The sequence below is a fragment of the Streptomyces sp. AMJ-169 genome (genome assembly GCF_055597585.1).
Genome location: NZ_JBVLTJ010000009.1, coordinates 1 through 55307 on the forward strand (window position 1 = coordinate 1; position 55307 = coordinate 55307).

The 55307-nt window shown below is 70.8% G+C and carries 52 protein-coding genes, 2 rRNA genes, 1 pseudogene and 1 riboswitch (1 of these 56 running past the window's edge); of the genes and pseudogenes, 34 read left to right on the plus strand and 21 right to left on the minus strand.

Features of this window, described 5'->3' with window-relative positions; all coding sequences use genetic code 11:
* The 12 genes from ACYUD3_RS22240 to ACYUD3_RS22295 form a co-directional block, all read left to right on the plus strand.
* Positions 1–186: ribosomal RNA gene (locus ACYUD3_RS22240) — 23S ribosomal RNA — on the plus strand; the annotation flags it as partial.
* Between the two features lie 86 nt (positions 187–272).
* Positions 273–389: ribosomal RNA gene (gene rrf / locus ACYUD3_RS22245) — 5S ribosomal RNA — on the plus strand.
* A 108-nt stretch (positions 390–497) separates the two neighbouring features.
* On the plus strand, positions 498–1106 hold the full coding sequence (locus ACYUD3_RS22250) for a CDP-alcohol phosphatidyltransferase family protein (RefSeq protein ID WP_470972536.1): 609 nt from the start codon (positions 498–500) through the stop codon (positions 1104–1106).
* Between the two features lie 126 nt (positions 1107–1232).
* Positions 1233–3728, plus strand: coding sequence for a sugar phosphate nucleotidyltransferase (locus tag ACYUD3_RS22255; RefSeq protein ID WP_470972538.1), 2496 nt, complete (start codon positions 1233–1235; stop codon positions 3726–3728).
* A gap of 222 nt (positions 3729–3950) precedes the next feature.
* Positions 3951–4796 carry a DUF881 domain-containing protein gene (locus tag ACYUD3_RS22260; RefSeq protein WP_470973209.1) on the plus strand — a complete coding sequence of 282 codons (846 nt, stop codon included), beginning with the start codon at positions 3951–3953 and terminating at the stop codon, positions 4794–4796.
* Positions 4793–5125, plus strand: coding sequence for a small basic family protein (locus tag ACYUD3_RS22265; protein WP_266824523.1), 333 nt, complete (start codon positions 4793–4795; stop codon positions 5123–5125). The genes ACYUD3_RS22260 and ACYUD3_RS22265 overlap by 4 nt, the downstream gene beginning before the upstream one ends.
* 6 nt (positions 5126–5131) lie before the next feature.
* Entirely contained in the window at positions 5132–5950 is an 819-nt protein-coding gene (locus ACYUD3_RS22270) for a DUF881 domain-containing protein (RefSeq protein WP_470972540.1), read from the plus strand.
* An 82-nt stretch (positions 5951–6032) separates the two neighbouring features.
* A complete protein-coding gene (locus ACYUD3_RS22275) occupies positions 6033–6914 on the plus strand; it encodes an FHA domain-containing protein (RefSeq protein ID WP_470973212.1) in 882 nt (293 codons plus the stop codon).
* 41 nt (positions 6915–6955) lie between these two features.
* The gene (gene ftsR / locus ACYUD3_RS22280; protein ID WP_470972542.1) at positions 6956–7693 is read left to right on the plus strand and encodes a transcriptional regulator FtsR; all 738 of its coding nucleotides are present in this window, start codon (positions 6956–6958) and stop codon (positions 7691–7693) included.
* A gap of 101 nt (positions 7694–7794) precedes the next feature.
* Complete coding sequence (locus tag ACYUD3_RS22285; protein WP_026253112.1) at positions 7795–8268, plus strand: bifunctional nuclease family protein; 474 nt, start codon at positions 7795–7797, stop codon at positions 8266–8268.
* 227 nt (positions 8269–8495) lie between these two features.
* On the plus strand, positions 8496–9140 hold the full coding sequence (locus ACYUD3_RS22290; RefSeq protein ID WP_470972543.1) for a MerR family transcriptional regulator: 645 nt from the start codon (positions 8496–8498) through the stop codon (positions 9138–9140).
* A 79-nt stretch (positions 9141–9219) separates the two neighbouring features.
* Positions 9220–10566, plus strand: a complete 1347-nt coding sequence (locus ACYUD3_RS22295) for a DNA polymerase IV (RefSeq protein WP_470972545.1) — start codon at positions 9220–9222, stop codon at positions 10564–10566.
* Positions 10567–10622: 56 nt separating this feature from the next.
* Here ACYUD3_RS22295 and ACYUD3_RS22300 read toward each other — a convergent pair whose 3' ends face one another.
* Entirely contained in the window at positions 10623–11000 is a 378-nt protein-coding gene (locus ACYUD3_RS22300; RefSeq protein ID WP_470972546.1) for a PRC-barrel domain-containing protein, read from the minus strand.
* A gap of 162 nt (positions 11001–11162) precedes the next feature.
* A riboswitch (glycine riboswitch) is annotated at positions 11163–11258 on the plus strand.
* Positions 11259–11437: 179 nt separating this feature from the next.
* Between ACYUD3_RS22300 and gcvP the strand changes: the two genes are divergently transcribed.
* On the plus strand, positions 11438–14320 hold the full coding sequence (gene gcvP / locus ACYUD3_RS22305; RefSeq protein ID WP_470972548.1) for an aminomethyl-transferring glycine dehydrogenase: 2883 nt from the start codon (positions 11438–11440) through the stop codon (positions 14318–14320).
* A gap of 50 nt (positions 14321–14370) precedes the next feature.
* Here the strand turns inward: gcvP and ACYUD3_RS22310 are convergent, their stop codons facing one another.
* From ACYUD3_RS22310 to ACYUD3_RS22335, 6 genes and pseudogenes are all read right to left on the minus strand, one after another.
* Positions 14371–15417, minus strand: a complete 1047-nt coding sequence (locus tag ACYUD3_RS22310; protein ID WP_470972549.1) for an ABC transporter ATP-binding protein — start codon at positions 15415–15417, stop codon at positions 14371–14373.
* A 245-nt stretch (positions 15418–15662) separates the two neighbouring features.
* Positions 15663–16445: pseudogene (gene modB / locus ACYUD3_RS22315) on the minus strand (molybdate ABC transporter permease subunit); the annotation flags it as partial.
* 329 nt (positions 16446–16774) lie between these two features.
* Positions 16775–17602 carry a molybdate ABC transporter substrate-binding protein gene (gene modA, locus ACYUD3_RS22320; RefSeq protein ID WP_470972551.1) on the minus strand — a complete coding sequence of 276 codons (828 nt, stop codon included), beginning with the start codon at positions 17600–17602 and terminating at the stop codon, positions 16775–16777.
* A gap of 123 nt (positions 17603–17725) precedes the next feature.
* Positions 17726–18121, minus strand: a complete 396-nt coding sequence (locus tag ACYUD3_RS22325; protein ID WP_470972553.1) for a TOBE domain-containing protein — start codon at positions 18119–18121, stop codon at positions 17726–17728.
* Between the two features lie 90 nt (positions 18122–18211).
* A complete protein-coding gene (locus tag ACYUD3_RS22330; RefSeq protein ID WP_470972555.1) occupies positions 18212–18712 on the minus strand; it encodes a hypothetical protein in 501 nt (166 codons plus the stop codon).
* Positions 18713–18796: 84 nt separating this feature from the next.
* Positions 18797–20746 (minus strand): APC family permease, encoded by a 1950-nt coding sequence (locus ACYUD3_RS22335; RefSeq protein ID WP_470972557.1) that lies wholly within the window; start codon positions 20744–20746, stop codon positions 18797–18799.
* 471 nt (positions 20747–21217) lie between these two features.
* Here ACYUD3_RS22335 and ACYUD3_RS22340 point away from each other — a divergent pair, with 471 nt between their 5' ends.
* The 4 genes from ACYUD3_RS22340 (at position 21218) to ACYUD3_RS22355 (ending at position 25480) form a co-directional block, all read left to right on the plus strand.
* The gene (locus ACYUD3_RS22340; protein ID WP_470972558.1) at positions 21218–22507 is read left to right on the plus strand and encodes an extracellular solute-binding protein; all 1290 of its coding nucleotides are present in this window, start codon (positions 21218–21220) and stop codon (positions 22505–22507) included.
* Positions 22504–23484, plus strand: a complete 981-nt coding sequence (locus ACYUD3_RS22345; RefSeq protein WP_470972560.1) for a carbohydrate ABC transporter permease — start codon at positions 22504–22506, stop codon at positions 23482–23484. The genes ACYUD3_RS22340 and ACYUD3_RS22345 overlap by 4 nt, the downstream gene beginning before the upstream one ends.
* Before the next feature lie 110 nt (positions 23485–23594).
* Positions 23595–24359 carry a carbohydrate ABC transporter permease gene (locus ACYUD3_RS22350; protein ID WP_470973215.1) on the plus strand — a complete coding sequence of 255 codons (765 nt, stop codon included), beginning with the start codon at positions 23595–23597 and terminating at the stop codon, positions 24357–24359.
* 56 nt (positions 24360–24415) lie between these two features.
* The gene (locus ACYUD3_RS22355) at positions 24416–25480 is read left to right on the plus strand and encodes an endo-1,4-beta-xylanase (RefSeq protein WP_470972562.1); all 1065 of its coding nucleotides are present in this window, start codon (positions 24416–24418) and stop codon (positions 25478–25480) included.
* 7 nt (positions 25481–25487) lie between these two features.
* Here ACYUD3_RS22355 and ACYUD3_RS22360 read toward each other — a convergent pair whose 3' ends face one another.
* The 3 genes from ACYUD3_RS22360 to ACYUD3_RS22370 all read right to left on the minus strand — a co-directional run bounded on the left by ACYUD3_RS22360 (position 25488) and on the right by ACYUD3_RS22370 (position 27809).
* Positions 25488–26522: a LacI family DNA-binding transcriptional regulator gene (locus tag ACYUD3_RS22360; RefSeq protein WP_470972564.1), complete on the minus strand. Its 1035-nt coding sequence runs from the start codon at positions 26520–26522 to the stop codon at positions 25488–25490.
* 174 nt (positions 26523–26696) lie between these two features.
* Entirely contained in the window at positions 26697–26909 is a 213-nt protein-coding gene (locus ACYUD3_RS22365; RefSeq protein ID WP_470972566.1) for a DUF5999 family protein, read from the minus strand.
* Between the two features lie 288 nt (positions 26910–27197).
* The gene (locus tag ACYUD3_RS22370; RefSeq protein WP_470972567.1) at positions 27198–27809 is read right to left on the minus strand and encodes a hypothetical protein; all 612 of its coding nucleotides are present in this window, start codon (positions 27807–27809) and stop codon (positions 27198–27200) included.
* Positions 27810–28366: 557 nt separating this feature from the next.
* Here ACYUD3_RS22370 and ACYUD3_RS22375 point away from each other — a divergent pair.
* Both ACYUD3_RS22375 and ACYUD3_RS22380 read left to right on the plus strand, forming a co-directional pair.
* A complete protein-coding gene (locus tag ACYUD3_RS22375; RefSeq protein WP_470972569.1) occupies positions 28367–29875 on the plus strand; it encodes a glutamate-cysteine ligase family protein in 1509 nt (502 codons plus the stop codon).
* A gap of 200 nt (positions 29876–30075) precedes the next feature.
* On the plus strand, positions 30076–30864 hold the full coding sequence (locus ACYUD3_RS22380) for a CPBP family intramembrane glutamic endopeptidase (protein WP_470972570.1): 789 nt from the start codon (positions 30076–30078) through the stop codon (positions 30862–30864).
* 92 nt (positions 30865–30956) lie between these two features.
* Here ACYUD3_RS22380 and ACYUD3_RS22385 read toward each other — a convergent pair whose 3' ends face one another.
* Entirely contained in the window at positions 30957–31856 is a 900-nt protein-coding gene (locus ACYUD3_RS22385) for a PhzF family phenazine biosynthesis protein (RefSeq protein ID WP_470972572.1), read from the minus strand.
* A gap of 241 nt (positions 31857–32097) precedes the next feature.
* Between ACYUD3_RS22385 and ACYUD3_RS22390 the strand changes: the two genes are divergently transcribed.
* The gene (locus ACYUD3_RS22390; RefSeq protein ID WP_470972574.1) at positions 32098–33027 is read left to right on the plus strand and encodes an NAD-dependent epimerase/dehydratase family protein; all 930 of its coding nucleotides are present in this window, start codon (positions 32098–32100) and stop codon (positions 33025–33027) included.
* A 249-nt stretch (positions 33028–33276) separates the two neighbouring features.
* Here ACYUD3_RS22390 and ACYUD3_RS22395 read toward each other — a convergent pair whose 3' ends face one another.
* On the minus strand, positions 33277–35637 hold the full coding sequence (locus ACYUD3_RS22395) for an ATP-binding cassette domain-containing protein (RefSeq protein WP_470972576.1): 2361 nt from the start codon (positions 35635–35637) through the stop codon (positions 33277–33279).
* 220 nt (positions 35638–35857) lie between these two features.
* On the opposite strand from ACYUD3_RS22395, the gene ACYUD3_RS22400 reads away from it, so the two are divergent.
* Positions 35858–36496 (plus strand): PadR family transcriptional regulator, encoded by a 639-nt coding sequence (locus tag ACYUD3_RS22400; RefSeq protein WP_470972578.1) that lies wholly within the window; start codon positions 35858–35860, stop codon positions 36494–36496.
* A 116-nt stretch (positions 36497–36612) separates the two neighbouring features.
* Here ACYUD3_RS22400 and ACYUD3_RS22405 read toward each other — a convergent pair whose 3' ends face one another.
* Together ACYUD3_RS22405 and ACYUD3_RS22410 are read right to left on the minus strand one after the other, a co-directional pair.
* Positions 36613–37041, minus strand: coding sequence for a type II toxin-antitoxin system Rv0910 family toxin (locus tag ACYUD3_RS22405; RefSeq protein WP_470972580.1), 429 nt, complete (start codon positions 37039–37041; stop codon positions 36613–36615).
* A 74-nt stretch (positions 37042–37115) separates the two neighbouring features.
* Entirely contained in the window at positions 37116–37301 is a 186-nt protein-coding gene (locus ACYUD3_RS22410) for a hypothetical protein (RefSeq protein WP_470973275.1), read from the minus strand.
* A 242-nt stretch (positions 37302–37543) separates the two neighbouring features.
* Here ACYUD3_RS22410 and ACYUD3_RS22415 point away from each other — a divergent pair, with 242 nt between their 5' ends.
* Together ACYUD3_RS22415 and ACYUD3_RS22420 are read left to right on the plus strand one after the other, a co-directional pair.
* The gene (locus ACYUD3_RS22415; RefSeq protein WP_470972582.1) at positions 37544–38074 is read left to right on the plus strand and encodes a hypothetical protein; all 531 of its coding nucleotides are present in this window, start codon (positions 37544–37546) and stop codon (positions 38072–38074) included.
* An 84-nt stretch (positions 38075–38158) separates the two neighbouring features.
* Entirely contained in the window at positions 38159–39136 is a 978-nt protein-coding gene (locus tag ACYUD3_RS22420; RefSeq protein ID WP_470972584.1) for an EamA family transporter, read from the plus strand.
* Positions 39137–39140: 4 nt separating this feature from the next.
* Here ACYUD3_RS22420 and ACYUD3_RS22425 read toward each other — a convergent pair whose 3' ends face one another.
* On the minus strand, positions 39141–39815 hold the full coding sequence (locus ACYUD3_RS22425) for a pyridoxamine 5'-phosphate oxidase family protein (protein ID WP_470972586.1): 675 nt from the start codon (positions 39813–39815) through the stop codon (positions 39141–39143).
* A gap of 35 nt (positions 39816–39850) precedes the next feature.
* On the opposite strand from ACYUD3_RS22425, the gene ACYUD3_RS22430 reads away from it, so the two are divergent.
* Complete coding sequence (locus ACYUD3_RS22430) at positions 39851–41179, plus strand: aminotransferase class I/II-fold pyridoxal phosphate-dependent enzyme (protein WP_470972588.1); 1329 nt, start codon at positions 39851–39853, stop codon at positions 41177–41179.
* On the opposite strand, the gene ACYUD3_RS22435 is transcribed toward ACYUD3_RS22430, so the two are convergent.
* Positions 41139–42185, minus strand: coding sequence for a DMT family transporter (locus ACYUD3_RS22435; protein WP_470972590.1), 1047 nt, complete (start codon positions 42183–42185; stop codon positions 41139–41141). The two genes, ACYUD3_RS22430 and ACYUD3_RS22435, sit on opposite strands and share 41 nt — an antisense overlap.
* 74 nt (positions 42186–42259) lie before the next feature.
* On the opposite strand from ACYUD3_RS22435, the gene ACYUD3_RS22440 reads away from it, so the two are divergent.
* Positions 42260–43162: a LysR family transcriptional regulator gene (locus ACYUD3_RS22440; protein ID WP_470972592.1), complete on the plus strand. Its 903-nt coding sequence runs from the start codon at positions 42260–42262 to the stop codon at positions 43160–43162.
* A 94-nt stretch (positions 43163–43256) separates the two neighbouring features.
* Here the strand turns inward: ACYUD3_RS22440 and ACYUD3_RS22445 are convergent, their stop codons facing one another.
* Entirely contained in the window at positions 43257–43724 is a 468-nt protein-coding gene (locus ACYUD3_RS22445) for a pyridoxamine 5'-phosphate oxidase family protein (RefSeq protein ID WP_470972594.1), read from the minus strand.
* A gap of 166 nt (positions 43725–43890) precedes the next feature.
* Here ACYUD3_RS22445 and ACYUD3_RS22450 point away from each other — a divergent pair, with 166 nt between their 5' ends.
* The gene (locus ACYUD3_RS22450; protein WP_470972596.1) at positions 43891–44514 is read left to right on the plus strand and encodes a cysteine hydrolase family protein; all 624 of its coding nucleotides are present in this window, start codon (positions 43891–43893) and stop codon (positions 44512–44514) included.
* Between the two features lies 1 nt (position 44515).
* On the opposite strand, the gene ACYUD3_RS22455 is transcribed toward ACYUD3_RS22450, so the two are convergent.
* On the minus strand, positions 44516–45022 hold the full coding sequence (locus ACYUD3_RS22455) for a Rieske (2Fe-2S) protein (RefSeq protein WP_470972598.1): 507 nt from the start codon (positions 45020–45022) through the stop codon (positions 44516–44518).
* A 185-nt stretch (positions 45023–45207) separates the two neighbouring features.
* Between ACYUD3_RS22455 and ACYUD3_RS22460 the strand changes: the two genes are divergently transcribed.
* The 7 genes from ACYUD3_RS22460 (at position 45208) to ACYUD3_RS22490 (ending at position 51455) form a co-directional block, all read left to right on the plus strand.
* Entirely contained in the window at positions 45208–45966 is a 759-nt protein-coding gene (locus tag ACYUD3_RS22460; protein ID WP_470972600.1) for a HipA family kinase, read from the plus strand.
* A gap of 64 nt (positions 45967–46030) precedes the next feature.
* A complete protein-coding gene (locus ACYUD3_RS22465; RefSeq protein ID WP_470973217.1) occupies positions 46031–46450 on the plus strand; it encodes a DUF3037 domain-containing protein in 420 nt (139 codons plus the stop codon).
* Between the two features lie 133 nt (positions 46451–46583).
* Positions 46584–47345: a 3-oxoacyl-ACP reductase FabG gene (gene fabG / locus ACYUD3_RS22470; RefSeq protein WP_470972602.1), complete on the plus strand. Its 762-nt coding sequence runs from the start codon at positions 46584–46586 to the stop codon at positions 47343–47345.
* Between the two features lie 14 nt (positions 47346–47359).
* Positions 47360–48115 carry an SDR family oxidoreductase gene (locus ACYUD3_RS22475; protein ID WP_470972604.1) on the plus strand — a complete coding sequence of 252 codons (756 nt, stop codon included), beginning with the start codon at positions 47360–47362 and terminating at the stop codon, positions 48113–48115.
* Positions 48116–48388: 273 nt separating this feature from the next.
* Positions 48389–49915: an ABC transporter substrate-binding protein gene (locus ACYUD3_RS22480; protein ID WP_470973220.1), complete on the plus strand. Its 1527-nt coding sequence runs from the start codon at positions 48389–48391 to the stop codon at positions 49913–49915.
* 142 nt (positions 49916–50057) lie between these two features.
* Positions 50058–50741 carry a uracil-DNA glycosylase gene (gene ung / locus ACYUD3_RS22485; RefSeq protein ID WP_470972606.1) on the plus strand — a complete coding sequence of 228 codons (684 nt, stop codon included), beginning with the start codon at positions 50058–50060 and terminating at the stop codon, positions 50739–50741.
* A 216-nt stretch (positions 50742–50957) separates the two neighbouring features.
* A complete protein-coding gene (locus tag ACYUD3_RS22490) occupies positions 50958–51455 on the plus strand; it encodes a hypothetical protein (RefSeq protein WP_470972607.1) in 498 nt (165 codons plus the stop codon).
* Between the two features lie 314 nt (positions 51456–51769).
* Here the strand turns inward: ACYUD3_RS22490 and ACYUD3_RS22495 are convergent, their stop codons facing one another.
* The gene (locus tag ACYUD3_RS22495; RefSeq protein WP_470972609.1) at positions 51770–52237 is read right to left on the minus strand and encodes a hypothetical protein; all 468 of its coding nucleotides are present in this window, start codon (positions 52235–52237) and stop codon (positions 51770–51772) included.
* Between the two features lie 214 nt (positions 52238–52451).
* On the minus strand, positions 52452–52964 hold the full coding sequence (locus tag ACYUD3_RS22500; protein ID WP_470972611.1) for a DinB family protein: 513 nt from the start codon (positions 52962–52964) through the stop codon (positions 52452–52454).
* An 81-nt stretch (positions 52965–53045) separates the two neighbouring features.
* Between ACYUD3_RS22500 and ACYUD3_RS22505 the strand changes: the two genes are divergently transcribed.
* A complete protein-coding gene (locus ACYUD3_RS22505; protein WP_470972612.1) occupies positions 53046–53942 on the plus strand; it encodes a Gfo/Idh/MocA family protein in 897 nt (298 codons plus the stop codon).
* Here ACYUD3_RS22505 and lnt read toward each other — a convergent pair.
* Positions 53875–55307, minus strand: the 3' portion of a protein-coding gene (gene lnt, locus ACYUD3_RS22510; protein ID WP_470972614.1) for an apolipoprotein N-acyltransferase. The gene runs 220 nt beyond the window's last position; the window shows 1433 of its 1653 coding nt (coding positions 221–1653); the start codon falls outside the window, past its right edge; the stop codon is at positions 53875–53877. The two genes, ACYUD3_RS22505 and lnt, sit on opposite strands and share 68 nt — an antisense overlap.

Below are 55307 nucleotides of genomic sequence, written 5' to 3' on the forward strand. Positions count from 1 at the left end.
CTGGTTGGCTACGTTCGGGAGGGATAACCGCTGAAAGCATCTAAGCGGGAAGCCTGCTTCGAGATGAGTATTCCCACCTCCTTGAGAGGGTAAGGCTCCCAGTAGACGACTGGGTTGATAGGCCAGATCTGGAAGCCCGGTGACGGGTGGAGGTGACTGGTACTAATAGGCCGAGGGCTTGTCCTCAGTTGCTCGCGTCCACTGTGTTGGTTCTGAAACCACGAACAGCCCCACATGTCACATGTGGTGCGGCTGAAACAGTTTCATAGTGTTTCGGTGGTTATAGCGTGAGGGAAACGCCCGGTTACATACCGAACCCGGAAGCTAAGCCTCACAGCGCCGATGGTACTGCAGGGGGGACCCTGTGGGAGAGTAGGACGCCGCCGAACTTCTTTTATAGCTCTGGCTCCTGGGCATCTGCCCAGGAGCCAGAGCTTTTTTGCGTTGAGGTAGGGTCAGGGGGAATCGTTGGCTCGTTTCCTACTGGAGGCCCCCGGGTGGAGGTCCAGGAGACCCGTGTCCAGACTGACCGGGTCCTCACCATCCCGAATATTCTCAGCATGGCCCGCCTCGTCGGCGTGCCCCTCTTCCTCTGGCTGATTCTCCGGCCCGAGTTCGGAGGGCCGAACAGCGACGGCTGGGCTCTTCTGGTGCTGGCGCTGAGCGGTATCAGCGACTACCTGGACGGCAAGCTGGCGCGGAAGTGGAACCAGATCAGCAGCCTCGGCCGGCTGCTGGACCCCGCGGCCGACCGGCTGTACGTTCTGTCGACCCTTTTCGGCCTCACCTGGCGGGAGATTCTCCCGCTCTGGCTGACGGCTCTGCTGCTCGCGCGTGAACTGGTTCTGCTGGTGATGGTGGGCGTCCTCAGGCGGCACGGCTATCCGCCGCCGCAGGTGAACTATCTGGGCAAGGCCGCGACCTTCAACCTGATGTACGCCTTCCCGCTGCTGCTGCTCAGTGACGGAAACGGATGGATCGCGTCACTCGCCGCAGTTTTCGGATGGGCGTTCGCCGGATGGGGTACAACGCTCTATTGGTGGGCAGGAGTCCTCTACGTGGTACAGGTCCGCCGCCTGGTCCGTGCGGACGCCATGGCCGACTGAACCTCGTTCCCTGGCGGCAGCGGGCGACAGCAGTGGCTCGATGGCCCGTGACGCGGAAGTGCGGGACAATCCTGACGGGTGAAGTCGGCTAGACCGTCGTCTCTTATCAAGGAGGACGCTTCCGACATGAAGGCCGTCGTGATGGCCGGAGGCGAAGGCACTCGCCTTCGCCCTATGACCTCAAGCATGCCCAAGCCGCTCCTGCCGGTCGCGAACCGGCCGATCATGGAGCACGTTCTGCGGCTGCTCAAAAGGCATGGGCTCAACGAGACCGTGGTCACCGTCCAGTTCCTGGCCTCGATGGTCAAGAACTACTTCGGTGACGGCGAGGAACTCGGAATGGAGTTGACCTACGCCAACGAGGAGAAGCCACTCGGTACCGCCGGAAGCGTCAAGAACGCCGAAGAGGCGCTTAAGGACGATGCCTTCCTCGTCATCTCAGGCGATGCGCTGACCGACTTCGACCTCACCGATCTCATCAACTTCCACAAGGAAAAGGGCGCGCTGGTCACCGTCTGCCTGACCCGGGTGCCCAATCCGCTGGAATTCGGCATCACGATCGTCGACGAGAACGGGAAAGTCGACCGCTTCCTGGAGAAGCCCACCTGGGGACAGGTCTTCTCGGACACCGTGAACACCGGTATCTATGTGATGGAGCCCGAGGTCTTCGACTATGTCGAGGCCGATGTGCCGGTGGACTGGTCCGGTGACGTCTTTCCGCAGCTGATGAAGGAGGGCAAGCCGATCTACGGCTATGTCGCCGAGGGCTACTGGGAGGACGTCGGCACGCACGAGAGCTATGTGAAGGCCCAGGCCGACGTTCTTGAGGGCAAGGTCGACGTCGAACTCGACGGGTTCGAGATCTCGCCCGGCGTGTGGGTCGCGGAAGGCGCCGAGGTCCATCCCGACGCCGTGCTCCGGGGGCCTTTGTACATCGGGGACTACGCCAAGGTCGAGGCCGGTGCGGAAATCCGCGAGCACACGGTCATCGGCTCCAATGTCGTCGTCAAGAGCGGGGCCTTTCTGCACAAGGCCGTTGTCCACGACAACGTGTATGTGGGGCAGCACAGCAATCTGCGGGGCTGTGTCGTCGGCAAGAACACCGACATCATGCGGGCCGCGCGGATCGAGGACGGCGCGGTCATCGGGGACGAGTGTCTGATCGGCGAGGAGTCGATCGTCCAGGGCAATGTGCGGGTCTATCCGTTCAAGACGATCGAGGCCGGCGCGTTCGTCAACACCTCGGTGATCTGGGAGTCGCGCGGGCAGGCGCATCTCTTCGGGGCGCGTGGGGTGTCGGGCATCCTGAACGTCGAGATCACCCCGGAGCTGGCGGTGCGGCTGGCCGGCGCTTATGCGACGACGTTGAAGAAGGGCTCGACCGTCACGACGGCCCGCGACCACTCACGGGGCGCGCGGGCGCTGAAACGGGCGGTGATCTCCGCTTTGCAGGCCAGCGCCATCGACGTACGGGACCTGGAGAACGTGCCGCTTCCCGTCGCGCGGCAGCAGACCGCCCGGGGGAGTGCGGGCGGGATCATGCTGCGGACTTCTCCGGGGGTGCCGGATTCGCTGGACATCATGTTTTTCGACGGGCAGGGTGCCGATCTCTCGCAGGGGAGTCAGCGCAAGCTGGACCGGGTGTTCGCGCGGCAGGAATACCGGCGGGCGTTTCCCGGGGAGATCGGGGATCTGTATTTCCCGGCCAGCGTGTTCGACTCGTACACCGGGTCGCTGCTGCGCAATGTCGACACGTCGGGGATCGCCGAGTCGGGGCTGAAGGTCGTCGTCGACGCGTCCAACGGGAGTGCCGGACTCGTGCTGCCCAGTCTGCTGGGCAAGCTCGGGGTGGATTCGCTGACCGTCAATCCGGGGCTCGACGAGTCGCGGCCCACCGAGACCGGGGAGATGCGCCGCAACGGGCTGGTGCGGCTCGGGGAGATCGTGGCGTCGTCGCGGGCGGCGTTCGGGGTGCGCTTCGATCCCGTCGGGGAGCGGCTGTCGCTCGTCGACGAGAAGGGGCGGATCATCGAGGACGACCGGGCGCTGCTGGTGATGCTCGACCTGGTGGCGGCGGAGCGGCGCAGCGGGCGGGTGGCGCTGCCGGTGACGACGACGCGGATCGCCGAGCAGGTCGCGGCCTATCACGGCACGCAGGTCGAGTGGACGACGACGTCGCCGGACGACCTGACGCGGGTAGGCCGGGACGAGTCGACGATCTTCGGCGGGGACGGCAAGGGCGGTTTCATCGTCCCGGAGTTCAGTGGGGTGTTCGACGGCACGGCGGCGTTCGTGCGGCTGATCGGGCTCGTGGCGCGCACACAGCTCACGCTCAGCCAGATCGACGCGCGCATCCCGCGCGCGCACGTCCTCAAGCGTGATCTGGCGACCCCGTGGGCCGTCAAGGGGATGGTGATGCGGCGGGTCGTCGAGGAGGCCGGAGAGCGCTTCGTGGACACCACGGACGGGGTGCGGGTGGTGGAGACCGACGGGCGCTGGGTGATGGTCCTGCCGGACCCGGCCGAGGCCGTCACCCATCTGTGGGCCGAGGGGCCGGACGACGCCTCCGCGCAGGCCCTGCTGGACGAGTGGACGGCGGTCGTGGACAGCGCCGGACGGTGAGGCGGCCCCCGGCTGGAACCGTCCCCGGCCGGAGCTGAAGTCGCCCGCCCCGCGCGCGGGTTGCCGTTGTAAGGGGCGTCTGCCATTGCGGGCGCCCCTTACATTGCCCACGCCGGTGGGGCCGTTCGGAGGTAGTGGCCGCGACGTGCGACGATGTGCGGCATGCCGCAGCAGCCCCCCGTTCGGAGCACGCCCGCGCGCGCGTCCCGCCCGGACGCGTCGATGTCGCTGCTCACCAATGTCATGGACCACAGCCTCGACGAGGGCTACGCGGAGGCCGCCGCGCGCAAGCGGGCCGAGGGCGGCGGAGGGCTGCCGAGGACGCTGCGGGCGAAGCTGGGTCTTGCCGGCGGGCTGGTGCTCGCGGCGCTCGTCGTGACCGTGGGCGCCGCGCAGGCGAGGGTGACGGCCCCGGCGATCGCCAAGGAGCGCCAGGAGCTGATCGACCGGATCGACAAGGAGACCGCGGCGGCCGACAAGCTGGAGAAGACCGTGGACACCCTGCGCGACGACGTCAGCGCGCGCCAGCGGCAGGCGCTGGAGCACAGCGGGGGCAGCGGCCAGGCCGACCTCGTGGGTGTCCTGTCGGGCGCGGTCGCCGTGCACGGCCCCGGGGTGAAGCTGGTCGTGGACGACGCGAAGGCGGCCACCACGGGCGGCAACGGCAACCCGCGCGAGACGGCCGACTTCTCCGACACCGGGCGGCTGCGCGACCGGGACCTCCAGCGGGTCGTCAACGGCCTGTGGGCGGCCGGCGCGGAGGCCGTCTCGATCAACGGGCAGCGGCTGACGGCGCTTTCGGCGATCCGCGCGGCCGGCGAGGCGATACTGGTCGACAACAAGCCGCTGGTGCCGCCGTACACGATCCTGGCGGTAGGGGACGGGGCGGCGCTGAGCACCCGGTTCCAGAACGGCGCCGACGGGCTGTACTTGAACGCGCTCCAGGAGAACTACGGCATCCGCACGGCCATCTCCACGGAGAAGGACCTCCAGTTGCCCGCCGCGCCGAGCGTGATCGTGCGGACCGCGCGGCCGGGCAGCGAGAAGACTGAGAAAGGCACATCGTGATCGCCGTACTGGGCCTCGTCGTGGGCGTCGTGGCCGGGCTGTTGGTCCGGCCCGAGGTTCCTGTGGTCGTCGAGCCGTATCTGCCGATCGCCGTGGTGGCGGCGCTGGACGCGGTCTTCGGGGGGCTGCGGGCCATGCTCGACGGCATCTTCGACGACAAGGTCTTCGTGGTGTCGTTCCTGTCGAACGTGGTGGTGGCCGCGCTGATCGTGTTCCTGGGCGACAAGCTGGGCGTGGGCGCGCAGCTGTCGACGGGTGTCGTGGTGGTCCTCGGTATCCGGATCTTCTCGAACGCCGCGGCGATCCGCCGGCACGTCTTCCGGGCGTGAGCGCCGATGAGTGACCAGGAGCACAGGCTGCGCAAGGCGCTGCCCGAGGAAGTCGTGTCACAGCCCGCGGGGGAGTCGGCGGAAGGTTTTGCCGAGCCCGTTCCGACGGGCCGTCAGAGGCTCGTGCAGGGGCTGTGGCCGCCGCGTGTGACGCGGGCCCAGCTCATCGTCGCGCTGCTGCTGTTCGGGCTCGGGTTCGGGCTCGCGGTGCAGGTCGCCTCCAACAGCGACAGCGGGAACGCGTTGCGCGGGGCGCGCCAGGAGGACCTGGTGCGCATCCTCGATGAACTGGACGACCGCAGCCAGCGTCTAGAGGACGAGAAGACCGGCCTCGACAAGCAGCGTCAGGAGTTGGAGAACAGCTCCGACCAGGCGGAGGAGGCCCGTAAGCAGACGATCGAGAAGGAGAGGCAACTCGGCATCCTCGCGGGCACGGTGGCGGCCCAGGGGCCGGGTATCACGATGACGATCGACGACACGAAGAAGACGGTCGAGGCGGACATGCTGCTCGACGCGATCCAGGAGCTGCGCGCGGCCGGCGCGGAGGCGATCCAGGTGAACGGCGTACGCGTCGTCGCCGGGACGTACTTCACGGACGGCGACGGCGGGGTGAGCGTGGACGGGAACAAGATCCGTACTCCGTATCGTTTCCAGGTCATCGGCAAGCCCGAGGATCTGGAGCCGGCGCTCAACATCCCCGGGGGTGTGGTGCAGACGCTGGAGAAGGAGCAGGCCACGGTCACCGTGGAGCGGTCGGACAAGATCGTCGTGGACGCCTTGCGGGCGGCGAAGCAGCCTGACTACGCTCGGTCGTCGTCCCGGTGAACCGGGGGTGCATGGGGGCCGTCGGTCAGGGGCATGAGGTTGCGGGGGGTCGGCGCACCGATCGGGTGGTCGGTGGTGGAAACTGTCTGGTGGATACGGACGTTGTGAAGGTGTCCGGGTCGGCCGGTCTATTGAGTCAGGGTTCGTCCTGCCCCACGGGCGGGTCTGTTTCGGTCAAGGGGAATCGCCCGTGAAGTTGTTTGCGAAGTTGTTCGGCAAGAGCGCGCGAGGAGAGGCGGGCGAGAACGCGACCGCCCGCCATCGCGCACAGCCCGGTGAGGAAGGCCAGCGCCCGCTCTTCCGTGACCAGGTGGCTGGGGGTGACATTCCGGGTGGCCAGAGCGCGGCGTCTGTTGACCCCGCCCAGCCCGGCGACATAGGTTTCGGGCAACCGTCAACCTCAAGTACGGGTGGAGGGTTTTCTCCTGTGTCGGCCCTGGTGTGTTCGAGGTGCGGTAACCGCAACGCGGAGAACAGCCGCTTCTGTTCCAACTGCGGCGCCCCGCTGCGCCCGGGCCTGACGCCCGAGCGCGCGTCGGAGACGACGTCCACGATCTCGATCTCGGGCCTTGAGGCGTACGACTCCGAGGTCACCGGCCAGACGCAGCTGCCGGCGCTGTCGCCGGAGGCGCAGGCCGCGGTGGACGCGCTGCCGCTGGGCTCGGCCCTGCTGGTGGTGCGCCGCGGCCCCAACTCGGGCAGCCGCTTCCTCCTGGACGGCGACCTGACGACGGCCGGCCGGCACCCGCAGAGCGACATCTTCCTGGACGACGTGACGGTCTCGCGCCGGCACGTGGAGTTCCGCAGGAACCAGGACGGCTCGTTCAAGGTCGGCGACGTCGGCAGCCTGAACGGCACCTACGTCAACCGCGAGCGGATCGACGAGGTCCCGCTGGCGAACGGGGACGAGGTGCAGATCGGCAAGTACCGCCTGGTCTTCTACGCGAGCCAGCAAGGCTACTGACCGGCCCCGGACTCGTCCGGGGGGATCCCCAGGGAAGGTCCATGCTGAGAACACCGAGGGGCGGTGCCGGACACGGCACCGCCGCCGCGGACGGCGGGCCGATGAGCATCGGCACCGTGCTGAACCTGCTGCGCGACGAGTTCCCCGAAGTCACGATCTCCAAGATCCGCTTCCTGGAGTCCGAGGGGCTCGTCGAACCGCAGCGGACCCCGTCCGGATACCGCAAGTTCAGCCCCGAGGACGTGGAGCGCCTCGCCAGGATCCTGCGGCTGCAACGGGACCACTATCTGCCGCTGAAGGTCATCCGGGAGCACCTGGAGGCCCTGGAGCGCGGCGAGGCCGTCCCCCTGCCGACCGTGGGCAGGCAGCGGGACGGAGAACCCGCCCCCGACCTCGCGAGTACCCCCACCGCCGCCCGCATCGGCCGCGCCGCACTCCTGGCCGCGGCCGGCATCGAGGAACGCGAACTCACCGAGTGGGAGTCGTACGGCCTGCTCACCCCGGTCGGGGAGGGCGTGTACGACGCCGAGGCGGCCACCGTCGCCGAGCTGATCGCCGAGCTCGGCCGGTTCGGCATCGAGCCGCGCCACCTGAGGGTGATGAAGGCGGCGGCGGACCGGGAGGCCGGCCTCGTCGACCAGATCGTCGCCCCGCTGCGGCGCCACCGCAATCCGCAGACCAGGGCCCACGCGGAGGCCCGTGCGAAGGAGCTGGCCTCGCTCACGGTCCGGCTGCACTCCGCGCTGGTCCAGACGGCTCTCGGGGTACGGCTGCCCTGAGGGGCCGCTGCTGCTCAAGAGGGTCGTTCGCCCACGGCGGATCGGACCGCCGATCCGGGCCCGACTACCCAAACGTCCCGGGCACGGCCTAGGGTTGCTGTGTGAATGAGCTCGATGTCGTAGGTGTCCGGGTCGAAATGCCCTCCAACCAGCCGATCGTGCTCCTGCGTGAAGTGGGAGGCGACCGCTACCTCCCCATCTGGATCGGGCCGGGAGAAGCGACGGCGATCGCCTTCGCCCAGCAGGGGATGGCCCCCGCCCGGCCGCTGACCCACGACCTGTTCAAGGACGTGCTGGAAGCCGTCGGCCAGGAGCTGACCGAAGTACGCATCACGGACCTGCGGGAGGGCGTCTTCTACGCCGAACTGGTCTTCGCCAGCGGCGTCGAGGTCAGCGCCCGCCCGTCCGACGCCATAGCGCTGGCCCTGCGCACCGGCACGCCGATCTACGGCAGCGACACGGTGCTCGACGACGCGGGGATCGCCATCCCGGACGAGCAGGAGGACGAGGTGGAGAAGTTCCGCGAGTTCCTCGACCAGATCTCGCCCGAGGACTTCGGCACCAGCAGCCAGTAGCGGCGCGGCGGCGGGCCCCGGGGATGTCTTGATCCGGGGCACATGCCAGGGGCTCAGGGAGCGTCGTACGGGCTCGGCTCAGCGCATTCGGCTAGCCTTTCCCCGCGGTGGGGCGAAGGAAACCACTCCCAGGGCGATTATCACCCGGCGTGGCGAGTGCGGCGATCGTTGACGCGCCCCTGGTGACTGCCTACCGTCGGGAAGGCAGGTCAAGGACGGAGGTCGGCGTGAGAAGCAGCGGCGACGGTACGGCTGGGGGTGCCCCCGGACACGGATTCGGGGGAAGCGGCCCGTACCGGCTTCACGGCAGCGCGGCCGATCTCGCCCCTCAGCGCCCGGCGGTCGTGCCGAGCGGCGGGGGGACGGCGGCCGAGGGGGACGAGGAGATCGGTTACCGCGGGCCCACGGCGTGCGCGGCGGCCGGGATCACCTACCGCCAATTGGACTACTGGGCCCGTACGGGGCTCGTCGAGCCGAGCGTACGGCCCGCCTACGGGTCGGGGACGCAGCGGCTGTACAGCTTCCGGGACGTCGTCGTCCTGAAGATCGTCAAGCGGTTCCTGGACACCGGGGTCTCGCTCCAGAACATCCGCGGCGCCGTGCACCATCTGCGCGAGCGCGGCTTCGCGGACCTGGAGCGGATGACGCTGATGAGCGACGGCGCGACCGTCTACGAGTGCACCTCGCCGGACGAGGTCCACGCGCTGCTCCAGGGCGGGCAGGGGGTCTTCGGGATCGCCGTCGGCGTGGTGTGGCGGGACGTCGAGAGCGCGCTGTCGCAGCTGCACGGGGAGCGGGTCGACACCGGGGAGACGCTGGTCGGGCCCAATCCGGCGGACGAGCTGGCGCGGCGCAGGGGCCGGGCGGTCTGACCGGTTTCCGGACAATCTCCGCCGCGGTTCGGGCGGGTGTTCGGGGCCGTTGTCAGTGCCGTGGTGCAGCATCGGAGATGTGAGAAACGCGCCCACGGTCCTGCACCTCGACATGGATGCCTTCTTCGCCTCGGTGGAGCAGGCCTCCAAGCCGAGCCTGCGCGGGAAAGCGGTGATCGTGGGCGGCCTCGGGCCGCGCGGGGTGGTGTCGACGGCGTCGTACGAGGCCCGGGTGTTCGGGGTGCGGTCGGCGATGCCGATGGGGCAGGCGCGCAGGCTCGCGCCCAACGCGGCCTATCTGTACCCCAGGTTCGGGATCTACCGGTCGATCAGCGAGCAGGTCATGGGGCTGCTGCGGGAGCTGTCGCCCTTGGTGGAGCCGCTGAGCCTGGACGAGGCGTTCGTGGACCTGGAGGCCGGCGGGGCGGCCTCGGACGCCGGGAGCGCGCGGGCGACGGGGGAGCGGCTGCGCGCCGACATACGGGCGGTGACGGGGCTGACGGGGTCGGTGGGGCTCGCCGCCTCCAAGATGATCGCGAAGATCGCCTCCGAGCAGGCCAAGCCCGACGGGCTGGTGCTGATCGAGCCCGGTACCGAGCGGGCGCTGCTCGGGCCGATGGCGGTGCGGACGCTGCCCGGGGTGGGCCCGGCGACCGGTGACCATCTGCGCCGGGCGGGGATCACGACGGTCGAGGAGATCGCCGGGGCCGGTGAGGACGAACTGGTCCGCCTCCTCGGCAAGGCCCACGGCCACGGCCTGTACGCCATGGCCCTCGCCCGCGACGACCGCCCCGTCGTCGCCGAACGCGAGACCAAGTCGGTGTCCGTGGAGGACACCTACGACGTCGACATCCACGACCGCGTCCGCGTGGGCGTCGAGGTCCAGCGCCTCGCCGACCGCTGCGTACGACGGCTGCGCGGGGCCGGTCTGTCGGGGCGGACGATCGTGCTGAAGGTGCGGCGCTACGACTTCTCGACGCTGACCCGGTCCGAGACGCTGCGCGGGCCCACCGACGACCCGGCGGTCGTCCGGGAGGCGGCGGGGCGGCTGCTGGACTCCGTGGACACCACCGGGGGTGTGCGGCTGCTCGGGGTCGGGGTGTCGGGGCTCGCCGACTTCACTCAGGAGGATCTGTTCGCGCAGGCGGCGGGGGAGCTGAAGGAGGAGGCCGAGGAGGCGCCGGCGGAGGTCGCCGAGGCGGCCGAGCCCGTGCCCGCCGAGCGGCTGTGGCGGCCCGGGCACGATGTGCGGCACGCCGGGTTCGGGAACGGGTGGGTGCAGGGCAGCGGGCTCGGCCGGGTGACGGTCCGCTTCGAGACGCCGCAGGACGCGGGGCCGGGGCGGGTGCGGACGTTCCGGTCCGACGACCCCGAGCTGGAACCGGCGGAGCCGCTGCCGCTGATGCCGGGCGGGGTGTCCGCGTGAGGCGGGCCTCGGCAGCGGGCCGTCAGGTCGGCTTCAGGGGGGTGGGGTCGCCGCTGTCAGAGGGTGGGTTCGTCGCGGCCCGCCACGTTGCCGAAACCCCGGTCCTCCGGCGGGGTCGGGGCCACCGTGTCCAGGCCGTAGTGGTGGTAGAGCTGGAGCTCCTGGTCGGGGGAGAGGTGGCGGCCGACGCCGAAGTCGGGGGCGTCCTTGATGAGGGAGCGGTCGTAGGGGACCTTGAGGGTGCCCTCGACCAGTTCGCTGGGCTCCAGGGGGACGAAGGCGTCCCGGGTGAAGAGGCCTGTCCTTATGGCGGCCCACTCGGGGGTGCCGGTGGCGTCGTCCAGGTAGACCTCGTCGATGGTGCCGATCTTCGCACCGTTGCGGTCGTACGCCTTGCGGCCGATCAGGTTGCGCGGGTCGATGTCGGTCTGCATGGGCCCTCCCGCTGCTCGCGATGGGTTCCTCGGGGGTCGTGGGGGAGTACAGGGGGTCGTAGGAAGTACGGGGGTCGTAAGGACTACGAAAAAGCACAATGGGCTTGGGGGCCACTCGAAGATCGGGCTGTTGACCTCGCTGGTAATCTTGGCGGTGGCTGTCGACCCCGCGCGGGAGAGTCCTCCGGGAGTTTCCGGGGGCGCCGAAGGAGCAACTCCTCCCCGGAATCTCTCAGGCACACGTACCGCGCGGACGAGGTCACTCTGGAAAGCAGAGCGGGTGCCTGCGGCGTCCGCTCTCACCGACGGTGCAAGCCGGGGGTCTTCGGGCCGCCGGTGAAGCTCTCAGGTCGCGATGACAGAGGGGGAGGCCCCGTCCGGGCACCCCGTAGCCGTGGTGCCCCTTCGCAGGTCGTGACGACCAGGAGGCCTCCGCCATGACTTCTCGTACCCCGCTCGCCGCCCTGGAACAGGGTGTGCCCTTCGAGCGGCGCCATATCGGGCCCGACCGGGAGGCCCAGGCGAAGATGCTCGCGCAGGTCGGCTTCGGCTCGCTCGACGAGCTGACGGCCGCCGCCGTGCCGGACGCCATCAAGAACGTCGCCGCGCTCGGCCTGCCCGACGCGCGCACCGAGGCCGAGGTGCTCGCCGAGCTGCGGGCGCTGGCCGGCCGCAACCAGGTCCTCGGATCGATGATCGGGCTCGGCTACCACGGCACGTTCACGCCGCCCGTGATCCTGCGCAACGTGCTGGAGAACCCGGCCTGGTACACCGCCTACACGCCCTACCAGCCGGAGATCTCGCAGGGCCGGCTGGAGGCGCTGCTGAACTTCCAGACGATGGTCGCGGAGCTGACCGGGCTGCCGACCTCGGGGGCCTCGCTGCTGGACGAGGGGACGGCCGCCGCCGAGGCGATGGCGCTGTCGCTGCGGATGGGGCGGAACAAGAAGGGCCTCTTCCTCGTCGACGCCGACGCGCTGCCGCAGACCATCGAGGTCATCCGTACGCGGGCCGAGCCGACCGGTGTCGAGGTCGTCGTCGCCGATCTGGGCGACGGCATTCCGGCCGAGCTCGCCGGGCGGGAGATCAACGGGGTGCTGATCCAGTACCCGGGGGCCTCCGGCGCCGTACGGGACGTCCGGGCGGTTATCGAGCGGGCGCATGAGCTGGGGGCGCTGGTGACCGTCGCCGCCGATCTGCTCGCGCTGACGCTGCTGGTGTCGCCCGGGGAGCTCGGGGCGGACATCGCGGTCGGGACCACGCAGCGGTTCGGGGTGCCGATGGGGTTCGGCGGGCCGCACGCCGGCTACATGGCCGTGCGGGAGAAGTTCGCGCGGAGTCTGCCGGGGCGGCTGGTCGGGGTCTCCGTCGACGCGGACGGGAACCGCGCTTACCGGCTCGCGTTGCAGACGCGCGAGCAGCACATCCGGCGCGAGAAGGCGACCAGCAACATCTGCACGGCGCAGGTGCTGCTGGCCGTGATGGCCGGTATGTACGCCGTCTATCACGGGCCCGAGGGGCTGCGGGGGATCGCCCGGAAGGTGCACCGGTACGCCGATGTGCTGGCCGCCGGGCTGCGGGCCGGGGGCGTCGAGATCGTGCACGCGGACTACTTCGACACGCTGACCGTCCGGGTGCCGGGCGGGGCCGAGCGCGTCGTCGCCGCCGCGCGGGACGGCGGGGTCAACGTACGGCTCGTCGACGCCGACCATGTCTCCGTCGCCTGTGACGAGACGACCACCCGGGAGCAACTGGGCGTCGTCTGGGCGGCGTTCGGGGTGTCCGGGGACGTCGACGCGCTGGATTCCGGTGCCGCCGACGGACTGCCCTCCGGACTGCTGCGCGGCGATGAGATTCTCACGCATCCCGTGTTCCGCCAGCACCGGTCCGAGACGGCCATGCTGCGGTATCTGCGCAGACTCGCGGACCGGGATTACGCGCTCGACCGGGGAATGATTCCGCTCGGGTCGTGCACGATGAAACTGAACGCGACGACCGAGATGGAACCGGTCACCTGGCCGGAGTTCGGGGAGATGCACCCCTTCGCGCCGATCGAGCAGGCGCAGGGCTATCTCACGCTGATCCGCGAGCTGGAGGAGCGGCTGGCCGAGGTCACCGGGTACGACAAGGTGTCCTTGCAGCCCAATGCCGGATCGCAGGGGGAATTGGCGGGGCTGCTCGCCGTCCGCGGATATCACCGGGCCAATGGGGACGTACAGCGGACCGTCTGTCTTATTCCGTCGTCCGCGCACGGGACCAATGCGGCGAGTGCGGTGATGGCCGGGATGAAGGTCGTCGTCGTGAAGACCTCCGAGGACGGGGAGGTCGACGCTGAAGATCTGCGGGGGAAGATCGCGCAGTACCGTGATGAATTGGCGGTGCTGATGATCACTTATCCGTCGACGCACGGGGTGTTCGAGGAGCATGTCGGGGAGATCTGCGGGCTGGTGCACGAGGCCGGCGGGCAGGTCTATGTCGACGGGGCGAATCTCAACGCTCTGGTCGGGCTGGCCAAGCCGGGGCAGTTCGGCGGGGACGTCTCGCATCTGAATCTGCACAAGACGTTCTGCATTCCGCACGGGGGCGGCGGTCCGGGTGTCGGTCCGGTGGCGGTGCGGGCGCATCTGGCGCCTTATCTGCCCAACCATCCTTTGCAGAGCGAGGCCGGTCCTGAGACCGGGGTCGGGCCTATTTCCGCCGCGCCTTGGGGGTCCGCCGGGATTCTGCCCATTTCCTGGGCCTATGTGCGGCTCATGGGCGGGGAAGGGCTGAAGCGGGCGACTCAGGTCGCGGTGCTGTCCGCGAATTACATCGCCAAGCGGCTTGAGCCGCACTATCCCGTGCTGTACACCGGGCCCGGCGGGCTGGTCGCGCACGAATGCATCATCGATCTGCGGCCGTTGACCAAATCGACAGGGGTGTCCGTCGACGATGTCGCCAAGCGGCTCATCGATTACGGGTTCCACGCGCCGACCATGTCGTTCCCGGTCGCGGGGACGCTGATGATCGAGCCGACCGAGTCCGAGGATCTCGCCGAACTGGACCGGTTCTGCGCGGCGATGATCGCCATTCGGGGGGAGATCGAGAAGGTGGCCGGCGGGGAATGGCCCGCCGAGGACAATCCGCTGCGGAACGCGCCGCATACGGCCGGGGCGTTGAGCGAGGAGTGGGCTCATCCGTATGCGCGGGACGAGGCCGTGTTCCCGGGTGGGGTTGTTCCCGGGGAGAAGTACTGGCCGCCGGTGCGGCGTATTGATCAGGCCTTCGGGGACCGGAACCTGGTGTGTTCCTGCCCGCCGATGGAGGCTTACGAGAGCTGAGTTCTCCGTGTGCTGACGAAAGGGCTCCCGCCTTGTGGTGGGGGCCTTTTCTACGCCGGGTACGCGTGTGTTTGCGTCGCTTTCACCGTTGCCCATAGGGAGGTTCCGGGGGACAGGTTCAGTTCCGCCGCCGATACCGTCGTCAGGTCCGCCGTCAGCGGGAGGTCGCCGGTCAGGTCGGCGCGGATCTGGTCGCCGTGCGTTTCCAGGCCCGCCACCTCGCAGTGCCAGAGGTTGCGGGCGCTGGTGTCCGTGGGGCGGGTGCGGTGGAGGGTGACCGCCGACGGGGGGAACGCCACGTATGCCGGGCCCGTCAGGTGTTCCGTCGTGGTCAGTTGCTGGCCCGTGTCCAAGGTGACCGTTGTTCCTGCTGCCGTGCCTTTGTAGAGGTTCAGGCCCACCAATTGGGCGATGTAGTCCGTGCGGGGGTGGCGGGCGATCTCTGAAGGGGGGCCTTCCTGGACGATTCTTCCGTTTTCGATCACCACCAGGCGGTCGGCCAGGACCATTGCGTCCAAGGGGTCGTGGGTGACCAATACCGCCACCGCCTCGAATTCCGCCAAATGTCTGCGGAGTTGGGCTCTCACCTCCAGGCGGGTGCGGGCGTCCAAGGCCGCCAGGGGTTCGTCCAGGAGGAGGAGGCGGGGGTTTGTCGCCAATGCTCTTGCCAGGGCGACTCTTTGGGCCTGGCCGCCGGAGAGGTGGCGGGGTTTTGTGGTGGCGTGGTCTTCCAGGCCCATGCGGGTCAGCCAGTCTTTCGCTGTCGCGCGGGAATCGGATTTGGTCGCGCCCTGGCAGCGGGGGCCGAAGGCGATGTTGTCCATGGCGGTGAGGTGGGGGAAGAGGAGGTAGTCCTGGAATACGACGCCTACCGGGCGGGATTCGGGGGGTGTGTGTTCCAGGGGGTGGCCGTCCAGGTGGAGGTGGCCGTCTGTCAGGGGGAGGAGGCCTGCCAATGTTCTCAGGGCCGTGGTTTTTCCTGCGCCGTTCGGGCCTAGGAGGGCCAGGACTTCGCCGGGGGGTGCGTTGAGGGTGATGTCCAGGTGGAAGTTGGATCGGGTTGTCACTAGGTGGGCGTTTAGGCCTTCGGGGGGCATGGGGGCCTGTTCTTCGGGTGCGAGAGGTGGGGGTGCGGTTTTTTGGGTTCCCACCCGCAGCCACCCGTGCGAGTTTCGTTGTCGGGTGCGGGTGGCCCCTGTGGGGGGTTCTCGCCGTCGGCGGCTTGCGGGGTCGTGGGTTGGCCTTTGGCGGCTTGCGGGTCGCGCGTTGGCGGCTTGCGGCTTGCGGGTTGGTGGAGAGGGGGGCTTCGGCTTCGCTGTCGGCGTTTTCCGCAGCCTTCCTTCTACGCCGCCGTCAGCCACCTCTCCCTCAACGCCCCCAACACCGTGATCGACACCACCAGCAGTACCAAGCTCAGTGCGATCGCCGACTCCGGGTTGTCCTGCAATGCCAAGTACACCGCCAGCGGCATTGTCTGGGTCTTTCCCGGGAAGTTGCCCGCGAAAGTGATCGTCGCGCCGAATTCGCCCAGTGCTCTTGCCCATGCCAGTACCGCGCCGGCCGCGATTCCTGGGGCTATCAAAGGGAGCGTCACTCTTCTGAATGCGGTCCAGCGGGTGGCGCCCAGTGTTGTGGCCGCCTCCTCGTAGCGGGGGTCCGCTGCTCTTAGCGTGCCTTCTACGCTGATCACCAAGAACGGCATCGCTACGAACGCCTCCGCGATCACCACGCCTGTGGTCGTGAACGGGAGGGTCACGCCGAACCAGTCGTCCAGCCAGCGGCCGGCCACGCCGTTGCGGCCCAGGGCCATCAGCAGCGCCACGCCGCCCACCACCGGGGGGAGGACCAGGGGGAGGGTCACCAGGGCGCGGACCAGGCCTCTGCCGGGGAACTCGACCCTTGCCAGGACCCACGCCAAGGGGACGCCCAGGACCAGGCTCACGGCCGTCGCCGCCGTCGCGCAGATCAGGGAGAGCTTCAGGGCCTCCCAGACGTCCGAACTGGTCAGCAGGTTGGGGAGGTTGCTCCAGGGGGCGCGGATCAGGAGGGCCAGGAGGGGGAGCAGGAGGAAGACCAGGGCTGTCAGGGCGGGGAGGAGGAGGGGGAGGGGGGCGCCTCTTCTTAGGGGGGCGCTTCTCCCGGCGTCTCTCCTGAGGCCGGCGCCTTTTCTGGGGCTTCTCCGGTCAGCGCTGCTCCGGCCGGCGTCCCTCCCGAGGCCGGCGCTGCTTCCGGCGGCGCCTTTTCCGGGGCCGGGGCTTCTGCGGTCAGCGCTGCTCCGGTCGGCGCCTCCCCCGAGGTCAGCACTGCTCTGGCCGACGCCTCTCCCCAGGCCGGCGCTGCTCCCGTCGGCGTCTCTTCTGAGCCCGCCGGCCCCCCTCCCCCTCGTCCATATCCGCCTCCGCCACAACCCCGGCTCCGGTTCCACCCTCCCCGCCCCCTTCCCCTTCAGGCCGCTCACGGCTGGAGGAAGCCCGCTGCCGTCAGTACCTTCTGGCCCTCCGCCGAGCGGACCAAGGCGATGAAGGCCTTGGCGGCTTCGGTGTTGGGGGCCTTCTTGAGGAGGGCGATGGGGTAGTCGTTGACCGCCTGGGCGGACTCGGGGAAGTCCACTCCCTGGACCTTGGTGCCCGCCGCGTGGACGTCCGTCTTGTAGACGAGGGCGGCGTCGGCCTCCTTCAGCTCGACCTTGGTGAGGGCGCTCTTGACGTCCTGCTCATAGGAGACGGGGGTGACCTTCAGACCCGTCGCCGTCAGGATCTTCTCCGCCGCCGCGCCGCACGGGACCGTCTTGTCGCACAGGACGACCTTGAGGCCGGACTTGGTGAGGTCCTTGAGGGCGGTGATCTTGTCGGGGTTGCCGGGGAGGGTCGCGATCTCCAGCTGGTTGCGGACGAAGGTGACCGGCGCGGTGGCGTTGTCCTTCTTGTCGGTCACCGTCGCCATGGTCTTGGCGCTGGCCGCGGCGAAGACGTCGGCCGGGGCGCCGCTCGTGATGCTCGCGGCGAGGCTGTCGCTGCCCGCGAAGTTGAACTTCACCGTCGTACCGGGGTGGGCCTTCTCGAAGTCCTGGCCCAGGGTCGTGAAACTCTCCTTGAGGGAAGCCGCCGCGAAGACGGTCACTGTGCCCGACAGCTGGGACGACGTGGACGCCGACGCCGAGGCGCCCGAACCGGAGGAGTCCTTCGAGTCGTTCGACGAGCACGCGCTCAGTGCCAGCAGGGCGGCGGCGCCTGCGCCGGTCACCTGGAGGAGCCGGCGGGTGCGGGGCGCGGGACGGGTCATCACGGGGTACTCCTCGGACGTGGGTATGACTGACGGCTGATGATACTGCCGCAATTGCGAGGGGTAACTCATCTTTTACATTGCATGAGCTGGGGTTATCAGTGATCGGGGTGGTATGTGCGCTCAGGTGCGGTCCACGTGGACGTTCGTCGACTTCACGCGCGCCGTCGCCTCCATCCCCACCTCCAGGCCCAGCTCCTCCACCGCCTCGCGGGTGAGGAGGGAGACCAGGCGGTGCGGGCCGGCCTGGATCTCCACCTGGGCGGCCACGTCACCGAGCTTCACGGCCGTGACGATGCCGGGGAAGGCGTTGCGGACCGAAGTGTGGGACGGCGTCTCGTCGTCGCCGTCAGATCTGGCCAGTTCCACGGAGAACGCGGCCAGGTCCTCGCCGTCGATGACGCGTTTGCCCGACTCGTCGCGGTGGGTGCTGATCCGGCCCGCGTCCGCCCAGCGCCGCGCGGTGTCGGGGCTGACGCCGAGGAGCCGGGCGGCCTGGCCGATGGTGTAGGACTGCATGCCGTCACGATAGGTCCGCAGCGCCGCTCGCGCCGATCTTGGCAACGGCCGAAAGCGCCTCAGGCCCAAGCCCCTCCGGCCCGAGCCCCCTCAGCTCAGCCCCGACGCCCGCAGCACCGCCCGTGCCGTCTCGTCGTCGATCTCATGGCCCAGGCGGGCCAGCACCTGCGTGCCCTCGTGGAACGTCCCGCGCTCCAGGGAACGCCGTGCCCCGGTGTCCAGTTCGTGCCACATCAGGGGGTTGCTCTTCAGGACGCGGGGGTCGAGGGCGACCTGGTTGCCGTGGACGTCGCGCAGGATCAGGCGGGGCGAGGGGCCGTCGGGGCGGCGTACGGCGGTCAGGGCGTCGAGGGCGACCGACTTGTGGAACAGGGGTCCGTCCACCGAGATGCGGCCGGGCTCGGCCGTCACGTGGGGCGGGAGCAGGATGAGGAACAGGGCCGCCGAGAGGGCCAGCCACAGGACCGCTCGCGGGGGTGTGAGGGTGCCCGCGTCCCAGTCGACCAGCACGGCCAGGGCGCCGAACGTCAGGGAGCAGAACACCGCCAGCCGTGCGTTCGGGCGCCACTCGCGGTCGTGCAGAGGGGGCATGTCATCGACGCTAGGTCCGTTGTGTTTCGCCGAGGGACGCCCTGATGTGACTCTGACGGTCGTACGCCTGTTCTTGACGGGTCCCTAGCCCGTGTGGACCCGGGGGCGGCGGGCGCGGTCGGGTTCGGCCTCGCGCAGGACCTCGCGGGTGACCGGGGCGACCTCGCCCTGGCCGAAGAGGAAGAAGCGCAGGAAGTTGGTGAAGGGGCCGCCCTCGGTCCACTCGAAGTAGATGTGGGGGGTGCGGCCGGTGGAGTCGCGGACGTGCAGCAGGAGGGCCGCGAGCGCGTTCGGGATCGAGGAGTGCTCCACCGTCAGGACGCGGTAGCGGTTGTGCAGGACCTCGCCCTTCACGGTCAGGCCCGCCTCGAACTCCGACGGGTCGGTCACCGTCACCTCGACGAAGACGAAGTCCTCCTGGCCGGGGATGTCGTTGTCCTCGCGGATCTGCTCGATCTTCTCGCGGTACTCGGCCTTGTCGCGGCGGTCGGGCTCGTTGGCGATGAAGCGGATCTTGCGGCTGGCCATGTCACGGATGAATCGTTCCGCCATGCTGTCGAGCGTCACGCTCGTCACGCGCAGCTCGAAGGCTCTCGCCAGCCGGGACAGCAGCGACACCAGGATGATGCCCGCGATGAAGCAGGCGCCGATCTTCACGCCGTCGGGGCGTTCGATGACGTTGGCGACCGTGGTGTAGAGGAAGACGGCGGAGATCACGCCGAAGCCGACGGTCCAGTTGCGCTGGCCCGCCTTGTGCGCGGCGATGGTCACGGCGATCGCGGCGGAGCTGATCAGGACGAGCACGCCGGTGGCGTACGCGCCGCCCTGGGCGTCGACGTTCGCGTCGAAGATCCAGGTCACCAGGAAGGCGATCAGGGTGAAGACGATGACCATGGGGCGGACCGCGCGCGCCCAGTGCGGGGCCATGCCGTAGCGGGGGAGGTAGCGCGGCATCAGGTTGAGCAGGCCGGCCATCGCGGAGGCGCCGGCGAACCAGAGGATGGCGATGGTCGAGACGTCGTAGACCGTGCCGAAGACGTTGCCCAGGTACTCGTGGGAGAGGTAGGCGAGGGCGCGGCCGTTGGCCTGGCCGCCGGTCTTGAACTCGCGCTCCGGGATGAGGAGGGTGGTGATGAAGCTGGTCGCGATCAGGAAACAGCTCATGATCAGGGCGGCCGTGGTGAGGAGCTTCTTGGTGTCGCGGATACGGCCCGTGGGGCGCTCCTCGGTGTCGCCCGGGTCGCCCTTGACGTGCGGCATCACCGCGACCCCGGTCTCGAAGCCGGAGAGGCCGAGGGCCAGTTTGGGGAAGACGATCAGGGCCACGCCGACCATCGCGAAGACGTTGCCGTGTTCCGTGGTCAGGGCGCTGGACCAGTCGGTGACGACATGGCCTGCGGTGATCACGTGCCACAGGCCGACGGCCACGACGACCACGTTGAGCGTCAGGTAGACGCCGACCAGGGCGAACGCGACGCCGATCGCCTCCAGGAAGCCCTTGAGGAAGACCGCGCCGAGCAGCGCGACCAGGACCAGCGTGATCACCATCTGCTTGCCGTGCAGGGCGTCCGTGAGGTGCGGGTTCTCCACGAGGTGGGTGGAGGCGTCGGCGGCGGAGAGGGTGATGGTGATCAGGAAGTCGGTGGCGGCGAAGCCCAGCAGGGTCAGCACGAAGAGCTTGCCCTGCCAGAACGACAGCAGCCGCTCCAGCATCGCGATCGAGCCCTCGCCGTGCGGGCTCTCCTCGGCGACGCGGCGGTAGACCGGGAGGGCGCCGGCGAGGGTGACGATCACCAGGACGATCGTCGCGATCGGGGAGAGGAGGCCCGCGGCGAGGGCGGCGATACCGGGCTGGTAGCCGAGGGTGGAGAAGTAGTCGACGCCGGTCAGGCACATCACGCGGTACCAGGGCTGGCCGTGCACCTCCGGCTTCGCCTGCTTCTCCAGGCTCTGCTGGCCTTTGCCCATGTCGGACAGGCCCTCCAGCATCCACGCCCGTAGGCGGCTGGGTGCGGGTCGTTCCAAGGTGGCCATCGGCGTGCTCCTGGGGTGCGGCTCAGCGTGCGGTCTGCGGCCATCACGCGGACGGCGGCACCAGCGTAAGCAGAGCGTCACACGCGGGCCTATGGATCAGCGGGCGGAGGGCGTCAAGCTTGCGTTAAGACTGGCCTGGTCGGGGCGGTGTGAGGGGTGCGGGGGCGGGTTGGGCCGTACGGGTGGGGTGCGGGGGTGTGGCCACTGAGCGTCATGGCTTTCGGTGCGCTTTCGGCGCGGGGGAGGGGTGTCGCCTCGGGGAGACCGTTTCGTAATGTTCGGCGCCGGTGGCGAATGTTTCGAACCGTTCGGACCGCTCCTCCGTGTCCCTCAGTGGGGAGGCGGCTGCGGATTCCCTCCATTTCCCTTTGCTCAAAGGGTTGCCACCCTGTGAGGGCTGTCTCTAGGGTGCGGCAGCAGCGAACCTTTCTGGATTTGTAGCGAAACTTTCGATCTACCGAGGAGAGCATGATGGGTGACCCGGCACTCTCCCGCCGCGGCTTCCTGGCGGCCTCCGCCGCGACCGGTCTGGGCATGACAGCGCTGAGCGGCTGCGGCGGGGGCTCGGGGGGGTCGTCGGGGACGACCACCATCGAGTGGTGGAACATCTCGACCACACAGCCCGCGAAGAGCGTCTGGGCGGCCCTCGCCAAACGGTTCGAGGACGAGAACCCAGGCGTGAAGATAAAGATCGTCCAACTGGAGAATGACGCCTACAAATCCAAGATGACGGCGCAGACCGCCTCCGGCAAGCTCCCCGACATCTTCCACACCTGGGGCGGCGGCGTCCTCAAGCAGCAGATCGACGCCGGTCTCGTCGAGGACCTCAGCACCCGTACGAAGCCCTGGTCCGACGCCCTGCTGCCGGTCGCGAAGGCGCCCTACCTCGTCGACGACAAGGTGTACGGCATCCCCTTCGACATCGGCATGATCGGGTTCTGGTACAACAAGGCGCTCTTCACGAAGGCCGGCATAGCCGCCCCGCCCGCCACCTGGACCGCCTTCCTCGACGCCGTCAAGAAGCTCAAGGCCGCCGGCGTCACGCCGCTCGCGCTGGCCGGCAAGGAGAGCTGGACCGGCATGTACTACTGGGCGTACCTGGCGATGCGGACCGCCGGGGCGCAGGCGCTCCAGAAGGCGGACACCGACAAGGACTTCACCGGCGACGGCTTCGTCCAGGCCGGGCAGCACCTCCAGGAACTCGTCGACCTCCAGCCCTTCCAGAAGGGCTTCCTCGGCGCCGCCTACTCCACCCCGACCGGACAGGCCGCGGCGATGGGCAACGGCAAGGCCGCGATGGAGCTCATGGGGCAGTGGGCGCCGACCGTCGAGGCCGACGCCGGCAAGGGGATCGGCGCCGACCTCGGGTTCTTCCCGTTCCCGGCCGTCGAGGGCGGCAAGGGCGCGATCACCGAGGTGTTCGGCGGGGGCGGCGGGCACGCGCTGCGCAAGGGCGCGCCCCAGGCCGCCGTCGACTTCCTCAAGTTCTTCGCCTCCCAGACCACCGACACCGAACTGGTCAAGAAGACCGGAGTGCTGCCCGTCGTACCGGCCGCCGCGGCCGCGCTCAGCGACCCCAACCTCAAGGCCGTACAGGCCCAGTTGACGGCCGCGACCGGCTTCCAGCTCTATCTCGACCAGGCGTACGCGCCCGCGCTCGGGCAGCAGGTCAACGACAGCGTCGCCGGGCTCATCGCCGGGTCGAAGTCCCCGCAGCAGGTCACCGAGGCGATCACGAAGACCGCCAAGGAAGCGCAGTGACGACGACGGTCGTGCCCGGTCCGGTGGCGTCGGCGCAGCCGCAGGTGCCCCAGGGCAGGCCCGCGCGGCGGAAGCTGGCCCACTGGCTGACCGCCGTCGCCTTCCAGGTCCCCGCGCTCGTCCTGTTCGGGCTGCTCGTCCTGCTGCCGATGCTGTTCGCCGTCTACGCCTCCTTCTTCCGCTGGGGCGGATTCGGCTGGCCGTCGGAGTCGGTCGGTGTCGACAACTACTCACAGCTCTTCCAAGACCCCGTGTTCCTCGAGGACTTGGGGCGCGGCGGGCTGCTGGTCGGGCTCTCGCTCGCGATCCAGCTGCCGTTCGCGCTCGCGCTCGCCGTCGCGCTCAACCAGAAGCTGCGCGGCCGGGCCGTCTACCGGATGCTGTTCTTCGCCCCGTACATCCTCTCCGAGGCCATCACCGGCGTGCTGTTCAGCATGATCTTCGCGCCGGACGCGGGGTTCGCCGACCAACTCCTCGGCCGTATCGGGCTCGGCGGGCTCGGCGGGGAGTGGTTCTCCGATCCCTCGACCGTGATGGCGACCCTCTTCCTCGTCATGACCTGGAAGTTCTTCGGCTTCCACATGATGCTCTACCTCGCCGGACTCCAGTCCGTACCAAGGGAGTTGACCGAGGCGGCGCTCATCGACGGGGCCGGGCCCTGGCAGCGGTTCCGCAACGTCACGCTGCCGCTGCTCGCGCCGACCCTGCGCATCAGCGTCTTCCTCTCCGTCATCGGCTCCATCCAGCTCTTCGACCTGGTCTGGGTGACCACGGCCGGCGGGCCCGACCACCACTCCGAGACGATGGCCGTGACCCTCTTCCAGTACGGCTTCAAGCGCTACCAGGTGGGCTACGCCAGCGCGATCAGCGTCGCCATGTTCGGCATCAGCCTCGTCTTCGCCCTGCTTTATCAACGGTTCGTGCTGCGGCGGGACTTGGAAGGGGCCACCACGACCATGCGAGGGGGCGGGGCGTGAAGAACTCTCCGGGTACTTCTTCGGGCGCTTCTCCGGGTGTTTCTCCCGGTACGCGGCGGGCGTTGCGGCAGCTGCCGCTGCACGCCGTCCTCATCGCCATCGGCGCCCTGATGGCCGTACCGCTGCTCTACGCGGTGCTGTCCGGCTTCAAGTCGACCGACGAACTCTCGCGCAATCCCGTGGGGTTGCCCGAGTCGTGGGTGACCTCGAACTACACCGGCATCCTCGGCTCCGGCGACTTCTGGCGGATGATCGGCTCCAGCACCTTCATCGCGATCGGTACGACCGTGGTGGTCGTCGCCGTGTCGGCGCTCGCGGCGTTCTCGTTCGCGCGCTTCGCCTTCCGGGGACGGGAGTTGATGTTCACGGTCTTCACCGTGGGGCTGATGTTCCCGTTCGCGGTGGTCGCGCTGCCGCTGTTCCTGCTGCTGCGGTCGATGGGCCTGCTGGACAACCCGCTTGGGGTGATCCTGCCGCAGGCCGCGTTCGGGATCCCGATGACGATCGTCATCCTGCGCGGCTTCTTCCGGGAGATACCGGCCGAGCTGGAGGAGGCCGCGACCCTCGACGGGTGCGGGCCGCTCGGGTTCTTCTGGCGGGTGCTGCTGCCGATGGCCCGGCCCGCGCTCGGCACCGTCTCCGTCCTTGCCGTGGTGGGCAGTTGGAACAACTTCCTGCTGCCGCTGCTGGTCTTCACCGACCCGACCTGGTGGACGATCCCGATCGGCGTGCAGCAGTTCCAGGGGCAGTACTCCGCCGAGTACGCGCGGGTCTTCGCGTATCTCGTCCTCGCCATGGTGCCCGCCCTGGCCTTCTACTCCGTCGCCGAGCGGCAGCTCGTCGGCGGGCTCACCGCCGGGGCGACGAAGGGATGAGGCGCGCCGGCGACCGGTAACTCCCGTACGGCTCAACACCTTTGAGGAGTCGCACCATGCTTTCCAGCACCCGTCTCAGACTCGCCGGGGCGCTCGCCGCCGTCCTGGTCACCGCAGGGATCGCGAGCGGCCCGGCAGCCCAAGCGGGCGAACAGCGCGGGGAGTCGGTCCACAAGGCCACCCTCGCCGACCTCGCCCAGCGGCACGGCCGCTACTTCGGCAGCGCCACCGACAACCCCGAACTCACCGACGCCCCCTATGTGAAGCTGCTCGGCGGCGAGTTCGACATGATCACACCGGGCAACGGCATGAAGTGGTACGCCACCGAACCCCAGCAGGGCGTCTTCGACTTCACCCAGGGCGACGAGATCGTCAGGCTGGCCCGCGCCAACCACCAGCAGGTCCGCGGCCACACCCTCGTCTGGCACAGCCAGCTCCCCGGCTGGATCACCGGCAAGCAGTGGACGCCGGCCGCGCTGCGGGCCGTCCTCAAGAACCACATCCAGACCGAAGTACGGCACTACCGCGGCAAGTTGTACGCCTGGGACGTCGTCAACGAGGCGTTCAACGAGGACGGGACGTACCGGGAGAACGTCTTCTACCAGACCCTCGGCCCCGGCTACATCGCCGACTCGCTGCGCTGGGCGCGGCAGGCCGCCCCCAAGGTGAAGCTGTACCTCAACGACTACAACATCGAGGCGGTCGGCGCGAAGAGCGACGCCTACTACACCCTCGCCAAACAGCTGAAGGCCCAGGGCGTCCCCCTCGACGGCATCGGCCTCCAGGCCCATCTCGCCCTCCAGTACGGCTACCCCGACACCCTTGAGGCCAACCTGCGGCGCTTCGCCCGGCTCGGGCTCGACACCGCGCTCACCGAGGTCGACGTCCGCATGCTGCTTCCGGCGACCGACGAGAAGCTCGCCCAACAGGCCGACTGGTACGGCCGGATGACGTCGGCGTGCCTCGCGGTGCGGCGCTGCGTGGGCGTCACGATCTGGGATTTCACCGACAAGTACAGCTGGATCCCCGCCGTCTTCCCCGGTGAAGGGGCCGCTCTCCCCTGGGACGAGCAACTGAAGCCGAAACCCGCCTACTTCGCGCTCCGGAACGCGCTGAAGTAGAGGGGTTTCAGGGGCGGGCTGGTGGTGCGGTGCTGGACCGCACCACCAGTTCCGTGCCCAACTCGACGCGCGGGGCGTCGGGATGCTCGTCCCGCGCCAGCCGCAGCACCGTACGGGCCGCCAACTTGGCCATGTCGGCGAGGGGTTGGCGTACGGTCGTCAAGGGCGGGGCGGACCAGCGGACTTCCGGAAGGTCGTCGAAACCCACGACGCTCATGTCCTCGGGGACGCGCAGCCCGCGCCGGCGCAGGCCCTCGATCGCGCCGAGCGCCATCTGGTCGCTGGCCGCGAAGAGCGCCGTCGGGGGCGCGGGGAGGTCCAGCAGCGCCGTCGCGGCCGTGCAGCCGGACTCGGGGCGGAAGTCGCCGGGGACGACCAGAGCGTCGTCGAACGGGACGCCCGCGCTCTCCAGGGCCGCGCGGTAGCCGTCGAGGCGGGCCCGGGAGCACAGCAGGCGCGGGGGGCCCGCGACGAAGCCGATCCTGCGGTGGCCGAGCGCCAGCAGGTGCTGGGTCGCGGCCAGGCCGCCGGACCAGTTGGCGGCGCCGATCGTGGGCGTGCCGTCGGTGTGCGAGCCGGTGGGGTCGACGACGACCAGGGGGACGCCCAGGATGCGCAACTGCTCGTGCAGCGTGGGTTCCAGGGCGGAGGTGACGAGGATGACGCCGTCGGAGGCGCGGGCGCGCAGGTTGCGCATCCACTCGCGGGCGTCGCCCCTGCTGCCGTGGATGGCGGAGACGACGGTGCCGGTGCCGGTGGCGTGGGCGACCTCCTCGACGCCGCGGATGATCTCCACCGCCCAGGGGGAGTCGAGGTCGTTGAAGACGAGGTCGATCAGGGCGGCCGTGCGGGTGGGGGCGGGGGCCGGGCGTTTGCGGTAGCCGTGCCGGTGCAGGAGGTCCTCGACGCGGGCGCGGGTGGTGGGGGAGACGTCGGAGCGGCCGTTGACCACGCGGGAGACGGTGGGGACGGAGACGCCGGCTCGGCGGGCTATTTCGGTGATGGTGACTCTGCCGGCCGGCGTGGTGTCGTGCGCTGTCATGTCCCCACCTCGTGTTGCTCCGGTGCTTCGGATGTTCCGGTACGGAGGCCGCAACTTCCAGAAGTTTTCCGGAAGTCGGGGGACATATGTCAGGGCCGGGCGGTCAGATCCCGCTGCCGCGCGGCCCTGTGGTGCCGTTGCATGTGTGTTCCGGGCTCAGATCGTTCTCCAGGTTCAGGCGACCGCCACCACCCTGCCCCGGCCCGTGTCGAGCGGGCGGTGCGGGGCGATGACGCTGCCGTCGGGCAGCAGCTCACCGGTGTCCTCGAAGAGCAGGACGCCGTTGCACAGCAGACTCCAGCCTTGCTCGGGGTGGTGTGCCACCAGGCGGGCGCAGTCCCGGGCGGTGGAGTCGGCTGTCGGGCACGGTGGCTGGTGCTGGCACATAGGAGGCTCTCGGTGTGTCGTGATGGATGAAGTGACCGGTGACGTGACGGATCGGGTGTGTGGATCGTGTGTCGTGTCGTCCTCGCGGCGTGAAGCGTCGTTCATGGCCGCCCCCCGTTGTGATAAGTCGGTCGGACCCTAGTCTTGCTCTACGGGCGTCAATCCGCAGGGATTTCGCCGCACGGCTTCTCACAGGTTGATGACGCGTCACTCGCGCGGGCGGTTCACCGACGCCACACGGTCACTTCGGATGGTTCGGTATGGCCGGATCGGGCTAGGCGTAGGGCATCAGGCCGGCGAGCCCAACAGGGGGGCCGGGGTGGCCCGGTGGGTCAGGACGGGGAGCAACTCGGCCACGTTCAGCGGGCGGTGGGCGGCGATGCCCGGCGGGGCGGGGGCGAGAGGGACCAGGAGGTCGGTGGCGGCGGGGTGGCCTGTCGTGCCGTCGCAGGCGCACTGCTCCGGCGCGGACTCGCACGTGCGGTCGCCGTGCAGCCAGAGCGTGAGCATGTACAGGCCGGGGACGGACAGCAGGCGGGCCTGGTAGGGCTGCGTCGCCGACTCGGCCTGGCGCAGGGCGCGTTCGGTGGAGGCGAGGTAAGGGCCCTCGAAGAAGTGCGAGAACGCCCAGCCGTCGGCCGTCAGCCGGGTCTCGGCGGCGGCCACGGCCCGGTCCTGGCAGCGGATCAGGAACCGCCAGCCGACCAGCCGGGTGGCGGAGACTCCCTCAGGGGTGATGCGGTCCAGGACGTGCAGGGGGAGCGGCTGTTCGGGTACGGCGGGGCCCTCGGCGGCGCGCAGGGCGGGCGTGCGTGCCTCACGCACCGCCGTGGGTGAACCGAGCGCGGTCAGGACGGAGCGCAGGGCGGGCGCGGGAGCCGGGGGGACATGCAGCGGCATGGTGGGTCGCCTCTCATTCGACAGGCAGGGTGGCGCGAGGGCGGGGGCGGACGGCGCTGTCAGCTCTCTGGGGTCTCTCGGGTCGGAGAGGCAGGGGCCGTTGGTGCGTGGTCCGTGAACGGGGGTGCGCGAGTGGCCCGCCGTCCGTCACCTCGACGACAGGCTCTTTCGCCTGGGCGCCCACCTTCTCCGCCTGTCGCGGAGTTTATACGACGTGTGTTCGCACTGGGTTTCCGCTAGCCGATTCCGGACTGCCCGGCAAGTATCCATTCGGTCGGCGATACGACTGAATCATCCCGATTCAGCGCCGGTCGTACACCGCCGACCTGGGAAATCCCCGCCACCGCGGTCGGCCTATTTCCGTCGGTGTTTTTCACGAGCTGCTTAAAATCTGGCAAAGCGTTCCGCAGGCCACTTCCGGACGTCTTCGCCAGACTATCGGCCCGGCGTCCCGCGCGGGGGCGTTATCGATCGGTCCCGCTGGGCATCATCCCCCCTGACCCGGGAGACCCGGGGGCCGGTACACCGGTCCGCCCGTCCGAGGAGGGACGCTTCGTATGGGGGAGAAGGTCGTGGCAGGCGCGTTCGACCTGGCCGATCGGCAGCACTACCGCGACAAGCTCCGGCAGTGCCTCACGGGGCTGGAGCGGCTGCTGGCCGAGCAGCGGTTCGACCGCCCCAAGAACCTCATGGGGCTGGAGATCGAGCTGAATCTCGCGGGTGCCGACGGCATGCCGAGAATGTTGAACGGACAGGTTCTCGAACGCATCGCGAGCCGTGATTTCCAAACAGAACTCGCCATGTTCAATCTGGAAGTGAACATCGCTCCGCACCGGCTCGGCGGCCGGGTATTCGACCGCCTCGCCGAAGAACTCCGTACGTCACTGGCATATGCCCACAGAAAGGCGCAGGAAGTCGACGCCGGAATCGTGATGATCGGCATTCTGCCGACCCTGGAGCGAGCCGACGTCATCAAGGCGAACCTCTCCGAGGTCGACCGCTACACCCTGCTCAACGACCAGATCGTCGCCGCCCGCGGGGAGGACTTCCAGCTCGACATCGACGGCGTCGAACGGCTCTCCTGCACCGCGAAGTCGATCACCCCCGAGGCCGCGTGCACCTCCGTCCAGCTGCACCTCCAGGTCACGCCCGGCCGGTTCGCCGACGTCTGGAACGCCGCCCAGGCCGTCGCCGCCGCCCAGGTCGCCGTCGGCGCGAACTCGCCGTTCCTCTTCGGCCGCGAGCTGTGGCGCGAGTCCCGGCCGCCGCTGTTCCTCCAGTCCACCGACACCCGCCCGCCCGAGCTCCAGGCCCAAGGGGTGCGCCCGCGCACCTGGTTCGGCGAGCGCTGGGTCACCTCCGCGCACGAGCTCTTCGAGGAGAACCTCCGCTTCTTCCCCGCCCTGCTGCCGATCTGCGACGAGGAGGAGCCGCTGGCCGTGATCGACGCGGGCGGCACGCCGAAACTCGCCGAACTCGTCCTGCACAACGGGACGGTGTACCGCTGGAACCGCCCCGTCTACGGCGTCGCCGACGGCGTCCCCCACCTCCGCGTCGAGAACCGCGTCCTGCCGGCCGGGCCCACCATCACGGACGTCCTCGCCAACGCGGCCTTCTACTACGGTGTCGTGCGCGCCCTCGCCGAGGAGTCCCGGCCGGTGTGGACCCGGATGCCCTTCGAGGCCGCCGCCACCAACTTCGACCACGCGTGCCGGCACGGCATCGAGGCGCGGCTGCTGTGGCCCCGGCGGGGGCGGGTGGCCGAGGTGGACGTCGTCGGCCTGGTGCTGGAGGAGCTGCTGCCGCTGGCCGAGGCGGGGCTGGACGCGTGGGGGGTCGAACCGGCCGACCGGGACTTCTACCTGGGGGTCATCGAGCAGCGGTGCCGGCTGCGGGCCAACGGGGCGACCTGGCAGGTGGGGACTTTCCACCGGGCGCTGGAGGCGGGGATGTCCCGGGGGGAGGCGCTGGCGGCCACGACCCGGCGGTACGGGGAGCTGATGCGGGGCGGGGAGCCGGCGCACACCTGGCCGGTGGGGGTGGGGGAGAGGGTGGGGGCCGGGTGAGGGGACGCCGTTGATGGGGGCGGCGCGCGTCGGGGGTGTTCGGTCGGGGGTGTTCGCAGGAGGTGAGGCTGTGCGGCGTCGCCGGTTCGCGTCGGGGGCGTCGTACGGGGTGTGGCGGGTGTGGGTGGGCTTGGCTGTGGTGGTGGGGAGGGGTGTGGTCTGCTTGGGGGCGTAGCGGCTACGGGAAGCAGGTGGGGTCGGTGGGGTCGGTGGTCGACGTGGAGGCTCCTGGGGAGGCCTCTCGGCGGACGCTTCGGGATGAAGTGCTGCTGGTGCTGGGGGTCTCCCTCGGGGCCAGCGGGGTGTCCGCGCTCATCAGCTTCGTCGGGTCGGTCACCAAGCCCGGGGGACTCAAGGACCAGGCCGTGACCATGAACGGGTCCGCCGCTCCCGGGCGGCCCTGGCTCGACCTCGCCTGGCAGCTGTTCGGGATCGCCAGCGCCCTCGTGCCCGTCGCGCTCGTCGCCCACTTCCTGCTGCGGGAGCACGCCAGTCTGCGGACCCTCGGGTTCGACCGGGGCCGGCCCTGGCCCGACCTCGGGCGGGGGGCCGCCGTCGCCGCGGTGATCGGGAGCACCGGCATCGCGTTCTACCTCGCCGCCCGGGGACTGGGGTTCAACCTCACCGTCGTGCCCGAGGCGCTGCCCGAGGTGTGGTGGAAGTATCCGGTGCTGGTCCTCTCGGCGGTGCAGAACGCGGTCCTCGAAGAGGTCATCGTCGTCGGGTATCTGCTGCGCCGGCTCGGGCAGTTGGGGTGGACGCCGGGGACGGCGCTGGTCGCGAGTTCGGTGCTGCGGGGGTCGTACCACCTCTATCAGGGGATCGGGGGGTTCGTCGGGAACCTCGTCATGGGGGTCGTCTTCGTTTATCTGTACCGGCGGTGGGGGCGGGTGGGGCCGTTGGTCGTCGCGCATTCGCTGCTCGATATCGGGGCGTTCGTGGGGTATGCGCTGCTTGCGGGGAAGGTGGGGTGGCTGCCGACGGCTTGAGGGGGGCTTCGGGGGCGGCTTGAGGGGGGGTTCTTTGGGGCCGGCTTGAGGGGGTTTCTTTATTTGGGCGGTCGGTAGCGCCCGCCTTCGGGTTACGCCAGCAGCTCGCCCTCGATGACCGTCACCGCGCGTCCGGTCAGCAGGGTCCGTTCGCCCCGCAGGCCCACGCGGACCAGGCCCGAGCGCGGGGACGCCTGGAGGCCCGTGAGGTCGGTGCGGCCGAGGCGTTCGGACCAGAAGGGGGCCAGGGCGGTGTGGGCGCTGCCGGTGACCGGGTCCTCGTCGATGCCGACGTTCGGGAAGAAGCAGCGGGAGACGAAGTCGTAGCCGGACTCGGGGTGTTCCGCGCGGGCGGTCGCGATGATGCCGCGGGCGGAGTAGGCGCCGAGGGCGCGGTGGTCGGGGCGCAGGGCGCGGACCGTCTGCTCGTCGGCCAGCTCCACCACCAGGTCGCCGATGTTCGCTCCGGCGTCGAACACCGACAGGGGGTGGGCGCCCAGGGCTTCGGCGACTCCCTTCGGGGGGTCGATCCGGGTCAGGGGGGCGGTGGGGAAGTCGAGGGTGATCTCGGGGGTTTTGGTGGGTTTGCGGTTGTTGTCGGCGGTGTTGGTGTGGTCGGCCGTGCTGTTCTGGGCGGTGCCGTCGGTCTTGCCGGTCTCCTCGGTCTCGCTGGGGGTCGCGGTCAGTACTCCGCTGCGGGTGGCGAAGCGGACCGGGCCCTTGTGGGCGCCGGTGGTGTGCAGGACGTGCGCGGTGGCCAGCGTGGCGTGTCCGCACAGGGCGACCTCCGTCGCCGGGGTGAACCAGCGCAGCGCCCAGTCGGCCTCGCCGCCCGCGGGGAGCGGGTGCGCGAAGGCGGTCTCCGCGTGGTTGACCTCCAGCGCGATGCTCTGAAGCCGGTCGTCCTCCGGGAAGGCGTCGAGGAGGAGTACGCCCGCGGGGTTGCCGGAGAAGGGGCGGTCGGTGAACGCGTCCACGATTCGGATCCTCATGGGGCGACGCTAGAGGGGCGGGCCGGGTGCGCGCCAAGGCCAATCGGGGGTGACTGGTCTGGTCTCGCGGGGGGTTGGGGCGGCGCGGATCGATACGGTCTCGTCCTGGTCGATGCTGTTCGTATTCCGGTCGTGTTCCGTCCGTTTCCTTGGTGGCGGTGGCAGCTACCGTGATCATGGGATCGGGGTCCGAAGTGTTCGGGAAGTCCGAGGCGTTCGGGAAGTTCGAGGAGAGGGCCGTATGGAGCGAGTCGTACTGACCGGGGCCACCGGGTTCATCGGGTCCGCCGCGCTGCGGGCGCTGCTGGCGCGGGGGGCGCGGGTGCGGGCGCTGGTCCGGCGGGTGCCGGAGGGGGCGGCGGCGGGGGTCGAGTGGGTGACCGGCGACCTCACCGACCCCGGGGTGCTGCGCGGCCTGTGCGAAGGCGCCGGCGCGGTCGCCCATCTGGCCTCGTACATCGGGCCGGACCTCGCGCTCTGCGAAGCCGTCAACGTCGACGGCACCCGGTCCCTGATGGCCGAGGCCCGGCGGGCCGGGGTGCGCCGGGTGGTCCAGCTGTCGACCGCCGCTGTGTACGGCGCCGGGCCGCACAGCGGGATCGACGTCGACGAGATCCCCGCCGAGCCCGTCTCCCCCGTGAGCCGCACCCGGCTCGCCGGCGAGGGGTTCGCGCGCGAGGCCGACGGGGTGGTCCTGCGGCCCGGGCTCGTCCTCGGCGCGGGGGACCGGTGGGTCGTACCGATGCTCGGGGAGCTGCTGGCGCGGGTGCCGGCCGGCTGGGACGGGGGGCGGGCGCTGCTGTCGGTCGTCGAGGTGAACGACCTCGGCCGGCTCGTCGCCGCGCTCGCCACCGGCGGGCACACGGCCGCGCCCGGCGTCCACCACGCCAGCCACCCCACCCCCGTCCGCATCGGCGACCTCCTCGCGGAACTCTCCCGCCTCGGCGTCCTCCCCCCGCTGCCCGCCGGGGACTGGCCCTGGGAGACTTGCCTCGACCGCTTCCGCGCCACCCAAGGCCGCGCCGGGGAGCGCCAGTTCGCCCTCGTCGCCCGCGATCACTGGTACCTCAGCGAGGACATCTGGCACCCCACCGCCTGCCCCGCCGGCCCCGGAGTCCTCGCCCGCCTGCGGGAGAGCGCGGGGTGGTATCGGGAGCGGGTTGGGGTGTGAAGGGGGGCGGGGCGGGGGGCCTGGGGTTCGGTGGGGTGCCGGTACGACGGGGTGGGCGGCCGGGGTTCGGCTGCGCGGGCTTGGCTCGGCCGGGGGCTCAGGCGCCCGGGGTGCCGATGGGCGTCGGCTGTGCGCTGAGCTGGGGTCCGGGGAGCCGGGGTTCGGGCGGTCGGGGTCCGGGGGCCTGGGGTTCGGTGGGGTGTCGGTACGACGGGCCGGGTGTCCGGGGTTCGGCGGCGCGGTCCCTCCTCAGTCGCCCACATACTCCGCCAGATGCTTCCCCGTGAGTGTCGACCTCGTTGACACCAGCTCTCTCGGGGTGCCCTCGAAGACGACGCGGCCTCCGTCGTGGCCGGCGCCGGGACCGAGGTCGATGAGCCAGTCGGCGTGGGCCATGACGGCCTGGTGGTGTTCGATGACGATCACGGACTTGCCGGAGTCGACCAGGCGGTCGAGGAGGGCGAGGAGTTGCTCGACGTCGGCCAGGTGGAGACCGGCCGTCGGTTCGTCGAGGACGTAGACGCCGCCCTGGTCGGCCATGTGGGTGGCGAGTTTGAGGCGCTGGCGTTCGCCGCCGGAGAGGGTGGTGAGGGGCTGGCCGAGGGTGAGGTAGCCGAGGCCGACGTCGGAGAGGTGGCCGAGGATGCGGGCGGCGGCCGGGGTGCGGGCCTCGCCCCCGGCGAAGAACTCCGCCGCCTCGGACACCGGCATCGCGAGCACCTCGCTGATGTCCCGGCCGCCGAGGTGATAGTCGAGGACGGCCGCCTGGAACCGCTTCCCCTCGCACTCCTCGCAGACCGTCGCCACCCCGGCCATCATCGCGAGGTCGGTGTAGACGACCCCGGCGCCGTTGCACGTGGGGCACGCGCCCTCGGAGTTGGCGCTGAACAGGGCCGGTTTCACGCCGTTGGCCTTGGCGAAGGATTTGCGGATCGGCTCCAGGAGACCGGTGTAGGTCGCGGGGTTGCTGCGCCGGGAGCCGCGGATGGGGGCCTGGTCGACGGAGACGACGCCCGCGCGGGCCGGCACCGAACCGTGGATCAGGGAACTCTTGCCGGAGCCGGCGACGCCGGTGACGACGGTCAGGACGCCCAGGGGGACGTCGACGTCGACGTCCTGGAGGTTGTGCGTGTCCGCGCCCCGGATCTCCAGCGTCCCGGTCGGCTCGCGGACCGTGTCCTTCAGCCGGGCCCGGTCGTCGAGATGGCGGCCGGTGAGGGTGTCGCCCTTGCGCAGGCCGGCGACCGTCCCCTCGTAACAGACCGTCCCGCCCGCGGTGCCCGCGCCGGGGCCGAGGTCGACGATGTGGTCGGCGATCGCGATGACCTCCGGCTTGTGCTCGACGACCAGCACCGTGTTGCCCTTGTCGCGCAGGCGCAGCAGCAGGCCGTTCATGCGCTGGATGTCGTGCGGGTGCAGGCCGGTCGTCGGCTCGTCGAAGACGTACGTCACGTCCGTGAGCGAGGAGCCGAGGTGGCGGATCATCTTCACGCGCTGGGCCTCGCCGCCGGAGAGGGTGCCGGAGGGGCGTTCCAGGGAGAGGTAGCCGAGGCCGATCTCCGTGAACGAGTCCAGGGTCTGCCCGAGCGCCGTCAGCAGCGGGGCGACCGACGGTTCGGCGAGATCGCGGACCCAGTCGGCGAGGTCGCTGATCTGCATCGCGCAGGCGTCGGCGATGCTGAGGCCCTTGATCTTCGAGGAGCGGGCGGCCTCGGTGAGGCGGGTGCCCGCGCAGTCGGGGCAGGTGGTGAAGGTGATCGCGCGGTCCACGAACTCGCGGATGTGCGGCTGCATGGCCTCGCGGTCCTTGGCGAGCATCGACTTCTGGATGCGCGGGATCAGGCCCTCGTACGTCATGTTGATGCCCGCGATCTTCATGCGGGTCGGTTCCAGGCGGAGGAAGGAGTGCAGTTCCTTCTTCGTGTACCTGCGGATCGGCTTGTCCGGGTCGAGCAGGCCGGACTCGCTGTACAGGCGGTAGTTCCAGCCGCCGGGCTTGTACCCCGGGACCGTCAGCGCGCCCTCGTTCAGCGACTTCGTGTCGTCGAAGAGCTGGGCCAGGTCGAAGTCGGTGACCGCGCCGCGCCCTTCGCAGCGGGGGCACATGCCGCCCTGGATGCTGAAGGATCGGCGCTCCTTCACCGTCTGCCCGCCCCGCTCGACGGTGACCGCGCCCGCGCCGCTGATCGAGGCGACGTTGAAGGAGAACGCCTTCGCCGAGCCGAGGTGGGGCGTGCCGAGGCGGCTGAAGAGGATGCGCAGCATCGCGTTGGCGTCCGTCGCCGTCCCCACCGTCGACCTCGGGTCCGCGCCCAGCCGCTGCTGGTCCACGATGATCGCCGTCGTCAGCCCCTCCAGGACGTCCACCTCGGGGCGCGCCGGCGTCGGCATGAAGCCCTGTACGAACGCGCTGTACGTCTCGTTGATCAGCCGCTGCGACTCCGCCGCGACCGTCCCGAACACCAGCGAGCTCTTGCCCGAGCCGGACACCCCGGTGAACACCGTCAGCCGCCGCTTGGGGATCTCGACGCTGACGTCCTTCAGATTGTTCACCCGCGCGCCGTGCACCCGGATCAGGTCGTGGCTGTCGGCGGCGTGCGGCTTCGTCATCGCGGCTCCCTCTGTCGTACGGCTGTGGCGCTGCCCTTCGGCTGTGACGCTCAGGCTAGGCACGGGGCCGATCCCCGCGCTTCTTGATTCCTGATCGGATCGAGGGCCCCGATCGGTTCACGAGGGGGTTGTCAGGCTATCGGTTCCGATATATCGTTGAGGCATCGCGATCGATCACGGAATAGTGGCGATCAATCACAGAGCAAATGGAGTGAGTGCTATGCGTACGCATGGATTCGAGCGTGGACATGGTCAGGACCCCCGTCAGCACGGCGGTGGCCGGGGTGGATTCGACGGGCGGCGGGCCGCATTCGGGCCCTTCGGACCCGGTGGGCCGGGGTTCGGGCCTGGTGGTCCGGGATTCGGTGGACCCGGGTTCGGGCCCTGGGGCGGGCGAGGGCGCGGGGGACCGCGCGGAAGGGCCCGGCGCGGTGACGTACGGGCCTCGATCCTCGCGCTGCTGAAGGAACGGGGCATGCACGGGTACGAGATGATCCAGGAGATCGCCGAGCGCAGCGGCGGGGCGTGGAAGCCCAGCCCCGGCTCGGTCTACCCCACCCTTCAGCTGCTGGAGGACGAAGGACTCATCAGCAGCGAGAGCGAGGGCGGCAAGAAGCTCTTCTCGCTCACCGAGGCCGGGCGGACCGCCGCCGAGGAGGTCTCGGAGAACCCCTGGGAAGAGGCCACCCGAGGCGTCGACTTCGAGGCCCTGCACGAGATCCGGCAGGCCGGCGCCGGCCTGTTCGAGGCCTTCGGCCAGGTCTGGAAGACCGGCACCAAGGAGCAGCGCGAGAAGGCCCTCGCGGTCGTCAACGACGCCCGCAAGAAGCTCTACCTGATCCTCGCCGACCAGGACTGAGCCCGCCGCCGTACGACGGCCCAGGCGCCCCGCGTCACCCGCGCGGGGCGCCTTTTCGCGTCCCGGCCGGGGCGCCGGCGTTTGGTTCCCGGCCCAGAGCGCCGGTGCTCAACAGCTCACGTCACCAGCCCCGCCAGCCGCCGCAGACTCTCCGTCAGCGCCGCCGTCCCCGAATCCTTCAGCTTCCCCGCCATCAGGGACACCGCAGCCCCCGTGAACTCCCCGGCGATCCGGACGTCCGTCCCGTCGCCGGCCGGGGTGAGGGTGTAGCGGGTGACCAGGCTGACCGCCATCGGCCCCTTGCCGCGGATCGTCAGCAGACGGGCGGGCGTCAGCTCCTCGACCGTCCACTCGACCTCCGCCGGGAAGCCCATGAGCTTCATGTTCTCCTGGAAGGCCGCCCCGACCTCCAGCGGCTGCGGACCGCCCCCGGGGAAGCCGGTGTGCGTCGTGTTCCACTCCCCGTACGCCGCCCAGTCGGTGAGCCGCTCCCAGATCCGCTCCGGCGGTGCCCCGATCCGGGCCTCCGCGCTGACTTCGGCCATACGACCACCTCTTCGTGTCGATCCAGGGTGCGCGGAACGTAGCCCTGGGGGCGTCAACATTCAAGACACGCGGCTCACCGCAGCCGTCGTATGACCGCCGCGTCGAAGACGTCCCACGCGCGCGGGTGGGGGCCTTCGTCGTGGCAGTGCCAGGCGTCCCAGAACAGGTCGGCCGGCAGCGCGTCCTCCGGGGCGTCGACGCGGTACACGTACTCCATGCCGTCGACCGCCGGGAGCGCGACGAGCCAGCACACGGTCACCAGCCGTCACCCCCTCTCTCACCGGTGGGGACGTGCCCCTGGGGAGGGCCGGTTGCCTGTGGGGCGTGCGGCGGGCGGGCGCGCGCCCCCTGCACCCGAACGGCCCGTACGCCGCTGCGGGAATCCGCTTGATCTCATCCGCAGGGAGGAGATTCGAGATGGTCTCGTCCACTCTGTGTGGGAGACGGAAATGCATCGCTACGGGGATGACCGGAGGCGTCCGGGACTGATGGGGTAAGGGGGTGCGACCCCGTATCCCCCGGCAGCCGGGCCGTGAACCATCGGCGCTCACCGAGGACGACACCGCCGGGCTCAGCGAGGAGCTCGCGGCGGCGGTGGCCGGCGCGTGGCGCCGCGCGGTGCGGGACGCCGACCGGCAGGTCGACAGCGCCCACCTCCTGCACTCCCTCCTCGAGTACGACCCCCAGGCGCGCGACGTCTTCGGCGACCGCCTCGCCCGGGTCCTCGGCTATCTCGTCCAGCGCAGCATCGGCTACGGGCTGCGCTGGCAAGGTGGCGTGGAGGACTCCGGCGCCCTGCCCGTCGTCACCGGGACCGCCGGTTTCTCGCCGCTGGCCGCCGTCGCGATGCAAGCCGCGCGGGCGCGCGCCGAACGGGACGGGGGACGTCCCGCGCGCGGGATCGACCTCCTGGCGGCCGTCCTGGCCGATCACCGGTCGCGGGCCGTGGAGGTGCTGGCCCACGCGGGCGTGGACGCGGGGGAGTTGCTCGCGCGGGTCGAGAAGGAGGAGTGGGGCGACGAGTGGGCCTGATGAGCACACCGGTGATCCTCAGGTGCGCGTCGGTCAGGGGTGTGTGGGGGTGACGGTCCTGTCGTTCGATGTCATCATGTCCGCGTGGCGACGACCGGGAGTGCGCGTGGGGTGGGGCTGGCCGTGCTGTCGGCCGTTGCGTTCGGCGGGTCCGGGGTCGCCGCGAAACCCTTGATCGAAGCGGGACTCGACCCGTTGCACGTCGTCTGGCTGCGGGTCTCCTGCGCCGCGCTGGTCATGGTCCCCGTCGCGCTGCGCCACCTCGCGCTGGTGCGGCGCCAGCCCCTGGTGCTGCTCGGGTTCGGGCTGCTCGGGGTGGCCGGGGTGCAGGCGTTCTACTTCGCCTCGCTCTCCCGCCTGCCGGTCGGGGTCGCGCTGCTCGTGGAGTACCTGGCGCCCGCCATGGTGCTGGGCTGGGTGCGGTTCGTGCAGCGGCGGCCCGTCAGCCGCCGGGCCGTCGCAGGGGTCGTGCTGGCCGTCGGCGGGCTCGCCTGCGTCGTCGAGGTGTGGGCCGGGGTGAGCGTGGACGCGCTGGGGCTGCTGCTCGCGCTGGGGGCCGCCTGCTGCCAGGTCGGGTACTTCCTCCTCTCCGACCAAGGGAGTTCGGACCGGGGCGGGGCGCCCGATCCGCTCGGGGTGATCGCCTACGGGCTGCTCGTCGGCGCCGCCGTGCTGACCGTCGTCGCCCGGCCCTGGGAGCTGGACTGGGGCGTCCTCGGGCGCTCCGCGCGGATGGACGGCACCGCCGTGCCCGCGTGGGTGCTGCTCGCGTGGATCGTGCTGATCGCGACCGTCCTCGCGTACGTCACCGGGATCGTGTCCGTACGGCTGCTGTCGCCGCAGGTCGCCACCGTCGTCGCCTGTTCGGAGGCGGTCGTGGCGACCGTGCTGGCGTGGGTGCTGCTCGGGGAGCATCTGGCGGCGGCCCAGGTCGCGGGCGGGGCGGTCGTCCTCCTGGGGGCGTTCGTCGCGCAGTCCTCGACGCCCGTCAAGGCCGCCGGAGCGCCGGTCGCCTCGGGGACGCCCGAGCAGGGTCTCGCGGCCTCCGAGAACGCCGTCTAGGGCGTCACAGCAGCTCCCTGAGGTACGCCGGGACCTCCACGCGGGCCGGCAGCGCCGGGTCCGGGACCGGGGCACCGTAGACCGGGCGCAGCGGGACCACGCCGGCCCAGTGCGGGAGGTCCATGTCCTCGGGCTCGTCGTTGACCCCGCCCGTGCGGATCTTCGCGGAGACCTCCTCCAGGTCTATGCGCAGTACGGCCGTCGCGGCGAGCTCCTTCTTGTTCGCCGGGCGGGAGTCGGCCGCGCGGCCGGGGACGACATGGTCGACCACGGCGTCCAGGGCCGCCTTCTTCTCCTCCGGGTCGGTCACGTCGTACGCCAGGCCATGGACCATCACCGAGCGGTAGTTGATCGAGTGGTGGAAGGCGGAGCGGGCCAGGATCAGGGCGTCGGCGTGGGTCACCGTCAGGCAGACCGGGAGGCCCTCCGGGGTGTCGCCCGCCGTGCGCAGGGGGCGGGAGCCCGTCGAGCCGTGGACATAAAGGCGCTCGCCGACGCGGCCGTACAGGGTGGGCAGGACGACCGGGGCGCCGTCGCGCACGAAGCCGAGGTGGCAGAGCCAGGCCGCGTCCAGGATCGAGTGGACCGTCTCCTTGTCGTACGACGCCCGTTGCGCGGCGCGGGTGGGGACGGTGCGGGCGGTCGCCGGATAAGTTTCCGAAGAGGTGGTCCCCTGCATGGCGTTCTCCATTGCACTAGTGCATACTTGGCTTTGTGCTAGGAGAGTATCGGATCGAAGGCCGGCGTGCCGCAGAGATTTCCGCGAGCGTGGAGCGCGCGGTGGGCGCGGGCGCGCTGGAACCGGGGCAACTGCTGCCCCCGATGCGGGAGTTGGCGGTGACGCTGGGGGTGAACCCGAACACCGTCGCCGCCGCGTACCGCACCCTGCGTGAGCGCGGGGTGATCGAGACCCACGGCCGCAGAGGCAGCCGCGTCCGCCCCAAACCGGCGACGACCGCGCGCGAGCGCACGGACGGGGGAGTCCCGGAAGGCGTCCGCGACCTGGCGGACGGCAACCCCGACCCGGCCCTGCTGCCCCCCCTGGGCCCCGCATACGGTGCCGCCACCGCGCGGTACGACGCCGCGCCGCTGCTCTACGGGGGCGACCCGGTCGACCCGGAGCTGGCGCGGCTGGCGCGGGCCGCGTTCGACGCCGACGGGGTGGCCCCGGGGCCGGTCGCGGTGGCGTCGGGGTCCCTGGACGCCGTCGAGCGCGTCCTCGCGGTCCATCTCAAGCCCGGGGACGCCGTCGCCGTCGAGGACCCGGGCTGGGCGCGCACCCTCGACCTGATCCCGGCGCTGGGGCTGAAGGTGGTGCCGGTGGCCGTCGACGACGAGGGGCCGGTGCCGGTCGTCCTGCGCCGGGCCCTGGCCGTGGGGGTGCGGGCCGTCGTCGTCACCGACCGGGCGCAGAACCCCACCGGGGCCGCGCTGAGCGCCTACCGCGCGCGGGAGCTGCGCGAGGTACTGGCCGAGTACCCGGAGGCGCTGGTGGTCGAGGACGACCACGGGCACGGGATCGTCGAGGTGCCGCTGCACCCGCTCACCGGGGCGACCCGCCACTGGGCGTTCGTGCGGTCCGTCGCCAAGGCCTACGGGCCCGATCTGCGGCTCGCCGTCCTCACCGGCGACGAGGTGACCCTCGACCGCGTGCGCGGGCGGCAGCGGCTCGGGCCCGGGTGGGTGAGCCTGCTGGACCAGTGGGCCGTGGTCGAGCTGTGGAAGAGCCGCGCGGTCGACGCCGACGCCGTGGCCGGCGCCTACCGGCGGCGCCGGGAGGGGCTGATCCGGGCGCTGGCGGAGCGGGGGGTCGCGGCCCGGGGGCGCAGCGGGTTCGCGGTGTGGGTCCCCGTGGACGACGAGACCGGGGTGGTGGCCCGGCTGCTGCACGGTGGGTGGGCCGTCGCCGCCGGGGCGCTGTTCAGGACCGGCTCGCCGCCCGGGATCAGGGTGACGATCTCCACGCTGACCGACGCGGAGATCCCGGCGTTCGCGGACGCGGTCAGCGAGGCTGCGCGGGCTCCTGGGTGGCATCACGCGTAAGGGGGACGTCCTGCGCAGGGGCGGCGTCCTGCCCAGGGATGACATCAGGCGCAGCCATAGTTGCGGCGGCATCCCGCGCGCGGGGCGCATCGGGCCCGGAGACGGCCTCCCGCGCGCGGGACCTCCCCTTCGGCGTGATCTGCGTCAGCGCCGCCCCCGCCAGGACGATCACCGCGCCCACCGGCGTCGACCAGGTCAGCGGCTCGCCCAGGACCAGCGCGCCCGCGCCGGTCGCGATCACCGGCGTGAAGTACGTGACCATCTGCGCGGTCGTCGGCCCGACCTCCGCGACCAGGCCGTACTGGATGAGCAGCGCGAGACCTGTACCCAGCGCGCCCAGGGCCGCGACCGCCAGCAGCGGGGCGGTCTCGAAGCGGTCCGGGAGATCCGTGAACAGCGGCGTCACCAGGGCGAGCTGGAGCGTGGCGAGGAAGAGCTGGGAACCGGTCATCGCGAGGGCCGAGACACCGGTGCCGGCCAGGGTGCGGCGGACGTAGATCCAGCCGACGGCGTAGCTCAGCGACGCGGCCAGCGCCATCGCCGTCCCCCGCACGTCCAGGCCGGAGAAGCCCTGCCAGGCGCCCAGGACCGTCAGGACGCCCAGGAAGCCCAGGGCGAGGCCCGCGAACCGGACGCGGGTCGGGCGGTCCTCGGAGAGGGCGACCAGGGACAGGAGCATGCCCCACAGCGGGGACGCGGCGTTGCAGATGCCCGCCAGGGTCGAGGAGATCGTCAGCTCGGCGAAGGGGAACAGGGAGAACGGCAGGGCGTTCAGGAGGAAGGCCGCGACCGCCAGATGCCCCCAGGTGCGCACACCGCGCGGAAGCCGCTCCCGCTTCACGGCCAGCGCCGCACCCAGCACCGCCGTGCCGAACGCGAGCCGGCCCAGGGCGACCTGGAAGGGGGCGAAGCCCTCGGTGCCGACCTTGATGAGCAGGAAGCTGAAACCCCAGATCAGGGCGAGGACGGCGAAGCGGAGGCGCCAGTCGACGGTGCGGAGACTCATGCCGCCACTGTGACCGAGAGCCACCGCTTAGCACAATTGACAGTTGGCTCCAGGTACCTCGTAGCATTGCTTACATGTTGAACCTGGAGCGCCTGCGCACCCTCGACGCCCTCGCCCGGCACGGCTCGGTCAGCGCCGCCTCGCTCGCGCTGCACATCACCACCTCGGCCGTCTCGCAGCAGCTGGCCAAGCTGGAGCGGGAGGTCGGCCAGCAGCTGCTCGCCAAGCACGGGCGTGGGGTGCGGCTCACGGACGCCGGGAAGCTGCTCGCCGACCACGCGGCCCGCATCCTCTCCCAGGTCGAGCTCGCCCAGTCCGACCTGGAGGCCCGGCGCGGCGAGGTCGTCGGCGAGCTGAGGATCGCGGCGTTCGCGACCGCCGCGCGCGGCCTCTACCCGGCCGCGCTCAGCGCCCTGCGGCGCGACTACCCGGGGCTGCGGGTGTTCTCCACCGAGCTGGAGCCCGAGCAGTCCATTCCGGCCGTCATGCGGGGCGACCTGGACCTCGCCGTCGTCCTCGACTGGTACAACAAGCCGATGGCGCTGCCCGAGGGGCTGGTCAAGGCGCCGCTCCTCGACGACCCCGCCGAGGTCGCGATGGCCGCCGGCCATCCGCTGGCCGGGCGCATGGAGGCCGATCTCACGGAGTTCGCCGACGACGAGTGGGTCACCTGGAACGAGGGTGAATTCTGTTACGAGTGGCTGACGTTCACCCTGCGCTCCCGGGGCGTCGAACCGCGCATCGCGCACCGGGTCGGTGAGACGCACACCCAACTCGCGCTGGTCGAGGCCGGGTTGGGGGTGTGCATCGCACCGCTGCTGGGGCGCGACCCGGTACCGGCCGGGGTCGTCACCGTGCGGCTGAGGCAGGGGGTGCGGCGGCACGTGTTCGTCATCTGGCGCGCCGACGCCGACCGCCGCCCGTCGATCAGGGCGGCGGTGAAGGCGCTGCGGGCGGTGGCCGAGAAGGTCAACTGAGCGGCTCGGCAAGGCCGAAGGCCAACTGGGCTTCCTGGCAGGCCCGAAGGCCAACTGGGCGTCCGCACCGGGCCGTTGCCCAACTCCCTTCCGCTCAGCCCCCGTTCAGCTTGCGGAAGTCCCACGACACGATCTTCTCCGGCGTCAGCCGCACCCACGCGTGCCGCCCGTCGTGCGGCATCGACTCCACCCGGAAGTTCTTGCGCGCGAACCGCGTCTCCACGGCGTCGAGTTCGGCGCACAGCTCGCCGGTGCGCGGCGTCTCGCCCACGAACTCGACGGTCCCCGACAGCTCGACGCCGCGCAGCTGGTCGTACTCCTCGCCGGTGTCGACGACGATCGCCACGCGCGGGTCGCGGCGCAGGTGGGTCCAGCGTTTGCTGCGGACGACCGAGTACAGCCAGAGCGAGGTCCCGTCCCAGAGGAACCACAGGGCGCTGACGTGCGGGGCGCCGCCGGCCGAGACGGTGGCCACCCGGCAGGTGCGCTGCGTGGCGAGGAACTCGTCCAGCTCGCCCGGCGTCATCATGATCCTGCGGCCCCGGCGCTGGGTGACGGTCATGCCAAGTCCCCTTGTTCTGTCGGCTCTTTCGTCATTCCTTACGTCCGTACCCGCCCGCATCCCTCAGCGGCGGCGGAAAGATCCTCTGACGGATCGTCAGAAACAGTCTTCCGGTCTCCCGCTCCGATGACTACCCTCGCGGGCACGCCGGAAGACAGGGGGAGACGTGATTCTCGCCACGGAGAACGCCGTTCTGCTCACGGTCGAGTGCCAGGAGGGGGTGGTGGGGGCCGGCTCGGCTCTGCCTCAACTCGCCGCTGCGGCAAGGGAGTCGGGTGCGCTCGCGAACGTCGCCCGGCTCGTCGCCGCCGCGCACACGGCCGGCGTACAAGTGATCCACGCCGTCGCCGAACGCCGCCCCGACGGCCGGGGCGCCAGCCGCAACGCCCGCCTCTTCCGCGCCGCCGGGAGACTGCCGGTCCAGCAGCTCACCGGCACCGCGGCGGTACGGATCGCGGCGCCGGTCGAGGTCGCCGCCGAGGACATCGTCGTACGCAGGCTGCACGGCCTGTCGCCGTTGCACGGGACCGAAGTCGACTCTCTGCTGCGGAACTTGGGGTGCCGGACGCTGGTCGTCGCCGGGGTGTCCGCGAATGTCGCGATTCCCAACTCGGTGTTCGACGCGGTGAATTGGGGTTACGAGGTGGTCGTGCCCTCGGACGCCGTCGCGGGGGTGCCCGCTGAGTACACCCCCGCGATGGTCCGCCACACCCTCGCGTTGGTCGCCACGGTCGCGACCACGGACGAGGTGGTGGCTGCGTTCAACTCCGGCCCATTGAAAGGGCGTTGAACTAGGCCAGGGTGATGTTGCTGCCGCTGACCTTGATGCTCACGGAGGGCAGCGCCTTCTGTGCGGGACCGCTCTTGACGCTGCCGTCCTCGATCGAGAAGTTGCTGTTGTGGCAGGGGCAGTTGATGACGCCGTCGGCCACGCTCTTGACCGCGCAGCCTTGGTGGGTGCAGACGGCCGAGAACGCCTTGTAGGTGCCCGCGGTGGGCTGGGTGACGACGACCTTCTCCGACTCGAAGACCTTGCCGCCGCCCTGGGGGATGTCGGCGGTCGTGGTCAGCGCGGTCCCGGCACCGGCCGCCGCGTTGTCGCCGCCGCCCGTGCCGCCGGTGCTCGCGGCCCCGGTCGAACCGGTCGTCCCGCTGGTACCGGAGCCGGTCGACGAGGACGAGCTGTCGTCGGAGCTGCCGCACGCGGTCAGCGCCGCGGCGAGCCCTGCCGCTCCGGCCGCCGCCACGACGGTACGACGGGCGGGCGTTGCGGAGGGTTTGAGCGATGCGCTGGTCATGCTGGGCGGTTCCCTTCGGGGGGTGGTTTCTGACGGTCCGCCCAGGGGTACGGCGTGGGGTGGCGCAGCGTTCAGCGCGCCCCGCGCGCGGGCGGTGTCCCCGCGATGCTTCCGTGTCCGGGGTCAGGGCGGCGTAAGCCAGAGCTGTCGTCGAGCTGTCAGCGGCACGCCGGTAACCTGGGCCAATGCTCAAGGACGTCACCGCCACCCGGTACATCACGCCCCTGCGTGAGGGCGGCTCGCTGCCCGGTCTGGTCGAGGCCGACGACTTCGGGACCTACGTCCTGAAGTTCAGCGGCGCCGGGCAGGGCCGCAAGACGCTCGTCGCAGAGGTGATCTCCGGTGAACTCGCCCGGCGGCTCGGCTTCCGCGTCCCCCGGCTCGTCACCGTCCAACTGGACCCCGTCCTCGGGCTCGCCGAACCCGAGCAGCAGGTCCAGGACCTCCTGCGGGGCAGCGGCGGCACCAACCTCGGCATGGACTTCCTCTCCGGCGCCCTCGGCTTCGACCCGCTGGCCTTCGAGGTGAGCCCCGAGGACGCCGGCCGGATCGTCTGGTTCGACGCCCTGGTCGGCAACGTCGACCGCTCCTGGCGCAACCCCAACCTCCTGATGAGCCGCGGCGAACTCTGGCTCATCGACCATGGTGCGACGATGATCTGGCAGCACAACTGGCCCGGGGCGGAGGTCTCCGCCGCCCGCGCGTACGACGCCGCCGACCACGCCCTCGCCCCCTTCGCCCCCGATGTCGCGGGCGCCGCGCGGGAGTTGGCCCCGCTCGTCACCGCGGAACTGCTCGCCGAGGTCACCGCCGAGGTCCCGGACGCGTGGCTGGCCGACGAGCCCGCGTTCGACGGTCCTGACGAGGTGCGGCGGGCGTACGCGGGGCCGCTGCTGGCGCGGGCGGGGGACATCCACGCGCGCGTGAAGGGACTTGTCGTATGAGAAGCAATCGCGCCTCTAAGGGTGCGTGCAGGGAGACCACCCGATGACCGAGCACCTCACCCACATGGCCGGCCAGCTCACCGAGCGCCACATCACCCGCGCGGGACAGGGCGGCGGCCGGGACGTCTACGAGTACGCCCTGCTGCGGATCGTCCCGCGCGTGGAGCGCGGCGAGTGCGTCAACGCGGGCGTGCTGGTCTACTGCCGCGCCAAGGCGTACGTCGGCGCCCGCACGCACCTCGACGAGGCGCGGCTGCGCGCCCTGGACCCCGCCGTGGACGTCGAGGGCGTACGGGCCGCTCTGGGGGCCGTGGAGCGGGTCTGCGAGGCCGCGGGGCAGTCGGCGGCCGACGACCCCGGACGGCGCTTCCGGTGGCTCGTGGCGCCGCGTTCGACGATCGTCCAGCCGGGGCCGGTGCACACGGGCCTCACCGTCGACCCGGCCGCCGAGGCCGAGCGGCTGCTGGAGCTGCTCGTCCGGTAATCCCGGTGTCCCGTTGACACCGGGTGCCAGTGCTTCTAGCGTCACGGGTGGAGAAGGTACTAAGCGGTCGCTCACTGCGCCGCGGGGCCTGCCGAAGAGCCGCAGAGTTCTCTAGGTCGAGGAGAGACAGGACATGTCCACCACTGAAGCGCGGGTCGCGATCGTCACCGGCGCCGCGCGGGGCATCGGCGCCGCCACCGCCGTACGCCTGGCCGCCGAGGGCCGCGCGGTCGCCGTGATCGACCTCGACGAGGCCGCCTGCAAGGACACGGTCGAGAAGATCACCGCGGCCGGCGGCACGGCGATCGCGGTCGGCGCGGACGTCTCCGACGAGGCGCAGGTCGAGGCCGCCGTCGCGCGCGTCGCCGCCGAGCTGGGGGCGCCGACGATCCTCGTCAACAACGCGGGTGTCCTGCGCGACAACCTGCTGTTCAAGATGACGTCGTCCGACTGGGACACCGTCCTGAACGTCCACCTGCGCGGCTCGTTCCTGATGGCCAAGGCCGTCCAGAAGCACATGGTCGACGCCGGCTTCGGGCGGATCGTCAACCTCTCCTCCTCCTCGGCCCTCGGCAACCGCGGCCAGGCCAACTACGCCGCCGCCAAGGCCGGGTTGCAGGGCTTCACCAAGACCCTCGCCATCGAGCTGGGCAAGTTCGGCATCACCGCCAACTCCGTCGCCCCCGGCTTCATCGCCACCGAGATGACCAAGGCCACCGCCGACCGGGTCAAGATGGACTTCGAGGACTTCAAGAAGGCCGCTGCGGGCACCATCCCGGTCCAGCGCGTCGGCGAGCCCGAGGACATCGCCAACGCCATCGCCTTCTTCACCGGCGAGGCGGCCGGCTTCGTCTCCGGCCAGGTCCTGTACGTCGCCGGCGGCCCGCTGAACTAGGAAGTACGGACAACATGACTGTGGAACTCTCCGGCAAGGTCGCCCTCGTCACCGGCGCCAGCCGAGGCATCGGGTACGGCGTCGCCGAGGCGCTCGTCGCGCGCGGTGACCGCGTCTGCATCACCGGCCGCAACGAGGACGCCCTCAAGGAGGCCGTCGCCAGGCTCGGCGCCGACCGCGTCATCGGCGTCGCCGGCAAGGCCCACGACCTGGGGCACCAGGCCGAGGTCGTCGACCATGTGATGGAGGCCTTCGGCCGCGTCGACTATCTGGTCAACAACGCCGGTACGAACCCGGTGTTCGGGCCGCTCGCCGACCTCGACCTCGACGTCGCCCGCAAGGTGTACGAGACCAACGTCATCTCCGCGCTGGGCTTCGCGCAGAAGACCTGGCACGCCTGGCAGAAGGACAACGGCGGGGCGATCGTCAACATCGCGTCCGTGTCCGGGATCGCGCCCTCCCCGTTCATCGCCGCGTACGGCATGAGCAAGGCCGCGATGATCAACCTGACCCAGCAGCTCGCGCACGAGTTCGCGCCCAGGGTGCGGGTCAACGCGATCGCCCCGGCGGTCGTCAAGACCAAGTTCGCGCAGGCCCTCTACGAGGGGCGCGAGGAGGAGGCCGCCGCGGCCTACCCGCTCGGGCGGCTCGGGGTGCCCGAGGACATCGGGGGCGCGGCGGCGTTCCTGACCTCCGCGCAGGCCGACTGGATCACCGGGCAGACCCTCGTCGTCGACGGCGGGATCTTCCTCAACGCCGCGGTCGGATAGTAGTAGTTCAGCTCCGCGCGGGCGCCGTTCCCTTCCCGGGGGCGGCGCCTTCGTCATGCGCGCGGCACTTCCCGGGGGCGCACAGAAGCCTCATAGCGGGCGCCCGGGAAACGCTTCGGCCGATGACAACGTAGTCGCTTCCCGAACACCCGCGCGGGACGTGCCGCTGGAGTAGGGTCTGCCGCCAACCCCCCTTGGTACGGCTGATCGAGGAGCGTGCGCGTGTTCAGGACGAGGCTGCTGAGGGGAACGGCGGTTGCCGTGTCCTTGGGGATGACCGCCGGGTGCGGGTACCTGCCCGGGGGCTCGGGGGGCGACAAGGGGCCGATCGTCGTGGGGACCACCAGCGCGCCCAGCACGCTCGACCCGGCCGGGGCCTGGGACGGCTCCTGGGAGCTGTTCCGCAACGTCTACCAGACCCTGCTCGCCTACCCGGGCGGCGCGACCGAACCGCAGCCGGACGCCGCCCAGAGCTGCGCGTTCGCCGCCGACCACCGCAGCTACACCTGCGAGCTGCGGTCCGGCCTCAAGTTCAGCAACGGCGAGAAGCTGGACGCGGCGGCCGTCAAGCATTCCGTCGACCGCATCCGCAGCATCAACGCCCCCAGCGGCCCCGCCGGACTCCTCGGGAGCCTCGACAAGGTCGAGACCAGCGGCGCCCGGCAGGTCACCTTCCGGCTCAACAAGCCCGACGCGACCTTCCCGTTCGTCCTCGCCACCCCGGCGCTCTCCCTCGTCCCCCCGGTGGACTACCCGCGCAACTCCTTGCGCGAAAGCCCGAATGTGATCGGTTCTGGCCCTTACCGGCTCCAGGCGTACGACCAAGGGAAACGGTCAGTTCTGGTCAGAAACGGCTCCTACAAGGGTCTCGCCGACCGCAAGAACGACGCCGTCACCATCCGCTACTTCCAGGACTCGGCCGGCATGGTCAAGGCCCTGCGCGCCCACGAGATCGACGTCACCTACATGGGACTCGCCGCCGATGACGTCGTCTCCCTCGGCACGAAGAGCGCCGACAACAAGGGACTCGAGCTGTACGAAGGGGCCAGCAGCAGCATCAACTACCTGGTGTTCAACCCCAAGGACGCCACCGCGAACCGGCTCGCCGTACGCCGCGCGGTCGCGCAGACCGTCGACCGCGCGGACATCGCGCACAAGGTGTACCAGGACACCGTCGAACCGCTGTACTCGATGGTCCCGCAGGGCGTCACCGGGCACACGACCTCGTACTTCGACGTGTTCGGGGCGCCCGACGCGGCCAAGGCGCGCAAGATCCTCGACGACGCCGGGGTGCCCACGCCCGTGCCGCTCACCCTCTGGTACACCACCGACCGCTACGGGTCCGACACCGCGCTGGAGTTCAGGGAGCTCAAGGCGCAGTTCGACGGGTCGGGGCTGTTCCGGGTGACCCTGCGCAGCCGGCCCTGGAACGACTTCGTCGTCGGCTACCAGAAGGGCGAGTACCCGGTGTTCGGGCGGGGCTGGCAGCCCGACTTCCCCGACCCGGACAACTTCGTCGCGCCGTTCGTGGGGGAGCGCAACGCGCTCGGGACGCCGTACCCGAGCCCGCGGATCACCGACGTGCTGCTGCCCAAGTCGCGCGAGGAGAGCGACCGGGCCGACGTCGTCAAGGACTTCCAGGACGCGCAGCGCATCCTCGTCCAGGACGTGCGGCTGCTGCCGCTGTGGCAGGGCAAGCAGTACATCGCGACCGAGGAGGACATCTCCGGCGGGGAGCGCTCGCTGGACCCCGCGACGATCATGACGATGTGGGAGCTGTCGCGGAAGACCAGCTGGTGAGAGCGGGTGTGGGGGGCGTTGTCAGTGGGCGGTTGTAAGTTCTGTCGTGTGGCCGCCTCCGAAGGTCCGTCAGCGGGGCTCGCGGGGGTTCGCAGAGCTTGCGGGGGGCCGCGAAACGACCGTACGACCGAAGGACGTTGACGTGACCGACACCGCCATGCTGCCCGAGTCCTGGCGCGGGGTTCTGGCCGACGAACTGGCGCAGCCCTACTTCAAGGAGCTGACCGAGTTCGTCGAGGAGGAGCGGGCGAAGGGTCCCGTCTACCCGCCCCGCGAGGAGGTCTTCGCCGCGCTGGACGCCACGCCCTACGACCAGGTCAAGGTCCTCGTCCTCGGCCAGGACCCCTACCACGGGGAGGGCCAGGGGCACGGCCTGTGCTTCTCCGTGCGGCCCGGGGTGAAGATCCCGCCGTCCCTGCGGAACATCTACAAGGAGCTCAACGCCGAACTGGGCACGCCCATCCCCGACAACGGGTACCTCATGCCGTGGGCCGAGCAGGGGGTGCTGCTGCTCAACGCGGTGCTGACCGTGCGCGCGGGCGAGGCCAACTCGCACAAGAACAAGGGGTGGGAGAAGTTCACGGACGCGGTGATCAAGGCCGTCGTCGAGCGGCCCGACCCGGCCGTGTTCGTGCTGTGGGGGAACTACGCGCAGAAGAAGCTGCCGCTCATCGACGAGAGCCGGCACATCGTGGTGAAGGGGGCGCACCCCTCGCCGCTGTCCGCGAAGAAGTTCTTCGGCTCGCGGCCGTTCACGCAGATCAACGAGGCGATGGCCCAGCAGGGGCACAAGGGGGTGGACTGGGGGATTCCGGATCTCGGCTGAGCTGGAGCGGGTGAGGTGAGGGAAGGGGCGTGCGGTGGGGTGAGGGCAAGGGGGTGCGCGGCGAGGTGAGGGAAGGGCACGCGCGGCCCCGCCCGTCCGGTCCCGCCTGACGGCGATCCTCGCCGGGTGCGGTTAGCGTCGTCGCAGGGACGGCCGCGGCGCTGCGGCTGCGGCCGGTCCTGGACTTCAGGCGACGTTCGGGCACGGAGGCCACGGGTGGCGGAGCAGCGGGAACAGGCGGTGCCGGATGCCGTTCTGGCGCGGGTGGGGCCGGTCGTGATGCTGCATCACGGGGGCGACCGGGAGGAGGCGCGCGACCGGCTGCTCGCGATGTGGGCGGAGGTGGGGGAGTCGGGGACCGCCTGGCAGCGGTGCACGCTCGCGCACTACCTCGCCGACACCCAGGACGACCCCGCCGACGAGCTGGCCTGGGACCTGCGGGCCCTCACGGCGGCCCAGGAGGACCCCTCACCCGCCGCCCGCGCCCTCTCCCCCTCCCTCCACCTCAACCTCGCCGCGGACTACGAGCGGCTGGGCCGCCCGGACGCGGCGCGCACACATCTGCGGCGGGCGCGGAGCGCGGCGGGCGGGCTGGGGGAGGACGGATACAGCGCGGGCGTGCGGGCGGAGATCGCCCGGCTGGAAGGGGTGCTGGGGGAGCTGGGGGAATCGGGGGAGACGGGGGAGGGGTGGGGGCCGCCTCGGCCCAGGTGAGGTGAGGTGAGGGGAGGGGGCTGGGCCGGGAGGGGTGCGGTGCTGCCGGGCGGTCGGCGGGTGCCGGGACTTGCGGTCGGCGTGCTCTGGGATTTCGGGGCGTGTGCATGCCGGGGAGCGGGAGGGTGCGTGATCGGCCGTGCTTGTGCCGTGGAGCGGGAGGGGCGCGTGACTGGTCGTGCGTATGCCGCGTGGTGCGGGCGAGGTGCGTGACCGGCCATACGTACGCCGTGGAGTGGGCGAGGTGCGTGACCGGCCGTGCGTGCGCCTCACGGAAGAGGCCCCGCCGGCGTCGTCCCCCCGGCGGCCCCGCCCTAGCGCCCGTACGCCTCCTCGCAGATCTGGGACTCCGGGCTGCCGGGCTTCCATGCGCCGTACTGGCGGCCCAGTGCGCAGACGTCGGTGTTCCGGCGGAGCTCCTTCTCGACGTCCGGGATCTCGACGCGGGGGTGGCTCGACGGGCGCCGAGGGGTGGGGTGGGACGTGTGGTGGCGGGGTTTGGGGTCGGCGGGCTGGTGGTGCCGGGACGGCGGGGAGTCGCGGGATTCCGAGGGTGGCTGTTTCTCTTGTTCGGGCGACGGGCGCATCATCTCCAGCGCCTCCCGTACCGGTGCCTCGACGACCTGCGTCGCGGTCCGCGCGTCCGGCCGGGGGAGCGGTGGGACGGAGGGGGCCGTGGGCGGACCGGGGGCGGCCGGGTGCTGCTGCACGGTCACACAGCCGGTCAGGGCCGAGACGGCCACGGAGACGAGGAGGGTTGCGGTAGTCGTCGTTCGATGCACCCGCGCAACTCTGGCCGCTCGGGGACCCGGAGGGACAGTGGACAAGCGGAGGATGCCCCGCACGGGTGATCTCCTGCCCCGGACGGGGGGTGCGCGTCAGCGAGGGGTGACGGGCGAGGGGTGACGATCATCCCGGCGGGCGTCTCAAGATGCGCCGCCAGCCGCCAGCCGCCAGCCGCCAGCCGCCCCTCAACCCCCTTGCGCCCCGCCCCCCTCAATCCCCCGTAACCCCATCAATCCGCTCCCGCAACAGATCCGCGTGCCCGTTGTGCCGTGCGTACTCCTCGATCATGTGGGTGTAGATCCAGCGCAGGCTGAAAAGTTCCCCGGTGTCCCGGCTCTTGCCCACCGACAGAGCGTCCAGGCCGACCCCGGACGCGCGCTGCCGGGCCGTCTCGATCTCGCGCTGCCAGGTGCCGTACGCCTCCTCCCACGTGTCCCGCTCGGTCAGGTGGAACTCGCCGTCGGGGTCGGCGTCGGAGTAGTAGATCGGGCCGGCGTCCTCGCCGGTCAGGACCCTGCGGAACCAGCTGCGCTCGACCTCCGCCATGTGCCGCACCAGGCCCATCAGGCTCAGCCCGGAGGGCGGTACGGCGGCCGTGCGCAGCTGTTCGTCGGTGAGGTCCGCGCACTTCAGGGCGAGGGTCTGGCGGTGGTAGTCGAGCCAGCCTTCGAGCATGGCCCGCTCGGGGGCGGCTAGGGCGGGTTCGGCGCGCTGTGTCGTCATGGCCGTATGATCGCCGCCCCCCGCGCCCGCTGCCACGCCTTTATGCTGCCCGCAGGGGGGACCGTCGACGAGGGAGCGCGTGTGAAGGTCGGCTGCATCGGGCTCGGGGACATCGCGCGGAAGGCGTATCTGCCGGTGCTGGGGGCCGCGCCGGGCGTCGAACCGCATCTGCACACCCGCACCCCGGCCACCCTCGACGAGGTCGGCGACACCCTCCGCGTCCCGCCCGCGCAGCGCCACCGCGAGCTGGAGAGCCTCCTCGACGCGGGGCTGGACGCCGCGTTCGTCCACGCCCCGACCGCCGCCCACCCCGACCTCGTCACCCGGCTCCTCGAAGCCGGCGTCCCCACGTACGTCGACAAGCCGCTCAGCTACCAACTCGCCGACTGCGTACGGCTGGTGGAGCTGGCCGAGGCGCGCGGGACGTCGCTGGCCGTCGGTTTCAACCGGCGGTACGCGCCCGGGTACGCGCAGTGCGCCGACCACCCCCGCGAGCTGATCCTGATGCAGAAGAACCGCGCCGGGCTGCCGGAGGAGCCCCGGCGGATGGTGTACGACGACTTCATCCACGTCGTCGACACGCTGCGGTTCCTCGTGCCCGGCGAGGTGACGGACGTGACCGTGCGGGGCCGGATCCGGGACGGGCTGCTGCACCACGTCGTGCTTCAGCTCGCCGGGGACGGGTTCACCGCGCTCGGCGTCATGAACCGGCTCAGCGGGTCGAACGAGGAGATCCTGGAGGTCTCCGGGCAGGACACCAAACGGCAGGTCGTCAACCTCGCCGAGGTGATCGACCACAAGGGGCAGCCCAGTGTGCGGCGGCGCGGGGACTGGGTGCCGGTCGCGCGCCAACGGGGCATCGAGCAGGCCGTGTCGGGGTTCCTGGACGCCGTACGGGCCGGGCGGACGCTCAGCGCACGGGACGCGCTGGCGACTCATGAGCTGTGCGAGCGGGTGGTGTTTGAGGTGAGCGGCTGATCCGGCGCAGGCGGAGCGCGCCGTACGCGGCCAGCAGGAGCAGGGACGCGGTGACCGGCCAGTCGCCCAGCCGGGCGTACAGGGTCGTACCGGTCGTGAGCGGGACGTCGTACACCTCCGCGCCCGCCGTCCCGATGCGGTCGCCGAGCTGCCGTCCTTGCGGGTCGTAGACGGCGGAGACGCCCGTCAGGGTCGCGTGGACGAACGTGCGGCCGGTCTCGGCGGCGCGCAGGGCGGCCAGGGAGGCGTGCTGTTCGGGGGCCCAACTGCCCTGGAAGGACGAGGTGGAGGACTGGGCGACGAGGATGTCGGCGCCCTTGTTCGCCAGGTTGGCGCTCATGTCCGGGAACGCCGTCTCGAAGCAGATCATCGGGCCCAGGGTCAGCCCGTGCCCGGCGTTCATCAGGGTCTGTTCCGTGCCCCGGCGGCGGTCCTCGCCGGCCGCCTTGCCGACCGACGTCGCCCAGCCGAGCAGGGCGCGGGCCGGGATGTACTCGCCGAAGGGGACCAGCCGCATCTTGTCGTACCGGTCGCCCGTCGGTCCTTCGGGGCCGATCAGGATCGAGCTCTTGTAGATGCCGGGGCGGTCGGAGCGGCGGGCGTCGACGTTGACCAGGATGTCCGCGTCCGTCGCCCGCGCCAGCGCGGCCAGTCTGCGAGCCAGGTCGGGGCGGCCGGCCAGGTCGTACCCGACACTGCTCTCGCCCCATACCACCAAGTCGACGTCCCTGCCCACGAGTTCGCGGGTCAGCTGCTCCTCGCGGTTGAAGCGGGCGTCCGGGCCCTCGATCACGCCCGGCTGGACGACCGCGATCCGGGCCCGGGCGTCCGGCTGCGGACGCGGCGCCCACGCCCAGGCGGCGCAGGCCGCGACGGCGGTCGTGAGGAGGGTGACCACGGCGGGGCGGCGGGCGGTGGGTACGGCGATCAGGACGGCCACGGCCGTGTTGAGCGCGACCACCAGGAAGCTCAGCAGCCACACTCCGCCGAGGGAGGCGAGGCGCAGGGTCGGGGTGACCTGCCACTGGCTCGCGCCGAGCATGCCCCAGGGGCCGCCGAGGGCCTGCCAGGAGCGGACGAGTTCGATGGCGAGCCAGGCGGAGGGGAGGAGGAGAAGGGCGGCGGCGTGTTGCTTGCCAGGGGTGCCGGTTCTGCCGGGTCCGCCGGTTCCGCCTTCGCCGAGCAGTTTGTATGTCAGCCATCCCCAGGGCGCCCACAGCGCGCCCAGGAGTGCCGCCAGCACGAAGAGGAAGACGTTCAGGCTCGGCAGCAGCCAGTGGTGCATCGCCACCATGAATCCGAAGCCGCCGCACCAGCCGTCGTACGCGGCGCGTCGGGGGTTGGGCGCGGAGCGGATCAGGAGGA

Excerpts from the sequence above, each read along its gene's own strand:
- ACYUD3_RS22255 (WP_470972538.1), top strand. The coding sequence starts at position 1,233 with ATGAAGGCCGTCGTGATGGCCGGAGGCGAAGGCACTCGCCTTCGCCCT.
- ACYUD3_RS22260 (WP_470973209.1), top strand. The coding sequence starts at position 3,951 with ATGTCGCTGCTCACCAATGTCATGGACCACAGCCTCGACGAGGGCTAC.
- ACYUD3_RS22270 (WP_470972540.1), top strand. The coding sequence starts at position 5,132 with ATGAGTGACCAGGAGCACAGGCTGCGCAAGGCGCTGCCCGAGGAAGTC.
- ftsR (WP_470972542.1), top strand. The coding sequence starts at position 6,956 with ATGCTGAGAACACCGAGGGGCGGTGCCGGACACGGCACCGCCGCCGCG.
- ACYUD3_RS22300 (WP_470972546.1), bottom strand. The coding sequence starts at position 11,000 with ATGCAGACCGACATCGACCCGCGCAACCTGATCGGCCGCAAGGCGTAC.
- gcvP (WP_470972548.1), top strand. The coding sequence starts at position 11,438 with ATGACTTCTCGTACCCCGCTCGCCGCCCTGGAACAGGGTGTGCCCTTC.
- ACYUD3_RS22310 (WP_470972549.1), bottom strand. The coding sequence starts at position 15,417 with ATGCCCCCCGAAGGCCTAAACGCCCACCTAGTGACAACCCGATCCAAC.
- modA (WP_470972551.1), bottom strand. The coding sequence starts at position 17,602 with ATGACCCGTCCCGCGCCCCGCACCCGCCGGCTCCTCCAGGTGACCGGC.
- ACYUD3_RS22325 (WP_470972553.1), bottom strand. The coding sequence starts at position 18,121 with ATGCAGTCCTACACCATCGGCCAGGCCGCCCGGCTCCTCGGCGTCAGC.
- ACYUD3_RS22330 (WP_470972555.1), bottom strand. The coding sequence starts at position 18,712 with ATGCCCCCTCTGCACGACCGCGAGTGGCGCCCGAACGCACGGCTGGCG.
- ACYUD3_RS22335 (WP_470972557.1), bottom strand. The coding sequence starts at position 20,746 with ATGGCCACCTTGGAACGACCCGCACCCAGCCGCCTACGGGCGTGGATG.
- ACYUD3_RS22340 (WP_470972558.1), top strand. The coding sequence starts at position 21,218 with ATGGGTGACCCGGCACTCTCCCGCCGCGGCTTCCTGGCGGCCTCCGCC.
- ACYUD3_RS22350 (WP_470973215.1), top strand. The coding sequence starts at position 23,595 with ATGGCCGTACCGCTGCTCTACGCGGTGCTGTCCGGCTTCAAGTCGACC.
- ACYUD3_RS22355 (WP_470972562.1), top strand. The coding sequence starts at position 24,416 with ATGCTTTCCAGCACCCGTCTCAGACTCGCCGGGGCGCTCGCCGCCGTC.
- ACYUD3_RS22360 (WP_470972564.1), bottom strand. The coding sequence starts at position 26,522 with ATGACAGCGCACGACACCACGCCGGCCGGCAGAGTCACCATCACCGAA.
- ACYUD3_RS22365 (WP_470972566.1), bottom strand. The coding sequence starts at position 26,909 with ATGTGCCAGCACCAGCCACCGTGCCCGACAGCCGACTCCACCGCCCGG.
- ACYUD3_RS22370 (WP_470972567.1), bottom strand. The coding sequence starts at position 27,809 with ATGCCGCTGCATGTCCCCCCGGCTCCCGCGCCCGCCCTGCGCTCCGTC.
- ACYUD3_RS22375 (WP_470972569.1), top strand. The coding sequence starts at position 28,367 with ATGGGGGAGAAGGTCGTGGCAGGCGCGTTCGACCTGGCCGATCGGCAG.
- ACYUD3_RS22385 (WP_470972572.1), bottom strand. The coding sequence starts at position 31,856 with ATGAGGATCCGAATCGTGGACGCGTTCACCGACCGCCCCTTCTCCGGC.
- ACYUD3_RS22390 (WP_470972574.1), top strand. The coding sequence starts at position 32,098 with ATGGAGCGAGTCGTACTGACCGGGGCCACCGGGTTCATCGGGTCCGCC.
- ACYUD3_RS22395 (WP_470972576.1), bottom strand. The coding sequence starts at position 35,637 with ATGACGAAGCCGCACGCCGCCGACAGCCACGACCTGATCCGGGTGCAC.
- ACYUD3_RS22400 (WP_470972578.1), top strand. The coding sequence starts at position 35,858 with ATGCGTACGCATGGATTCGAGCGTGGACATGGTCAGGACCCCCGTCAG.
- ACYUD3_RS22405 (WP_470972580.1), bottom strand. The coding sequence starts at position 37,041 with ATGGCCGAAGTCAGCGCGGAGGCCCGGATCGGGGCACCGCCGGAGCGG.
- ACYUD3_RS22425 (WP_470972586.1), bottom strand. The coding sequence starts at position 39,815 with ATGCAGGGGACCACCTCTTCGGAAACTTATCCGGCGACCGCCCGCACC.
- ACYUD3_RS22435 (WP_470972590.1), bottom strand. The coding sequence starts at position 42,185 with ATGAGTCTCCGCACCGTCGACTGGCGCCTCCGCTTCGCCGTCCTCGCC.
- ACYUD3_RS22440 (WP_470972592.1), top strand. The coding sequence starts at position 42,260 with ATGTTGAACCTGGAGCGCCTGCGCACCCTCGACGCCCTCGCCCGGCAC.
- ACYUD3_RS22445 (WP_470972594.1), bottom strand. The coding sequence starts at position 43,724 with ATGACCGTCACCCAGCGCCGGGGCCGCAGGATCATGATGACGCCGGGC.
- ACYUD3_RS22455 (WP_470972598.1), bottom strand. The coding sequence starts at position 45,022 with ATGACCAGCGCATCGCTCAAACCCTCCGCAACGCCCGCCCGTCGTACC.
- ACYUD3_RS22460 (WP_470972600.1), top strand. The coding sequence starts at position 45,208 with ATGCTCAAGGACGTCACCGCCACCCGGTACATCACGCCCCTGCGTGAG.
- ACYUD3_RS22465 (WP_470973217.1), top strand. The coding sequence starts at position 46,031 with ATGGCCGGCCAGCTCACCGAGCGCCACATCACCCGCGCGGGACAGGGC.
- fabG (WP_470972602.1), top strand. The coding sequence starts at position 46,584 with ATGTCCACCACTGAAGCGCGGGTCGCGATCGTCACCGGCGCCGCGCGG.
- ACYUD3_RS22475 (WP_470972604.1), top strand. The coding sequence starts at position 47,360 with ATGACTGTGGAACTCTCCGGCAAGGTCGCCCTCGTCACCGGCGCCAGC.
- ACYUD3_RS22480 (WP_470973220.1), top strand. The coding sequence starts at position 48,389 with ATGACCGCCGGGTGCGGGTACCTGCCCGGGGGCTCGGGGGGCGACAAG.
- ACYUD3_RS22500 (WP_470972611.1), bottom strand. The coding sequence starts at position 52,964 with ATGACGACACAGCGCGCCGAACCCGCCCTAGCCGCCCCCGAGCGGGCC.